Consider the following 57671-nt stretch of genomic DNA (forward strand, 5'->3'; position numbering starts at 1 on the left):
TCGGGGATGTGCATCTTGCGATACTTGCCTGCGATCTGACCGGCCGGGTCGAGCAGGACCGACGTGTTGTGGTACAGCCCCGGGGCGCGGCGTTCGAACAACGACGCGGAGATCCAGACACCAAGCTCCTTGGCGAGGTCGGCCAGGTGCTGCGTGGTCGGGCCGGGGATCGGCTCGGCGAGATCGAAGGCGGCGGGGTCTTCCTCGACGCAGAAGTACAGGCTCTTGAACAACTCCTGCGTGACAATCAGCTTAGCGCCCCGCGACGCGGCGTCGCGGATCATGTCGGTGGCGACGGCGAGGTTCTTCGCCGGATCGTCGACACAAGCGTGTTGGAGCAGGGCCAGGCGGAGTGGGGCAGACATCCCGACAGAATAGACGGAATCCGTTTGCATGTCCTTGATTCGCCGAAGGACTGCGCTAGTGTTCATTATCAAGCTCGGCATTCGGGAAACAGTCATGCTGCGGACCCTGACATCTCGGATTCTTGCTCTTCTGACGGCTGCCTTGCTGGTGGAATCGGCGTCCGCTCAACTGCTTTCGCTCACCGCGGTTCGTGACGGCCGGGTCGAAGCGGAGTTGATTGCGGAGCACACCGCGGTGGTTCCGGGTGAGACGGCCCGGGTGGGGCTGCGTCTGAAGATGGACGAAGGGTGGCACACCTATTGGAAGAACCCCGGAGATTCGGGGATGGCGACTTCGATCGAGTGGCAACTGCCCGAGGGGGTGACGGCGGAAGACATCGACTGGCCCGCCCCGCACTATTACGAGGTCGGGGGCCTGGCGAGCTACGGCTACGAGGGCGAGATCGTCTTGCCGGTTGTCATCCACGTGCCAGCAGATTTCAAGGGCGAGCGTGTTCGGTTGCGTGCGTCGGCGGATTGGCTGGTTTGTAAAGAAGCGTGCGAGCCAGGCGCGGCGAATCTGTTTTTGAATCTGCTGATTACCGAGGCGGGCGGGGCAGAAATAAACACCCAAGCCAAGCAGTTGTTTGCGTGGGCGGATTCCCGGACGGGTATGGCCGTGATTTCTGAAGACGGTGAAGCCGAGGTTACCGCAACGGGAGACACTTACCGGTTGAGGTTGCCTTCGCCGGAGTTTCAGGGATTTGCCGCGCAAGGCGGGGATGTGCGCTTCTTTCCCGAGGACCCGAAACCGATCGCGATGTCCGCGACGCAGGTGGTCGAGTTCAGCCGTGACGAAGAATTAACGCTTTTGCTGGAAAGAAATCCGACCGCGGCAGAACCCGTCGACAGGTTGGCGGGCGTGCTGGCTTGGCACAACCCAGAAGACATGAACGACACACGGTTTTTCCGAGTTGATTTACCGGTGCGCAACGTTGCGCAGAGCCAATAAACGAACACTACTTTCAGGAGCAAGACTATGAAACCCATCGCATGGTTCGGATTGACAGGGATCGTCGCGGCACTGGCCATCATGATGATGCCCGTGGCGTCGGTGGCTGCAAAGGGCGGCGTGGCCACGGGCGAGCAGGCCCCGGCGTTTACGCTGACCGACTCCAACGGCGTTGAACACTCGCTCGAAGATTTTGCGGGCAAGACCGTGGTGCTCGAGTGGACCAACCAGCAGTGCCCGTTTGTTAAAAAGTTCTACGGCCAAGGCCACATGCAGGCTTGGCAGGAAGCCTACACCACCCAAGACGACGTGATCTGGCTGACGATCTGCTCCTCGGCCCCCGGTAAGCAAGGCCACCTGACCGCCGAGGGCTGGAACACTGAGGTCGCCGAAAAGGGCATCAACTCGACCGCCGTTCTGCTCGACGAAGACGGCACGGTCGGCAAGGCCTACGCCGCCAAGACCACCCCGCACATTTACGTCATCGATGGCGAGGGCGTGCTCCGCTACCAGGGCGCGATCGACAGCGTCCGGTCCACCCGAACCAGCGACATCGATGGAGCAACGAACTACCTGGCCGACGCGGTGGATGCGTTGCTGGCCGGCAGCGAAGTGGCGGAACACACCACCCAGCCCTATGGCTGCGGCGTGAAGTATTAAGCATCCTTGACCTGAACTCCTAACCCACGCTCATGCTCCGGTGTCCGCCCTTAACGGGGTTGAGATGCCTGGGGCGTGGGCGGTTTTTTTAGCGCTTGTAGCATCGCCTGGGCTTTGTGAAGCGTTTCGTCGTATTCCTCGGCGGGGTCGGAGTCGGCGACGATGCCGCCGCCCACCGAGAAGTGCAAACGCTTCGCTTCGCGGTCGATGAGCAGGGTGCGGATGGCGATGTTGAGCCGGGCGGTGGGGCGGTCCTGTTTCTGCTGGGCGTAGCCGATCGCGCCGCAGTAGGGGCCGCGGGCGACGGGTTCGAGTTCATCGATGATCTGCATCGCCCGGACCTTGGGGGCGCCGGTGATCGATCCGCCGGGGAAGGTCGCGCGGAGCAGGTGGCGGAGCGATCGGCTCTCGTGGAGTTGTCCGGTGACGGTGGCGACGCCGTGGTGGACGGTGGGGTGAGACTCGACGGTGCGCGGCTGGGTGACGCGGACGCTGCCGTAGTCGCAGACCCGGCCGAGGTCGTTGCGCAGCAGGTCGATGATCATGTTGAGCTCGGCGGTGTCTTTCTCGGCGTCGCGCAGCTCGTTGGGGTCGACGTCGGCGGGGCGGGTGCCCTTGATCGGCCGGGTGGTGACGCGGCCATCGTCGTCGAGTTGGAGGAACAGCTCCGGCGAGGTCGAGCAGGCCACGCGACGCGGCGGATGGCCGTCGGGTTCGAGCAGTTCGAGGTACGCGCCGTACCACGCCGGTGACGCCTGAGCGAGTTGCAGGAACACGCCACGCGTCGAGCCCTCGAACTCGGCGGTGAACCGCTGGGCGAGGTTGACCTGGAACACATCCCCCGCGGCGATGTATTCGAGACCGCGCTGCACCGCGGCTTCGTGATCTGCCCGGGCAAGGTCGGGCCGGGGCTGCGAAGACTCGAACGCGAGGGCGTCGGGTGCGATCGATGAGGACGAGAGGTCCGGCAGCGACTCGGGGTTGGGCCCGACGGCCTGCCAGGTCTCGTCGCTGTGGTCGTAGACCAAAAAGTTCGGGCAGCGCTGGAACTGCATATCCGGCCAACCGTGGTCTGCGGCGGCGTTGTGGGGCAGGGCTTCGATGGCGTGGGCCAGTTCGTAGCCCAGATGGCCGACGTAGAGCGAGGCGTCCCGGGTCAGGGCGGCGTCCAGATCGCCAAACGGATCGTGTTTCAGCGGGGCGGGTTGAGATGGGCCTTCGCCGATCCAGGCGCTCTGCCGGTCGCGGTGGACCATGGCCCCAACGGGCTCGGCGAGAAGGGAGTACCGCGACCATTGCGCGTCGAACCGCCCGGAGTGGAGCATCACCACGGGCCGCTGAGCGGGCCAGCGACGCAGCGCTTCGAGGGGGTTGAAGGAATAGGGCAGCGGTCGGCCGTGCGGGAACATCCGGGGATGATAAGCCCCGCGGCGTTGCGCGGTGTGGTTCATCTGAAAAGTGGTGGTGGAGTTCCGGTGGGAAGGCCGTGGGCCGGAACGAGGCGGGCTCACCGCGTGTCCGACGGGCGGAGACGCTATCAATGGGATATGTGGATGTAGGACTTTCTCCAAACCGCCCCGTGTTCGCGCGTCGGCAGGTTCGCACGGTGAGCCAACCTCGATTGTCAAAGAGCACCCTGCCGGCGACGCGCGTCAATGACGCCACGACAGGCCGTCCGGCCCGGAAAACCCGAAATCCCCTCGCTCTCACCCTGCTGCGACACACTCGGAAGAATACGGCTAGAACTACGCCGTTCCGTGTTGCATTGACGCCTGACCCAAACCGTGCGTCGCGAACAGTAGCTTAACCAAAGCCCCCGGCAGAAGCCAGAATAAACCATCTAAAATAGGGTTTTTGCGCGTTTCGATCCGGTGGTTGATCGTAAAGCGTGCGGCAGGTTTGTCTTAGGAAGATGGGGTTTGAGTCAGCCGCAGGTACGCGTCTTCCAGCGTCGGCTGACCCACCGAAATCCGCCGGACGCCGCCGGGCAGTTGCTCGGCGATCCGAGCCACGATCGCGGGGCCGTCTTCGTGTTCGAAGCGGATGGTGTCCTGGATGACGGCCGGTTCTTTGCCCGGGGCCCAGGGGCCGAATGCCGCATCGATCTGGTCGCGGATGGTTCCGAGCTGGTCGGGGTGCAGCGGCTCGACGCTGATGACATGAGAGCCGAGCGAGGCCTTGAGTTCCCCGGGCGTGGAGACCGTGAGCACCTGGCCGGAAGCGAGGACGGCCAGGCGGTCGGCGTGCTCGGCCTCGTCCATGAGGTGGGTGGTCCAGGCGATAGTCAGGTCGTGGCGCTGGCGTAGGTCCGCGAGGTGGTCCCACAGCTCGCGTCGGGCCGCGGGGTCGAGCCCGGTGGCGGGTTCATCCATGAGCAGCAGGCGGGGGCGGTGCAGCAGGGCCTTGGCGATCTCGAGCTTGCGTTTCATGCCGCCGGAGAAGGTCTCGACGGCGTCGTGCATGCGGGGGGTGAGGTCGAAGCGGGCCAGGGCTTCGTCGATGCGTGGGGTGGATTCGAGGCGGGGCAGGCCGTGGAGCCGGGCCTGGCAGTCGAGGTTTTCGCGGGCGGTGAGCTTGATGTCGAGGCTGGGCGATTGGAAGACAACACCGAGCATGCGGCGGGCCGCGGCGGGGTTGGCCAGCACGTCCTGCCCGAAGAGTTGCACCGCGCCGGGTTGTGTGGCGCTGGGCTGAAGGAGCGTGGCGAGGATGCGGAAGGTGGTGGTCTTGCCGCCGCCGTTGGGACCCAGCAGGGCAAACGCCTCGCCGGGTTGGATCGACAGCGAGAGGTCGCTGACCGCGTCGCGTGAGGCTTTGGGGTATCGGTGGGTCAGGCCCGTGAGTTGCACCGCGGGCGTAGCTTGGGGCTCGGCGGATGCGGCCGGTGGGGCGTTGACGTCGAGATCGGGGGCGGCGGTGGCGATGGGGATCGATTCCAAGGGAGACGGGTCAGCGGGCGTCGATCATGATGACCGCGAGCACGACCGGCAGGTAGATCAACGAAGCGAAAAACACCCGGCGGGCCGAGGTCAGTCCGGGACGCATCGCCCACTGGATCGACAGCCCCAGGAACACCAGCCCGGACAGCAGCGCGACGCTGAATGAGATCCATCCCGCGAAGCCGAGAAACGTCGGAGCCAAACCGGCCGGCAGCAGCACCAGGCAGGTCAGGATCGAGTTGCGGAACGATGACCGACCCGAGGGGTCACGCACTGCGTGCATCGCCAGGTCGGCCGCGGCGTAGTCCTTGCGGTACATGTAGCCGATCGCCAGGAAGTGGGGCACCTGCCACAACGCCATGATCAGGAAGATGATCCACGCAGCGGCGGCGTCCGGGGTGAAGAGGCTGCCGGTGACCGCGGCGTAGCCGATGACCGGTGGCAACGCCCCGGGCACCGCGCCGACGTACAGCGAGATCGGCGAGACGCGTTTGAGCGGGGTGTAGATCAGTGCGTAGCTGAGGATCGTGAACGCGGCGACGCCCGAAGCCAGCGGCGTGCCGAACATGCACAGCATCGCCTGCCCGGCCAGCATGAGGCTGGTGCCCAACGCCAACGCCTCGCCCATGGGCAGACGCTTGGCGGCGAGGGGCCGTTTGGCGGTGCGGGGCATCATCGCGTCGGTGCGGTGTTCGTAGGCCTGGTTGTAGACGCTGGCGGCCATGCATGAGAGTGCGGTGCCTCCGAGCGTGCCGATGAGCATCAGCCAGGTCCACGAGTGCCCGCTGCGGACTGCGAGGGCGAAGCCGATCGCCGTGGTGATGACCACCATGCGGGTGATGCTGGGCTTGACCAGGGTTTTGTAGTCGGCCCAGCGGTCACGCAGCGTGTAGGCCCGGGGCGCAGCGGCGTCGGTCGTCGTGGATGACGGCAGCGAGGCGGCGGGTTCGGGCGGGGGGACGGAGCTCACGCGTGGACGGTCTGGGGCTGTGGGTCTTGGGCGGGTGAGGGCGCTTGGTCTCGCGTCAGCGCCGGATCGGCGTCGAGATTCGGCGAAGACTTGCGGAAGATCTCGGTGGTGGCGTCGCCCGCGGCGACCGGGATATTGGCCGGTCGGCTGGAGGCGGGGGGCACCAGGTGCAGCCGGACAGTCATCCACGTCGCGGTGGCGAAGAGGATCGCGCCCACGGATTGGTGTGACGTGGCCAGTGTGTAGTGCTCGCCGGAGAGCACGGTCATCACGCCCAACCCGACCTGCAGCAACAGGAAAATGGCAAACAGCGTGGCGGGCAGCAGCACAGCCATCTGTCCGGGGTAGCTGCGCCAGACCCAGGCGGCGAAGCCGATACCGATGATGAACAGAGCGTAGGCCCCGAGTCGGTGGGTGAAGTGCAGGTGGACCTGCCAGGTTTCGTAGGTTCCCGGCAGCACCTCGCCGGTCTCGGCATCGACACGCAGGGGCGCGAAGCGCTCGGCCCGCTCGTCGTCGGGCACGGCCGCGACCGCGGCATCGATGTCGGGTTGGCTCATCGGCGGCATGACTTGGCCGTAGTGGAACGGCCAGTCCGGGATCGCCAGGGCCGACTGGCTGTGACGCACCGCCGAGCCCAGCATGAGTTGAACCAGGAGCCCGGCCAACAGCAGCAGCGGGGCGATCCGCAGCGTGCGCCGGTGGCGTTCTTCATCGCTGTCGGTCGGTCGGCTCATCCAGAACCGGCTCACCGCCGTGGCCATCAGCACCGTGAGGCAGAAGAAGATCTGCCCCGTGACGCCGTGGATCCCCGCGAGGAAGATCGAGACCTCATCGACCCGGAGGATGCCCATGATGCCCTGCAGGATCACGAAGGCCAGCAGGCCCCAGGCCAGGCCCTTGACCCACCGGCGGCGGCGTTGGGTGAACATCACCGCGACGAGCACCGCGATGGTCAGGCTGCCCACGACGTAGCCCTTGAGCCGGTGCGAGTGCTCTAGGCGGGTGCCCTCGTCGTACCACCACGTTTCGAGCGGGGCGATCAGGGACCACACGCCGAAGGTCGTGAACCCGTCGGGCACGGCCATCCCGGCGTCTTTGCTGGTCACGTGGCCGCCGATCGCAATCAACACAAAGGTTGCTGCAACAAGGAGTAACGCCAGGACGTGGACCCATCGGCGATAGGGCGGGTACAGCGGCTGCTCGGGCGCCGTCGCCGGATCAGGATTCGGAGCTGTGGTGTTCATGCGGCATCAGTATAGGGAGGCCGCGGCACAAAGCGAGGCGAGTTTGAAGAGGACTTTTTCGGGCGAAATCGGGGCGATGAGTCGGCTGCGACGCGGGAGCTAGCTCCGATCATCCGGCCCTGCCTTGTGGCATGAACATGGCCGATTCATAATGATGAAAAGTCTTCGGTGCCCGGCGGTTTGCAGATCGCGGTGCCGGTGCATGTCGCAAGTATCGATCGAGATGCTTTCTGGGAGGTCGTTGGATTGAATAACCCACTTCGAATCACGTCAGCTGTTTTAATTGGTGCTTTGTCCTTAGGTGCAACCGCCCAAGGGATCGACGTCGATGCGGTGTTTACCACGATCGACCAGCGCGTGACCGCCATGGCTGCTGAAGCCACCGCCGCCTCGGCGGGCAGTTCCACGATGTACCCCAACTCGTACATCGCGGGTGATTCTGGTTGGACCCACCGCGAAGTCGGCGGATGGACCACCGGTTTCTACCCCGGCATCTTGTGGAAGATGTACGAGCAGACCGGCAAGAGTGAATACAAAACACAGGCCGAGTCGTGGACCATGGCGCTCATCGGGCTCGAGTCCGACGACGCGGTGACGCAGACCTACCTTGATGCGTTCAACTTCCGCCCGTCCGATCACGACATCGGCTTCGTCTTCAACACCGCGTTCGGCAACGCGTACCGGATCACCGGCGAAGAGCGTTACAAAGCGGTCCTCAACGAAGCCGCCGAGCGCCTCGACAACCGATTCGACCCGAGCTACCAGGCGATCAAGTCCTGGGACTGGGGCACGTGGAACGAGGTGGTGATCATCGACAATATGATCAACCTCGAATTGTTGTGGGACGTCGCGGCGGAGGGCGGGCCGTCGAGCTACGCCGACCACGCACTGGCCCACGCCCAGACCACGGCCGAGTACCACGTCCGCAACGACGGCACGACCTATCACACCGTCGAGTTCGGCTTCCCCACGCCCCAGGCGGGCACCTACCAGGGCTACGAAGACGAATCGACCTGGGCCCGCGGGCAGGCTTGGGGGATCTACGGCTTCACGATGGCCTACCGCGAAGCGATCTCGGCTTCGGTCAGTACGTCGGAGGCCGACGCCTTACTCGACATCGCCACCGATTTGGCGGATTACTTCCTCGCCAACCTGCCCGATGACAACGTGCCGTTCTGGGATTTTGAGCTCTTTCTCGGCGACCCCGATCTGTTTGATAAGGACACCTCCGCCGCGGCCATCACCGCCTCGGCCCTGATCGAGTTGTCGCAGCTGGTCGACGACCCCGACGAAGAGCAGCGGTACTTCGAAGCCGCTGAAGACATCCTCGAAGCGTTGCTTTCGGCGACGTATTTCGCCGCCGACGCCACCGGCGAATCGCGTCTGCTGCTGCACGGCGTCGGCGCCCACCCCGACGCGGTCGCCAACGGACAATACGACGACGAGACGCTGATCTACGGCGAGTACTACCTGATCGAAGCGCTGCAGCGTTACCAGGCGGTGCCCGAACCCGCGGGTTTGCTGACGCTCGGGCTGGTCGTTCCCGTGCTGATGCGTCGGCGTGTCGCGCCAACTTCACTCTAGACACCAAGACCCCGATCGATATACTCACCGCATGAGCTTTGCCGCCCCACAGTCCGAGATTACGATTTCGATTATCGAGGACAACCTCCGGTAGGGCGGCTGATCGTGCATCCACATGAATCGAACCGACCCTGCCGATGGCAGGGTTTTTTTATGCCCCGAATCCGTATCTGATACCCTGTTCGCCCCTCGCCGCCCCTTGGAAACCCCCATGGCCAGCCCCGAAAACAACCGCCGAATCGAAATCTACGACACCACCCTCCGTGACGGCACCCAGGGTGTGGGCGTCTCGCTCACGCTGACCGACAAGCTGGCGATTACCCAACTGCTCGATGAGATGGGCGTGGACTTCGTAGAGGGCGGCTACCCGCTGTCCAACCCCAAGGATGTGGCCTACTTCGAAGAAGTCCAGAAGCTCGAACTCAAGCACACCCGCGTCTGCGCCTTCGGCATGACCCGCCGCAAGGGCATCGACCCGGCCGACGACCAGGGCATGCAGGCGCTGGTCAACTCCGGGGCCCCGATCATCACGATCGTGGGCAAGACCTGGGACCTGCATGTCGACGAGGTCCTGCGGATCAGTCGGGAGGAAAACCTGGCGATGATCCGCGACTCGGTGGCGTTTTGCCGGTCCGCGGACAGCGTGCAGGAGGTGTTCTACGACGCCGAGCACTTCTTCGACGGCTACCGGGCCAACCCCGAATACGCCCGCCAGACGCTGCAGGCCGCGATAGACGGCGGCGCGACCCGCCTGGTGCTCTGCGACACCAACGGCGGCTCGATGACCGACTGGGTCACCCAGGTCATGGCCGAACTGAAAGAGAAACTCGCGGTCGATGCCGACACCTCGGCCGAGTCGCTGCCCAGCCTCGCGATTCACTGCCACAACGACGCGGGCCTTGCGGTCGCCAACTCCCAGGCCGCCGTGGCCGCCGGGGCGGTGCAGGTCCAGGGCACGATCAACGGCATCGGCGAACGCTGCGGCAACGTTGACCTCCTCACCGTCATCGCCAACCTCAAACTCAAGCTCGGCTACGACTGCCTGATCGACGGTGCGGTTGCTCGTCTTGGCGAGTTGTCCGACGCGGTTTACGAAAAGGCCGCGGTCGAGCCCAACGACGGCCAGCCCTATGTTGGCGACAACGCCTTCGCCCACAAGGGCGGCATGCACGTCCACGCCGTCCAACGCATCGCCCACAGCTACGAACACGTCGAGCCCGAGTCCGTCGGCAACCAGCGGCGCATCCTCGTCTCCGAGTTGTCCGGCCGCAGCAACATCGCCGCCACCCTCGGCCAAAAGTTCGGCGACGCGGTCACCCCCGAGGTCCAGACCAACCTGCTCACCAAGGTCCAGGACCTCGAACACCGCGGCTACCAGTTCGAACACGCCCCGGCCAGCCTCGAGCTGCTCATGTACGAAGCTATCGGCCAGCGCCCGTCCTTCTGGGTGCGCGACCACTACCGCTGCGTGATCCTCGGCGTCCCCGAAGAGCCCACGCAGACCGAGGCGATCGTCAAGCTCACTGTCGGCGACGAGGTCGAGCACCGCGTGGCCGAGGGCGACGGCCCGGTCAACGCGCTCGACGCGGCGCTGCGTAAAGCGCTGCGAGCGCACTACCCGCAGATCGATGAATTGACGCTGACCGACTACGCCGTCCGCGTGGTCAACCCGACGGCCCAGTCCGCGGCCAAGGTCCGCGCCACCGCCGAGTTCGAGGCCCGCGGGGTGGACGGCAACCTGCGTCGCTTCAGCACCATCGGCGTAGACGAGAACATCGTCGACGCGAGTTGGCAGGCCCTGTCGGATGCGATCCAGTACTACCTGATCGAAGTCGGCGCAGAAAAATAAACGCCATCAGAAAGTAAGCGGGGTTTGAGTTGTGGGGTGCCTCGATCCCGGGCTTACGCGGCCACCCAAGCGCGGGGGCTGTAGTCCGGGCTGGCCTGGGCCATGAGTTGGCTCAGGCGTTTCTGGTCGGCCTCGGCGAGATCGACGAACTCCACGCCGATCTCGTGGCGACGCAGCCCCATGGGCTGGATGCGGATCACCCGGGCTTGCAGTTGCAGCGGTTCGGGGCGGGTATCCACCTGGAGGGTGATCATCTGCCCGACCTCAACCGGCCGATCGCCTTTGCGGAAGATGCAGGCACCCGACACCGAGATATCCAGCACCTGTCCCAAGGGACTGTCGAAGTTGTGCAACTTCTGACGCCGGTGTCGGCGTTGCTTGCTGGAGCGTTGGGCTGGTTCGGGTGTGCGGTCCATCAATCAGGCCCCCAATCGGGAGTGCGGTGATCACAACACCTTCTTATCGACCGGAATTCATTGGGGATTACAGCGAATCCGTAAACTCAGGCCAAAGCCTGAACTGCGGAGGCGGTTGATTCCTCGGATCGCTTGGTTATCGGAGGTGGGCCGGAAGGGTTGCCCGGGTGGGGGCAAGAAGGGGGGAATGAACTCGGCAGGGCTCGAACCTGCAACCTGCGGCTCCGTAAACCGCTGCTCTATCCAATTGAGCTACGAGTCCAGTTTGGACGCCGCCAGGCACCTGGGTGTTTGGCGGGGGATCGAGAAGGATAACACCCGGATGCCGACATTTCAACCGCGTACAATACCCGTGGTGACGCAGCTGCTTTCTCAATCCGAACCCGCCGAGGCGTGGCCCGACGACCCCCGGGTGGACCGGCTGCTGGAGGTATTCCGTCAACGCCAGGGGCTAACGGTGATGACCGCTTTCAGCGGGGGCATCGACTCGACCCTCGTGGCGGCGGCGGCCCGCCGGGTGCTCGGCCGTGACGCGGCCCCCGCGGCGGTGGGCGATTCTCGGTCGCTGCCTCGGCGTGAACTGCAGGAAGTCCGCCAGCTCGCCGAGCAGCTCGACCTGAAACTCCTCGAGGTCCAGCCCGGCGAACAGCTCGACCCCGACTATCAGAAAAACGCGGGCGATCGCTGCTACTTCTGCAAGACCCACCTCTACAACACGCTCCAGCAGACCGCACGCACGCTGGGGATCACCGCCATCGCCAACGGCACGAACCTCGACGACCAGGGCGACCACCGCCCGGGGCTGAAGGCCGCGGACGAGGCGGACGTGATCTCGCCGCTGGTCGAAGCAAAGCTGAACAAACAGGACGTGCGCGACGTGGCCCGGCTCCTGGGCCTGCCCAACTGGGACAAGCCCGCCGCGGCCTGCCTGGCCAGCCGATTGCCCTACGGCACGCCGGTGACCGCCGAGCGGTTGGAGCAGGTCGAGCAAGCGGAGAACACCCTGGCCGACCTGGGCTTCACGGGGTTCCGGGTACGGCACCACGAAGAAGTCGCCCGCCTCGAGATCCCGCTCGACCAGTTCGCCCGGCTGTCCGAGTCCGGCATGCGGGAGCGCGTCGTCGACGGGCTCAAGGCGGCGGGTTACACCTATATCAGCCTCGACCTCGAGGGGTTCCGCAGCGGCAGCGGCAACGTGACGCTGACCGTGGGCGAATCCTGAGGCGGGTTACGCGAAAAACCCATTGAACGCTTCCCCGGTTGGGCCTAGCATTGCATCTTCCATGGTTCCTGCGAGCAACCTGTTTTGAAAAACAAATGCGACAAATGCAATCGCCCGGCGACCCACCACTCGGTGGAGATCAGCAAGGAAGGCGAAAAGGTGGCGATCAACCTCTGCGACGCCTGTGCCGCCGAGGAGGGCCTGACCATGAAGTCGGCCCACGCGCCCATCAACGAGCTGCTGACCAACTTCGTCAAGCTCCACTCCGGGGGCGCGTCCGGCGAGGGTGAATCGGGCAAGTCCGGGGAGGGCGGTTCGCCCAAAGACACCGCGTGTGAAAACTGCGGGACCACGTTCGCCGACTTCCGGGAGAACAGCCTGCTGGGCTGCCCCATGTGCTACAAGACCTTCGAGCAGCCGCTGAGCCCGCTGCTCGAACGCGCCCACGAAGGCGGCACCCACCACATCGGCAAGGTCCCCCGGCGCGCGGGTGTCGGCGAGCAGCGCCAGATGGCGATGCAGCGGCTCCGGCGTCAGCTCGACGACGCGGTGATGGCGGAAGACTACGAACTCGCGGCACGGCTGCGTGACGACATCCAGCAGATGGAAGGGGAACGCTGAGCCATGACGCTCCGCAACATCACCGAGCACGCTGGGGAATGGTTACGCGGCGCGGGTCCGCAGTCGGATGTCGTGATCTCCAGCCGTATCCGTCTGGCACGCAACCTCGCGGGCTTCCCCTTCGTCGGCCACGCCAACCGGCGGCAGCGCTACGAGATTCTTGAGGCCTGCCGGTCGCACATCACCAACAAGCGACTGGGTGACAACATCATCTGGGTCCAGCTCGCCGACGCGATGCCCACCGACCGCCAGCTCCTGGTTGAACGCCACCTCATCTCACGTCAGCACGGCTCGTCCAAAAACGAGATCCCGCGCGGCGTCGCGGTCGGCGGCGACGAGACCTTCGCCATCATGGTCAACGAGGAAGACCACCTGCGCATCCAAGTGTTGCGTAGCGGCATGCAGCTGACCGAGGCCTTCGAGCAGATCAATCGCATCGACGACATCCTCGAAGAACGTCTGGAGTACGCCTACTCCCGCCGGTTCGGTTACCTCGCCGCCTGCCCGACCAACGTCGGCACCGGCATCCGCGTCAGCGTCATGATGCACCTGCCCGCGCTCAAGCTCACGGGTGAGATCGACAAGGTCAAGCGTGCCGCCCGCGACATGCACCTCGCGGTCCGCGGCCTCTTCGGCGAAGGTAGCGAAGCCCAGGGCGACCTCTACCAGGTCTCCAACCAGACCACGCTCGGCAAGACCGAGCAGGAAATCCTGGCCGACTTCGAACACACCGTCGTCCCGCAGATTATCGCCTACGAACAGCAGGCCCGGCAGGCGTTGCTGCGTCAACGCGAAGACCAGCTCGACGACAAGATATGGCGAGCCTGGGCGCTACTCACCCACGCCCGGGTCATCGGCACCGAAGAAGTCCTGCAACTGCTCAGCCACGTGCGCCTCGGCGTCAACCTCGGCCGCCTCGACACCGTCGATATCCGCACGATCAATGAACTCTTCCTGCTCACTCAGCCCGCCCACTTGCAGAGAATCACCGGCAGCGAAATGGACCCCGCGACCCGGCGCGTGGCCCGGGCACGGCTGATTCGTCAGCGGCTAGGAGTTCGCTAGTACTGCCAGAGCCAACCGGTGGATGCTCCGTACTGGCCGATGCCTTCGACTTGGTATCGATCGTCAAGCCAAACTAGGGTTACAAACTGCCCCCGTTTTCGTCGACGGTCGCTATCCAAAAGATAAACCTCTGGTTCTTTGAGAGAACCCTCGATTTTCCAGACCGGTCGGTTGGGTTCGACCTTTTCGCCGGGCATAACAATCTCGAGCTTCCGATCGCCGTGCCCGCTGTGAGTGGTGGTGCTTGGCATCTGGGGTGAGGTACGCATCAAATCGATGAGTGCAATCAGTCTGTCGTGGGGGAAATTATCGACCGGGGTGATGGGTAGCGTGTTTAGGTCAACGGATTCGAGCCCTGAAGTAGGCGTTGAAGAGTCTGCTGGTTTAACCCACAGGTAAGGATGCACCTGGCTTGGCATGGGTTCTTCGAATTTGGCCATCACGACAGACAGTTCTTCATCCACCGCCTCGGTCCGCATGACCACGAACTCGCCCCCGTACATTCGCCCTTCGATTGGCTCGGGCGGCATGTAGACCTCGGCGTAGTAGCGTGTGAGGTCATGTTTCGAGTTTGCGCGTAGGTAAATGAACCAAACGTCTTGATCGTTAAGCCCGTAATCTTGGATGCGTTGCTCGATCAGCTTGAGCGTCTTGTCTGACACGCTGCCGCCGTATCGGTTGGGCGAGTCGATGATATGGGCGTGTTCGATCGAGAACTCGGTCGGCACCTCTGCGTTGATGGTTGATCGCTGGCAGCCAAACAGTCCTACCAAAAACAGGGCAAATGAAAAGGCCGCCAGGCGCCCGAGCTTGAGCGTGTGTTTCGGAAGTGGTTTGTTCATACCCCTTAGTTTAGTGGTGGGGTTGCCGGAGCAAAGTGAATTTACAAGAGGTCGATGGCGGTGAGTTGCGGTTTGGCGAGGGGGAGATCGTCGAGCTTGCTCAGGGGCCGCCACTCGCCGCGTTTGGCATGTAGGCGTCCCGATTTCACTTCGCATCGGGTGAGCGCGAACTGAATGGTGCGGTGGGTGGTTTGGTGGGTGAACGATGAAACGGGTTCGGGTTCGCTGATGCTCAGGCCGAATTGGTTCTTAATGGTCTCGGTTGCGGCGGAGACGTCACTGTCTTCCAGCGTGGGCATCTGCCACATGTTGGACCACAGGCCCTTGGCGGGGCGCTGCTCGAAGAGGTACTTTCCGTTGCGGTGGATCGCCAGGATGGTGTGCGTCACGGCGACGGGTTTCTTCTTCGGCGTCTTCACCGGCAACTCGGCGACACGGCCCGCGGCGTGGGCAGCGCACGAATCGTGCAGCGGGCAGTAGAGGCACTTGGTCGATTTGGGGGTGCAGACTGTCGCGCCCAGTTCCATCACGCCCTGGTTGAAGTCGCGGGGGGCGTCGGAGGCCTGGACCAGTTCGTCGGCGAGCTGCCAGAGCTGTTTCAGCGTGGCGGGCTTGTCGATCGCCTCTTCGAGCAGGAAGTAGCGGGCGAAGACCCGGGCGACGTTGCCGTCCACGATCGGGGCGGGGGTGTTGTGGGCCACCGACGCCACGGCCCCGGCGGTGTACCGGCCGACCCCCGGAAGTTTCAAGAGCTGCTCGGCGGTCTTGGGGACTTGGCCGTCGAACCCATCAACGATCATCCGGGCCGCGGCGTGGAGGTTCCGGGCCCGCCGGTAGTAGCCCAGGCCCTGCCAGAGCGTGAGCACGCGCTGCTCATCCGCCTCGGCCAGGTCGTCGACCGTGGGGAACGCCTCGACGAACCGCTCGAAGTACGGCACGACCGTCGCGATCTGGGTCTGCTGGGCCATCGCCTCGCTGACCAGCACATGGTAGGGGTTGGGCTTGATCTCCCAGCGCCCCCCTCGTTTGCGCGGCCGAAAGGGCAGCTCCCGCTGGTTCTGGCGGTACCAATCGAGCAACGCAGCGATGGGGAAATCAGCGGAGTTCGGGGCACGTTTGGGCACGGGCGGATCATAGCGGGACGGCGAGGAAGAATCTCATGGTGCCTCGCAGCGCGCGCCGATAGATTTTTCGAAAGATTATCGGTACTCTTGCCGGTTGCTAATTCGACGTAAACACTTGGAGCACCACGGATGGTCAGCCAACGCCAGAGCCTTCTCCCCAGTCGCGATTCGATCACCCATAAGTTTCAGATCATGGGCCACGAGGGCTACCTCACCATCGGTCTGTTCGAAAACGGCCAGCCGGGCGAGGTCTTTGTGAAGATGTCCAAAGAGGGCTCGACCCTCTCGGGGCTGATGCAGGCGTTCTGTCGTGCGTTTTCGCTGGCCCTGCAATACGGCCTGCCTCTGGAAGAGGCGGTCCGCCGGTTCAAGGACATGCGTTTTGAGCCCATGGGCACCACCGGTAACCCCGACATCCCCGAAGCCAAGAGCATCATCGATTACGTCGCCCGTTACCTCGAGAGCCAGTTCTCCGAGTCGGATGTGCGGGCCGGGATGCGTTGCTAGGCGCTGAGCCACATTTGTGAGTAAACGGTTTGACCCTCACCCGGGGGTCGGATACCGTTTTGCTTTGCACGGCGGAGCCGCTGTGACACGCCCAGCTACCCCCAGGCGAGAACCTAACGCATGTGCGGGATTGTCGGACTCGTCGCTCAAACTACAGTTAACCAAAGGCTTTACGACGCCCTGACCGTGCTGCAACACCGCGGACAGGACGCCGCGGGTATCGCCACCGACGACGGCGGCTACCTGCGTCTGCGTAAGGACAACGGTCTGGTCCGGGACGTCTTCCGCACCAAGCACATGCGCAAGCTCATGGGCACCATGGGCATCGGGCACTGCCGCTACCCCACCGCGGGTTGTGCGAGCTCGGCCGAGGCCCAGCCGTTCTACGTCAACGCGCCTTACGGCATCACGCTGGCCCACAATGGCAACCTGACCAACTCCGATCAGCTCACCAAGGAGGTCTACCAGACCGACCTCCGCCACGTGAACACCACCAGCGACAGCGAGGTGCTGCTGAACGTGTTTGCCCACGAGCTGCACGTGACCGCTGACCCCGAGCCGACGCCCGAGGGCGTGTTCCGGGCGGTGTCCGAAGTGCATCGACGCTGCCGCGGGGCCTACGCCGCCGTGGCGATGATCAACGGCCACGGCATCGTCGCCTTCCGCGACCCCAAGGGCATCCGCCCGCTGATCTACGGCCAACGCCACACGCTCCAGGGCGTCGAAACCATGTTCGCCAGCGAATCGGTCGCGCTCGACTCGCTGGGTTATGAAGTCGTCCGCGACGTGGCCCCCGGTGAAGCGATCTACGTCGACCGGAACGGCAACGTCCACGAGCAGCAGTGTGCCGAGGCTCCCACGCTGTCGCCGTGTATTTTCGAGCACGTTTACCTGGCCCGTCCGGATTCGTTTGTGGACGGCATCAGCGTCTACAAGGCACGCCTCCGCATGGGCGAGAAGCTCGCGGAGAAGGTGATGCGGCTGCAGCCGGATCACGACATCGATGTGGTGATGCCCATCCCCGACTCGGGGCGGACCTCGGCGCTGTCGATGGCGGTCGAGCTCGGCGTGAAGTACCGCGAGGGGTTCATCAAGAACCGCTACATCGGCCGAACCTTCATCATGCCCGGCCAGACCGAGCGGCGCAAGAGCGTGCGTAAGAAACTCAACCCCATCGACCTGGAGTTCCGCGGCAAGGTGGTCTGTCTGGTCGACGACTCGATCGTGCGCGGCACCACGTGCAGCCAGATCATCGAGATGGCCCGGCAGTGCGGCGCAAAGAAGGTGTACTACTGCTCCGCGGCGCCGCCGGTGCGTCACCCCAACGTCTACGGCATCGACATGCCCGCGGCTCAGGAACTGATCGCCCACGACCGCTCGGTCGATGAGGTCGCCGCAGAGATCGGCGCGGATTGGTTGATCTACCAGGACCTCGACGACCTGATCGAATGCGCCCAGGAAGGCAATCCGCAGATCGAAGAGTTCGAGTGCTCGGTGTTCGACGGACGCTACATCACCGGCGACATCGATGCGGGCTACCTCTCCGACCTCGAGCAAGCGCGCAACGACCTCGCCAAGGCGGAACGCGAATCCAAGAAAGCCGCCGAAGCCGAGGTCTGATCTTCGGTTCGGTGCGACCCCGGCAACTTAATCATGCGACTCAGGGCGAAACCAACGCTTTGCCCCAGGCGGTGTCCAGCTGCTTGAGCAGCTTGTCGTCCTCGGCCTCGATGAAGAAGGTCAGGTCGTTGAGTGACCAGACCCCCAGGTTGTCGCGTTGCAGGCGGTGGGTTTGGCCGTCGTCGGTGGCGAGTTCCCAGAATCGGATGGGCGGCTGGCGTTGTTCGGGCAGCCGGGCGGGGATGATCCGCTTGGCCGAGAGGCCCGCGAGGGTGTTCAGCAAGGCGGCGCACTGCGCTTGGTTGTCGAAGCGATTGCCTTGTGCGTCGACAAAGACGCCTTGCGGGTTGCGGCTGATGGTCGCGGCGGGGGGGAGGTTCGGCGAGTCTGGATTGGATTCGATGCCGAGGGTCACACGCGTGATCTGATCGGGGCGGTAGGGCAGGACGAGTTTCTGCCGGTACTCCTCGCCAAAGAGCGGGGCGATGACTTCGGGCAGGCGGAACACGCCCGGCAGGTCGGTGCGTTGCCCGAGTTGTTGATCGACGTTGACGACGTACGCGGGCTTGCCTTGTCCCAGGGACAGGCGAGCGGTGGGGCCTCGCGGCAACTCGGGCAGTGCGGTCCACGACCGGACCCTCGGCGACGCGACCCAATCGCCAAGCTCTTTGAAGCGGTCGGCGTGCCATTGGTCGGTGAAGTCGTCGTTCTGGGGGAGCCACCCTTGCTGTGGGTCGAGAGCGAAGTTGAACGCCTCGCCGTCGTCGCGGGTCAGGCGTAGTTCCTCGATCGGCCCTACATCCGGCAGGTTGCGGTCACGCAGCGTCACCACCGGGGCCAGCAGGGGGGCGACCTGCTCGCTGGGGACCAGCGCCGCGACGGTCTCGCTTTCGCGCACCGCGAGCAGCACGTCTTCCCGCCCGTCGCGGTCGGCGTACAGCCGGACGTATTCGGAACGCCCGCCGGTTAAACGCAGCTCGATCAGCGCGATCGGGGCCTGGGCCTCACGCGGTGCCCGGACGTGGCCCGTCGGCTCCACGCGGGTCAGGGTCGTGAGCCAGCGGGAGGCCCGTTGGATATCGGGGTCGTAGCCGGTTTCGGGTTCGACAAACGCGAGCCCCTGACCGTCGGGGCTCTGATTGATCTCGACGGTGTCGCGGCCGACCCGGTTGACTAGCTGCCCGCGGATCGTGCCCGGCGAAGCGGTGACGACACGCGGGTCGCGGAGCAGGTCGGCGGTGATGCGAGGCAGCTCGTTGATCGGGTCGGCGGGCAGGACGAAGACCACCGGCGAAGCCTCATCGGTGTCGGACCAGGTCGCGTAAACCGAGGTGCCCCCGAGGTCGGCGTCCTGCCCGAGGCGGAGGGTCTGGCGTGCACCGGTGGCGTCGGCGGTGGTGAGCGTGGCGCGGGGTTCGGCGAGGCCGTACTGGGTCAAGGCGTCCGGGGCGTCGCTGACGTAGCTCAGGGGCTTGAGGTGCTGGGCCATCATGGCCAGACGCGTCACCAACTCGTCGTCGGCGCGTTCGCCGCCGTCGGGGGCAAGCGACCAGCCGTCTTCGGCCCGCGTGAGGTTCAGGTCCTGCGGGCCGCCGGTCAGGGTGATGCGGTTGACGCGGTTGGCGTCGAGCGTCGGGAGCGTTTGGGGGCGCCACGATTTCGGGTCGGCGTTGAGGACGGCGTTGTGCAGCGTGGGGTCAACGAGATAGACCCGCTCGTCGCCATTCAATTGCAGGTAGGCCGAGCCCGCGACGCTGTAGGTCCCGAGCAGGAGTTGGTGGGTTCCGGTGTCGCTGAGGTAGGTGACCGTGGCGCGGGGCGGCTCCAGGCCCAGGGTGCTGAGCGCTTCGCCCGGGGCGATCGTGGCGGACTCGTCGTCGTAGGAAAAAACTTTGCGTGGCACCAGCGAGAGCCCGGCGTTGACCAGGGTCTCGACGGTTTCGCCGGTCACAGGGAACCGGACCGGCTGGGTCTGCCACCACTGGCCTTCCTGGTTTTCCAGGGTCAGCGTCTGGTCTTGCTGCTGGATGGTGATGGATTGGAACTCACGGCCGGTGACCAGCGTGTCGGGCAGCGATTCCTGGGGCGAAGCGCCCCGGGGACCGGCCGAGCTCATCCACAGATAAGCCCCGGCGATCGCCGCCAGCAAGACCAACATCACCAGTGTGGTTTTGAAATTCACGTGCACCCGTTTCCGGCCGAGTCGTTTCGGCAGGCGACTAGCTTAGCGATTTGTTACCCCACTCACCCACGACGCCGAACGAACCACACCCCGACCCCCGCCAGCAGCGTCAGCCCCGGCAGGCCCGCCAGCAGCACCAGGCGGTAGGCCAGCTGTTGCCCGTCGCTGAGGGCATCGATCCGGCGGATGTCCTGGCTGCGCGGCGTTGCGGCGATGGCTTCGTCGAGCCCGGCCAGCCAGTAGGTGCTGTTCATGAACAGCTCGCTGTTGCCCAGGCGTCGCCCGGCTTGCTGGTCGGACAACCAGTGACGCTCGGTGAAGACCATCAGGCGTCCGGCCGTCGCGTCGCCTTGCTCGGAAGTGGCCGAGGCGGTTGCCGCGACGACGGGGCGTTGCACTTCGCGTTCGGCGTCAAACGCGGACTCGGCGATCTCCTGGGGCGTGGTCAATCCCGTGGCGGACCAGATCTTGGGCTGGGTCAGCTCGATGAGCGATTGGGTCACGATGTTGGGGCGCGGCTCGAAGTTGATCGGCGTGGGCGCGATGAGTTGGACTTCGCGTCCGGCCAGGGCGCCGCCGAGCGGTGATTCGCTGGGCCAGTCGCGCACCGGCCAAGCGGCCTGGCTGCGTGGTCGGCCGTCGGGCCCCAGGCCTTCGTGAAGCAGCAACTCATGCATCTGCGGCGACAGGCCCCAGGCACCCGCCAACTCGATCAGGGGATCGGTGGGGCGGAACTGAGCCTCGGGGTCGTAGCTGAAGCACAGCAGGACGCCGTCGCCCGCGGCGAGGCGTTTCTTGAGCACGCTGGCCACCAACTCGCGGTCGGCCTGGGTGGTCCGTTCCAGCGACAACGTCGGCACGATCCACACGGCTTGCTGCCCCTCGGCGGGCGAGGGCGGCGGGGCGACTGCGGCCTGTTCGGGGTTGCGCGGATCGTTGCTTCCGCCGATGGCCCACTCGGTGAGCACAAAGTCGGCGGTGGCGAGTCGGCTGGTGACGTGGGTGTATCCGCCACGCGGGTGCGTGACGCTGACCGGGGTGTCACGCACAAACACGACCAGCGGCGGCTGGGTGATCTGCATGGCGACGAGCGTGCCGGTCAGGCGGTCCTCGCCGATAAACGCCGCGGGGGTGTCGGCGGTGGGGGCGGTGAACATCTCGGCGACGGGCACGACGCGTTCGCGTTCTGGGCCGAGGATGACCACAACTTCGCCCTGTCTCAGCGACGCCTGCATGCGGTCGTAGCGGGTGGGCGTGGGCGGAGCGGTCAGTGTCTGGACGGCGTCGCGGAGCGGCTCGCGTGCCGCCTCGATCATCGCGTCCATCCGAAGCAGCGTGTCGCGCGCGGCCAGCGGGGCGTTGCGGTCCTTGGCGCGGCGGGCAAACTCCCGGGCGAACGGCGTGAGCACCTCGCTGTCGGCCTTCTGCAACGCATTGAGCAGGTCGGCGCGGGCGTTGGACCACGGCGGCATCGGATCGTTCAGCGCACCGCTCAACGACGCCCCCGCATTGGCGTAGGTCGATTGCACCTCACCGAGCTTGTTGGACAGGAGCTGGAATTCCTGACGGAGCTGGGTGTCTTCCCACGAATCGTCGGCCACGATCGTGTCGATCTTGCCCTTCATCTCGGCCACATCGTTGGACAAGCGGTCGAGGTGCTCCAGGCCCGTGGTCACCGCCGCTTCGAGCGGGGCGGTTTCGTCGGCGAAGTGTTCTTCGAGTTGGCGGTAAAAGTTTTCCAGGCGGGCCAGGTCGCGGTCGGGGTGGATCAGTTCGATGTCCAGCCAGTTGCTCGCGTCGGCGTACTCTTCGAGCAGGTCCGCGACGTCCTGGCCGTTCTTGTCGTCCACCCGGAGGACCGCGGTAAGCGTGATCTGGTCATCCAGCTCGCTCAGCAGCTTCTGGGTCTGCGGCGCGAGGGTATAGGCCCGCGTGGCGGTGAGGTCGTAGCGCAGCCACGACTTCGCGCCCGCAGGCAGTTGCCGGACTTGCCAATCCACCAAGGCGTTGACCACCACGACCAACGCGACGGCGACCAGGATGGCGATCGCGACGTTCAGGCCGTACTTCGCTCGGCGGGTGTTTTGGTTGCCGCTCATCGCCATCGTCGACTCTCCAAGAGTTTGATGGCGAGGAAGAGGAACAACGCCGTCATCGAGGCGAAGTACACGAAGTTGCGCAGGTCGATCAGGCCCTTGTTGAAGTCTTCGAACTGGCGGTTGACGTTGGCGTAGAACATCGCCGAGCGGACGCTCGGCGGGATGAACCCTGCGGTGGGCAGGAAGAACAGCAGGAACGTCAGGCAGCAGATCACCAGCACCGTGATGAGGAAAGCGATGATCTGGTTCTCCGTCGCCGCCGAGGCGAACACGCCGATCGCGAGGTACAGGCAGCCCACCAATAGCAGCCCCAGCAGCCCCGTGAAGATCGGCCCGAGGTCCGGGTCGGCCGCAAGTTCGAGCACGATGATCTGCACGACCAACGGCGACAACAGCACGGCGAAAAACAGCATCGCCGCAAGCCATTTGCCCAGGACGATCTGGACATCGTTGATCGGGCTGGTCATGAGTCGTTCGATGGTGCCGCGGGAGAGCTCTTCGCTAACCAGCCGCATCGAGATGGCGGGGGCGAGGAAGATCAGCAGCCAGACGACGCCGGAGTAGGTCACGCGCATCGTCGCGTGGTTGCCCGGGGCGAAGCCGATGTAGAACACCAGTGATGAGCCGAGCGCGAAGATCGCCAGGACCACGTAGCCGATGGGCGAGTAGAACAGGCTGGCCAACTCGCGACGCATGAGGGTGAGCGTGGCTTTCATGCCGCGGAACCTCCCGCCGCGTCGGCGTTGCGGGGTTCGGCGGGGCGTGAGGTGTCGGTCACCCGCACAAAGAATTCTTCGAGCGTCCCGGCTTCACGGCGGATCTCCCGCACCAGCAATTGCTGGGCGGCGAGCGCCTCAGCAACCGCGACGCGGACGTCCTTGCGGCCGTGCGGAACGACCCAGGCGTTGCACCAGCCGTCCTGCCCGGGATCGGTCGCCACTTCGACGGTGTCGACGTGCTCCAGCCCGGACAAGGCCTGCTTGATCGCGTCAGCCGTGCCGCGGACCTCCACGTGTACCGGCGCGCGGTCGTCCTCGGCGTGGCTTCGTTCACGCAGTTCGTCGACGGTGCCATCCGCCACGATCTTGCCCTGGGCGATGATCACCACGCGGTCGGCGACACGCTGCACCTCCGGCAGGATGTGGCTCGACAGCAAGACCGTATGCTCGCCCGCCAAGTCGCGGATGAGCTGTCGGACTTGACTGATCTGGTTGGGGTCGAGGCCGGAGGTCGGTTCGTCGAGCACCAACACCGGCGGGTCGTGCAGCAGCGCCGCGGCGAGGCCGACACGTTGTTTGTTGCCTTTGGACAACCGTCCGATGGTCCGGCGACGCAGGTGACTCAGCCCGCAGCGTTCGGCGACGTGGCCGATGCGGTCCCGCCGCTGGTTGCGTGGCATGTTGTGCAGCTTGCCCGCGAAGTGCAGGTATTCCTCGACGCGCATCTCCGGGTACAGCGGGTTGGACTCGGGTAGGTACCCGAGCTTCCGGCGGGCGTCGGCGGCGTGGGTGAGCACATCATGCCCATCGAGCGTGGCTCGGCCCGAAGTGGGCGGGAGGTAGCCCGTGAGCATGCGGATGGTGGTGGACTTGCCCGCGCCGTTGGGCCCCAGGAACCCCACGATCTGGCCGGGCTCAAGCTCGAGCGACAAAGCGTCGACCGCGAGCGTGGGGCCGTACCACTTGGTGAGATTTTCAGCCTTAACCATGAGAGATTTGGGAATAGGATCGGCTTGCGCGGGATCGGGGATTGTCGTCGATTACCCAACAATTTTCAAGGCAATCGCCTGCGCGGCGAGCGGCAGTGGCTCTGCCCCTGCACCCCGATCGGCAAGATCTATTGGGCGCTATCCACGTGTTGCTGGATGGCTTCCAGGAACTGGGGGCCGTAGCGGCTGAGTTTAGTTTGCCCCACGCCGTTGATGCGGAGGAAGGCTTCGTCCGTGGTGGGCAGCGACTGGGCCATCTGGCGGAGCGCCGCGTCGCCGAACACGACGTAGGGGGGCACGCCCTGTTGGCGGGCGAGTTCGCGGCGTAGTTCGCGGAGCGTGGTGAACAACGATTCGTCGATCGGCAGGTCGGGATCGATGCCGGTGCTCGCCGCGGTACGGGCCCGGCGCTCGGACGACGGCTTGGCCACACGGCTTTGAGCAAGCTCGATCCTCACCTCCCCCTTGAGCACGTCTTTGCTCGCCGCGGTGAGGTACGCGGTGCGGTATTCGTCGTCGCTGAGGGCGAGGTGGCCGTGGTGGATGAGGTGTTCGACGAGTTGTCGCCAGTAGCCCGCGGGCTGGTGCTTGCCCAGGCCGTGGACGCTGAGCTCGTGGTGGCCGCGGCTGGTGACGCGCTCGGCCTCGCTGCCGCGCAGCACGTTGATCACGTGGCTGGTGCCGAAGCGCTGCCCCGTGCGGGCGACGGCGGAGAGCAGCTTCTGGGCGTCTTCCGTGGCGTCGACGACCTGCGGCGGCTTGAGGCAGTTGTCGCAGTGGCCACAGGCCCCAGGGCGATCCTCGCCGAAATGCTGGAGCAGGGCGGCGGTGCGGCAGCCGGTGGTGTGGCAGTATTTGACGACCTGTTCGAGCTGCTGCCGAGCGTGGTCTTGCTCGGCCTGGGTTTCCTTCTGATTGATGAAAAACTCGATCTTCGCGCGGTCGCCGCCAGAGTAGAACAGGATGCAGTCGGCGGGCAGCCCGTCGCGACCCGCCCGGCCGGTCTCCTGGTAATACCCTTCGATGTGCCGCGGCAGGTCGGCGTGGAACACAAAACGCACGTCCGGCTTGTCCACGCCCATCCCGAACGCGATCGTTGCACACACCACCCGCGCATCACCAAAGATAAACGCGTGTTGGTTTGCCTCCCGCACGTCGGCTTCCAGCCCGGCGTGGTAGGGCAACGCCGCGATGCCAGACGCCTTGAGCTTGTCCGCGATCTCCTCGCAGCGCTTGCGCGACTGGCAGTACACAATCCCCTCGGCCAGCGGGTTCTCGTGCAGGTAGTCGAGGATCTGCGGCACGACTTTCTGCTTCGGCCGGATCTCGTAGTACAGGTTGGTCCGCTCAAACCCGCCCTGGTGCTGCGCGGGATCGCGCAGGGCGAGTTCACGCACGATGTCTTGGGCGACGCGGGGCGTGGCGGTCGCGGTGAGTGCGATAACGGGCGTGTCGGCAAAGCGGCCGTCGTACCCGGTGCGCAGCTCGCCGAGCATGCGGTACTCGGGGCGGAAGTCGTGGCCCCATTCGCTGATGCAGTGCGCTTCGTCGATGGCGAACCGCGAGACGTTCAGTCGGGCGAGTAACGCGCGGCCCGGCGCGGCCATTAGCCGTTCGGGAGCCATGTACACCAGCCGGTACTTCCCCGCGAGGGCGTCTTGTTCGCGTTGGTAGAGCTCGTCGAGGTCGAGGGTCGAGTTGAGGAACGTTGCGGGGATGCCGTTGGCGGTGAGCAGGTCGACCTGGTTCTGCATGAGCGCGATCAATGGCGAGACGACCACGGTCGTGCCGGTTTCGTCCGCCAGGGCGGGGAGCTGGTAGCACAGGCTCTTGCCCCCGCCGGTGGGCAGAATGACGAACACGTCCCGGCCCGCCACGGCGTCGTCGATGATCGCCCGCTGCAACGGCCGGAATTCGTCGTGTCCGAAGTGCTGCTTGAGCAGGTGGCTGAGATGGTCCGCGTCCGCAACGGTCATGCCCCAAGCCTAGCAGATCAAAAAGTTGAGGATGCAGATTTTGGGAACCAATCGCCTGCGCGGCGAGCGGCAGGGGGCCTTGCCCCCTGCACCCCCAAAGGCAACCGGATTTGAGTCTTGCGTTCGTTTAGCGGGCGATCGCAGATCGCCGTGTCACGGGTGTCGGTCTCCGGGGTGCAGGGGCAGAGCCCCTGCCGCTCGCCGCGCAGGCGATTGCCTTAAAAAACACGGATACCAACCTTATCCATTTGCTCCGATCTAATCTGAAAGCTATTTTGTTTCGTTCCAGCCGCATCGGTAACGCGGCGAACCCATCAGTACCCTTTCGCTTGGCCTGCCTGCCTATGCTCCTCACCGACATCCTTCAGCCCGATTGTGTCATGGTCCCGCTCGTCGCCGACGACAAGCAGTCTGCGATCTTCCAGTTGGCCGACCTCCTGGTTGAGAAGACCGACATCGAAGACGCCCAGGCCCTCAAGGACGCGATCTGGCAACGCGAGACCGTCCGCACCACCGGCATCGGAGGTGGCGTCGCGGTGCCCCACGGCAAGACCGAGGGCGTCCCCAGCCTGCACATGGCCATCGGCCGGACCGCCCAGCCGTTGGAGTTCGGCGCGATCGACCGCAACCCGGTTGAACTCATCATCCTGCTCGCCTCCCCGCCGGACCAGACCGGGCCGCACATCGAGGCGTTGTCACGCATCAGCCGGATGCTCATCGACGCCGATGCCCGCGACAAGATGAAGTCGCTTGAGACCCCCGAAGAGGTCTACGCGATGATCAAAGAAGTCGAATCTTCGGTGGCCTGAGTCGGCCGCCATCACACCCGTTTCGTCCATCTATCTCACCGGGAGTCGTCATGTCTGATGCCGCTGTGCCGCGCCGTTTCACGCTGGATAGTTTCGTCGAGGCCACGGTGGAGCGTGAGCTCCGCGAGGGCCTGTTCGAGCTCGAGTCCGAACGCATCCTCGACATCAACCTCGACGGCGAGGTCTGGATCAAGACCGGCGCGATGATCGCCTACACCGGCGCGGTCAAGTTCGTGCGTGAGAAACTGCTCGACCAGGGCATCGGCAACCTGCTCAAGAAAGCCGTCACCGGCGACGGGGCCCGTCTCACCAAAGCCACCGGCCAGGGCTCGGTCTTCTGCGCCGACATCGGCAAGAAGATCACCATCCTCCAGCTCCAGGGCGAATCCATCTTCGTCAACGGCAACGACCTGCTCGCCTTCGAAACGTCGCTGCAGTACGACATCAAGATGATGAAAAAGGTCGGCGCGATGCTCGCGGGCGGCCTGTTCAACGTCCGCCTCGAAGGCCACGGCCTCGTCGCAGTGACCAGCCACTACGATCCGCTTACCCTGCCGGTCGTCCCCGGCCAGCCCATCACCACCGACCCCAACGCCACGGTCATGTGGTCCGGCACCCTGTCGCCCAGCCTCAAGACCGACCTCCAACTCAAAACCTTCCTCGGCCGCGGCAGCGGCGAGTCGGTCCAAATGCAGTTCGAGGGCGACGGGTTTGTCGTGGTCCAGCCGTTCGAGGAAGTGATCCTGCAGGCGGGGACGGCGAGTTAGTGGCTTTGGTAGGTCAGGCATGCCTGCCTGACGCTATCTTATATGAGCTTCGCGTCAGGCAAGCATGCCTGACCTACGGCTTGGGTTGGAGAGTTTCTTTCTGTCCAACTTTCCACTTATCCTCCAGGCAAGCAATACCGCCAAAACGATTTGAGCTAGCCACAGGGCGAGGTTTAAGAAAGGCACATACCAAGGAATATCTTCCTCGGACACCGTCTCAAGTTCCGCTCCCCAGGGCCCAAAACCGAAACAAAAGACGACCGATACCAGTAGGTTCAGGGCGATCAAGATCGGGATGGACAGCAATACTGTCCAAAAATATCTTTTGATGATCGGCTTCATGGGAGTATCAGCAGCTTAACCGCCGTTGAACTTTGTCATCGCCAACTCGATCCCGTCTTCGAGCCAGGACTCGATGCAGTCGCACGCTTTGCCGAGAGTGAAGTTCATCTCGTCGAGTTGTTCGCCGGTGAAACGGCCGAGGACGAAGTCGACTTGCGGGGCGCGGGTGCGGGGGCCGATGCCCAGGCGGAGGCGGGGGTAGTCGCGGGTACCCAGGGCGCGTTCGAGGTCTTTGAGGCCGTTGTGCCCGCCGGGCGAGCCGGAGGCGCGGAGGCGGATCTGGCCGACGTCGAGGGCGATCTCGTCGACGAGGATGAGGATGTCTTCGGGCTCGAGTTTGTAGAACGCCGCGGCCTCACCCACGGCCAGGCCCGAGCGGTTCATGTACGTGGTCGGCTGCATCAGCATGACTTTGTGCATGTTGATGCGGCCCTCGAGGACGCCCGCGTGGAACTTGTGTTTGGCGCCCATCAGGCCGTGGCGGTTGGCGAGTTTTTCGATGGCCATGAACCCGGCGTTGTGACGCGTCTTGGCGTATTCGGGGCCGGGGTTGCCGAGGCCGACGATGAGTTTCATGAGTTGGGAGTTGGGGGTTAGGAGTTGGGGGTTAGGAAAACGCGTTATGTGTTCTCCGCGAGCACTAGGCAAGGTAGCAGAACTTTGGCGCATGAAAAAACCCCGAGCCTTGTAGGGCCCGGGGTTGATTCGTTGAGTGGATTACTCGGCGGCTTCGTCGGCCTTGGCGCCGATGACTTCGGGTTCGCCGTCGCCCGCTTCGGCGTCGCCTTCGTCGTCGGCGACGGCCTTCTGGATCACGATCTGAGCCAGGAGGATGTTGGCTTCCATCGACAGGCTGACGCCCGCGGGGAGCTTGAGGTCCTCGGCGTGGATCGAGTCTTCCAGGCCCAGCTCGCTGATGTCGCAGACCAGCTCGTCGGGGATCGCGTTGGCCTTGCAGCTCACGGTGACGGCGGTGTGCGGGGTGCTGAGCATGGCACCGGCTTCGTTGAGCGCGGCGGGCTCGCCCTTGAACACGACTTCGAGCTCGAGCTCGACTTCTTCGTTCAGGTCAACGCGGGCCAGGTCGACGTGGACGGGGGTGGTGTCGAGGTAGTCGTACTGCACGTCCTTGATCAGGCAGGGCTCGGCCTTGCCGTCGACCTGGACTTCGATCACGTGGGCACCGCTGACGAGCACGTCGTGCAGAGCGCGGGCGTCGACCGACACGTGGAGCGGGTCTTGCTTGTGGCCGTAGATCACGGCGGGGAGTTGGCCTTGCTCGCGGAGACGGATGGAGTAGCGCGAGCCGAGCTTGGTGCGGGTTTGAGCTTCGAGGGTGGGGGTTTCGTGGGACATAGTCTTTTCCTTCTAGTAGTTGTGATTTTGATCTGTTAGCCCCGGGCTTTGCCCGGGGGCGGAGTTTCGTGGGAGAGGCCCCGGTCAAAGCCCGGGGCTAATGGGATGCGGTGATGGTCATCGTTTCGCTGCGTCGACGCCTTTGCGGAAGAGGCTGGAGACCGAGAGGTTGTGGTGGATGTTGTGGACCGCAGTGCCCATCAGCTCGGCGACGCTGAGCTCGGTCAGCTTGTCGGCGATGGCGTCGCAGCGGTTTTCGCAGGGGATCGTGTCGGTGACGACGATGCGGTCGATGGGCGATTCGGCGATGCGCTCCATCGCCAGGCCGACGAGCACGGCGTGGGTCGCGGCGACGATGATCTGCTTGGCCCCATTGCTCTTCACCAGCTTGGCAGCTTCGCAGATGGTCCCGGCGGTGGAGATCATGTCGTCGACCATCAGGACGTTTTTGCCGCTGACGTCGCCGATGATGTTGGTCGAGGTCACGTCGGTGCCGGACTTGCGGCGTTTGTCGATGATGGCGAAATCGGAGTTGAGCGCGTTGGCCACGACACCGGCGACCTTGGCGTTGCCCGCGTCGGGGCTGACCACGCAGAGCGGGTCGATCTCGTCACGCATGTCGGCGATGTGCTGGAGCAGCACCGGCGAAGCACTCATGTGGTCGACCGGGATGTCGAAAAAGCCCTGGATCTGGGCGGCGTGCAGGTCGAGCGCCAGCACGCGGTCGGCTCCCGCAGCGGTGATCAGGTTGGCCACCAGCTTGGCGGTGATGGGCGTACGGCCCTCGTCCTTGCGGTCCTGGCGGGCGTAGCCGAAGTAGGGGATCACGGCGGTGATGCGCTCGGCTGAGGCCCGCTTGAGGCAGTCGATGTAGATGAGCAACTCCATGAGGTGGGCGTTCACAGGGTTGTAGGTCGATTGCACGACGAAGCAGTCGCGGCCGCGCACGTCTTCCTCGATCTTCACCAGGAGTTCGCCGTCCGGGAAGATGTCGGTGTGGCCCTGGCCCATGGGCAGGTCGAGGTGGCGGCACATGTCCTCGGCCAGCTGGCGGCTGGCGCGGCCCGAGAAGATCTTGATGTGGTCGCGGTCGGCCTGGCTCATGCGGGGGCTCCGGGGGAGAGGCGTTGTTTGAGGATCGCGTCGACTTCGGCGAGCTGTTGGGGGTTATTGATGCTCAGCACGTCTTCTTCGGGCACGGCATCGACCACCGAGACGGTCTTGCCCTGGCCGCGGAGGATGCCGGGCACGTCGGTGATGTAGTACTCGCCTTGCTGGTTGGCGTTGCTGACCTGGGTGAGGGTGGTGAACAGGTCGTCGCTGCGGAAGCAGTAGTAGCTGGGGTTGACTTCCTGCACCGCGAGTTCTTCAGGGGTGGCGTCTTTCTGCTCGACGATGCGGTCGAATCCGCCCGAGGCGTTGCGGACCACGCGGCCGTAGCCGGAGGGGTCGGACAGCACGGCGGTGGCGAGGGTGGCGGACGCTTTGGTGCGGCGGTGCAGCTCGAGCAGGCGGGCGAGGGTTTGGCTGCGGATGAGCGGGCCGTCGCCTGCCAGAACGAAGACGTCACCGGCAGGGCGGTTCTCGAAGACGGGGCGGGCCATGTCCGCGGCGTGTGCGGTACCGAGTTGTTCGGTTTGCTCGACGAATTCGCAGCGGGGGTCGTCGGCCAGGGCCTTGCGGACGTCGTCGCCTCGGTAGCCCACGACGACGACACACGTCTCGACACCCGCGGCGTAGCAGGCCTCGGTCACCCAGCGCAGCATCGGCTTGCCCGCGACTTCGTGCAGCACCTTGGGGAGGTCGCTGCCCATGCGCGTGCCTTTGCCCGCGGCCATGATGATCGCGGCGGGGGGGACGGGGTTGTTGGTCGCGTCGGGCATGAGTCGGGCTCCGCGTCGGGGATCAACCGCACGGCGGGAGCTTGAGCTTCCGGCACCGTACAAACAGGCCCACTAGGACTCGAACCTAGAATACCAGTACCAAAAACTGGGGTGTTGCCAATTACACCATAGGCCTAAGGTCGAACATCGTTAGACCCGAGGCGGTCGACGCAGGCACGTCAACACGGGAGAGGGTCCGGCGACTGGATTGGGCTGGGAAACGTCGGTGCCGGTTTTCCTGAAAATGCGTCAGGAAGGTTGTCCGAGGTCCCGTTGTCTGCGCCGCACTCGCGTCACAGTCGGTCCAATTCAGACCCAAAGTTTAGGGTTCCGCCGCCCCATGTCAAGGCGGGGTAAAAGTCGGCTGGCAAGCCATTTATCCACAACCGCTTACGCCCGGCTGAGTTGCAGGAGGTTGCTGGGGCTCTCGGGCTGGCCGGTCCGGGCGCTGAGCAGGCAGGCGTGGACACAGGCCAGGGCTTGCCGCTGCGGAGCGGCGGCGGGAGCGGGGCGGTCGAGCGTCAGTCGCCACTGGTGGGCGAGCAGATCGACGAAGGAAGGCTGCTCGGTCGGCGTATCGCTGGCGTCGAGGATGTTGCCATCGGACTGGTGGAGCTCGTAGGCCCCATCGCTAACCCGCAGCTGGGCTTCGTCGCTGAGCACCGACAGCTCGCGTCGGGTGGAGGCGGCGGTGTCGCTGGCTTCGATGAGAACGGTGTTGCCGTTGGCGACGCGGGCGTGGGCGGCGAGTTGGCCGGTTATCTGACGGATGGGGCTGGTGGGGCCCGTGAGCGAGGCGCTGATCGTCTCGGGCATGGGGGTGAATTCGAGGGCGGTGGTCCAGGCGTCGAGCAGCCGGGCGAGCAGCGAGCCGTGGGGGGGGCGGCCGAGGCTGGTCAGGCGGATGAGCTGCGGCGGGTGGACCGACTCCTGCGGGTCCGCCGCGGCGAGGAAGCCCGGGGAACGCAGGAACGATGGAGCGAAGGTGACGGACTCGGGCAGGGCTGGGCCCTCGAGTTTGCCCAGCTCATCCAGCTCGACCGAGAGCGGTTCGAGACAGACCACTTTGGTGCCATCCTGCGCGGCGGATTGGAGGTCGGCGATCGAAGCGCCCTGCAATGACGTGACCAGCAGCGATGCCGCGGGGCGTTCGATCAGCAGCTTCCGCAGGTCGTTCCCCGCAGCGCAGCCCAGGCGTTTGCCCAGGTCATCGAGTTCGCCGCTGCGAGGCCCGCCGACGCCGATCGGGCGCACCGATCCGCCCATCACGTCCAGCAACTCCCCGGCAAGGTTGGCCCGGTCGGGGCTTGTCCAAACCGTGACCTCGGCGGCGTTGAGGGAAGCGGATGTGGGCGGCGTCATGACGAAACTCAACTTTCTTAAGGAACCTTACCCCGGAACGAGAAGCAGGATACGATATCTGCGTGTGGATGTGACGGCCGCGGGCCTGCCGAGAGGCGGGTCTGAGGAAAGTCCGAACACGACAGGACACGGTGGTGGGTAACACCCACCGGGCGGGCTGGCGACGGCCCGTTTAGGGATAGCGCAACAGAAAGGAAACCGCCTGGGTCAGTGATGAGTGACGAGTGAACAGTAACGAGTATCGGTTTTGACTCATCACTGAGAACTCGTCACTCATCACTGATCCAGGTAAGGGTGAAAGGGTGCGGTAAGAGCGCACCGCTCGCTTGGCGACAGGCGAGGCATGGCAAGCCCCACCGCGTGCAAACTCAAGCAGCCCCGGAAACGGCTTGCCGTTTCGCCCACGGTCCGTGGTGGGGCGGGTAGAGCGCTTGAGCCCGTCGGCAACGGCGGGCCTAGAGAAATGGCCGTCCCCCGCAAGGGGAACAAAATTCGGCTTACGGTCCACACATTAAAATGTAAAAACACCCCGAGGCTAACGCTTCGGGGTGTTTTGCATTGTGTAAAAGTCGCGTGATTCAGAAGACGTATCGGATACCCACGTCGAGGCTGTGGATCAACGGCGCGTCGTACTGGTTGCCCGAAAAGTTCGGGTCATCAAAGCTGTGGATGCGGTACCCGGCGTTCAGATACAGGCGTGGAGCAACTTCGAACTGGACGCCTCCCATGGCTTGGTAAGCGAAGACATAGTCTTCCGAGTCACCAAGCGCGAGGCCTGGAGCGAAGACGTCGGACCAAAGGTAGGCTCCGCCAACACCGCCCCCGACGTAGAGCTCGACGCCATCGGTGATCGGGATATCGGCGATGAGGTTGAACATCAGCGAGAGTTCAAAGATATCGCCGTTAGCGCCCGCAATCGGGGCACCGCCGAGCGTGACGCGATCGAGTTCGGTGCTCCTTGCCCCGACTTCCAACTCGGTGCGTAACGCACCGAAATCCCAGCCGATGAAGCCGAAACTACCAAAGCCGTCCTCGAATTCCAGTTCCGCAGGGCTGGCGGGTGTTCCACCATTGGTCGAGACCAATTCGGAATCTTCGACCACCGTGAACGATCCCATACCACCGATGTAGAAGCCCGTTGCCGCCAGACGAGAGCCGTCCTGCGTGGCAATGCTCTCGTCGATTTCACGAAGGCTTTGCCCGCTGCTGGGGTTACAGATCGCGAGCGATGCGAGAGCGATCAGCGGGGTAGTCAGTGCAGATCGAGAGATAGTCTTAAGCACGAGCAACACCCTTTGCGGAATTCGTATAAGTAAAAGAGAAGAGAACGGATACTTCGATAGCATCGAGCTGATTTCTTACCGACCCAGGATCAGGTCCACCGCGTTGCGGGTGGGCAGGGCCAAGGCACCGTGGGCCTGAGCGGCGGCCACGGCCAACGCGGGGTCTTCGGCGGACTTCACCAGAGCCAGCACGTCGTCGGACATCTGGGCGCTGATCAGGTTACCGTGGGCGTTGGCGGATTCTGCCAGGTCGATCAGCAGAGCGATCTGGACGTCGCCGGAGCGGCTGATGGCATCGGCACCGATGGCGGCCTGAGCGCTGGGGTCGTCGATGCGAGACAGGGTGTCGCCCGCAGCGATCGCCACTTCGGGGCGGAGGTCCTGCACCGCTTCGATAAGCGCGGGCAGGGCGTCGTTGACGTTGTACGCCGTTTCGGAGACGGCGATTTCACGCAGCAGCGACAGAGCCGACAGGGCGAACTCTTTCGATTCCTCGGGGGTGAGGCTCGATCCGCTGTAGCTGGCCGCGAGTTGTTCGACCGCAGCCGTGAGGGTGTCGGCACCTTCTAGGATCACGCTGATGCGGCCCTCGTTTTCGAAGTCACCCGACAGGCGGGCTTGCTCTTCTGGGCCGGCCAGGGCAACGATCGGCGTCGAGGCCAGCTTGTAGTTGCCTTGCGAGTCGGCCAGGGCCCGCTCGATCTCCGATGATTCGCCTTGCACCAGGATCATGTCGACGCCGGGGGTGACGGCGACGAGGCCGGTGGCGGCTCGGACGGATTCGCCGTCGATGGTTTGGAAACCCAGAGCGGCGATGGCCGAGATCATCTCGTTGCGGTCGTCTTGCGATTCACCCACCACCAGAGCGATGCGGCTGTCGCCTTGACGCACGGCGTCACCGAGGACGGGGACCACGCGGAAGTCGTTGGTGAATGATTCCTTGGGCATGGCGTAGGCGAGGGCCTCGGCCGAGCGGAAACGCACGCGGCGGTCGGGGTAGCCCAGGCCACGGACCAGCGGCTGGAGGGCGTCGAGGCTGGCGGTGGCCGAGAGGGCGGCGATCGCGTCGAGAGCGAGGTCCGCGTCTTGGTCATCCAGCGCGGTGGCCAGGACATCGTGGAGGCGTTGGGGGCCAGCCACCATGGCGTAGAAGCTGGGCTCCTGGCGATCGGAGGAGTAGCTGCGGTCGGCTTCGCCTTCGGGCAGGCGGTTCTCACGGCGGAGGTTCGCGGTGACGAACAGGCTCAGGGCGGGGTCGAGGTCGGGGTTCAGCGTGAGTGCGGTCTCAGCGGCTTGCATCGCGACCACGTCGCCGACGATCTCGCCGGGCACGATCACGGGGACCAGGCCGGGGCCGCCGGTGACGGTGAGCTTGGAGTCGTAGTTCCAGACCACGCCGGTGCCGGTGTCCGGGTCGTAGCTGTCCAGCTCGGCGGGGTTGGCGGTGGCGGTGCGGTAGGAGCCTTCGCCCAGGGCGAGGTAGAGGTCAGCGGCCGAGGCGCCTTGGGTCACACGGCTGTTCGCCGCAATCGCGGCCAGCGCGTCTTGAGCAGCTTGGCGGGCGGTCGGGTCGGTTTCGGGGTTTTCGATGACCTGCTTCAGGGCGGGCATCGCTTGGGGGTAGCCGATCGAACCGAGGACTTCGGCGAGTTGGCCCTGAGCAACCGGTGCCAGTTTGGGAAGAGCGATCGAGAGCGGCGCGACCAGCGGACGGCCGATGTCGGTCATCGAACGCATGATCACAGGGTGTTCGCTGGCGCGGTCACGGTCGATCAGCGCAGCGAGCATCTGCGGGGCGGCGAACTGACCCGCGGCCTTCAGACGTTGGGTGGCGTTCTCGTAAGCACGTTGGCCCTTGCTGAGGGTGTCGATGTCCGCGGCGATGCGTTCGGGTTCACGGCTGCGTTCGAGGCGGGCGATCTGGATCTTGGCCTGAACTTGGGTGGCGGCTTCGGAGATCGACTCCATGCCGGCCGCACGTTGGAACAGGCGGGCCGAGTCGTCGTAGTCGCTGGCTTCGACCGCGTCGAGCAGTTCACCTGGGCTGACCGCGGCGAGCCCGTCAGCGGCTTCGGCGGCCAGTTCGGGGCTGGCGATGCGGACGTAGTGAGCAAAATCGGCCCAGAGCTGGTCGGCGTCCTGCGCGTGTGCGGACGGGGCCGAGTGCATCGTGACGGACAAGGCAGAAAGGACCAGCACGCTCGGCAACACTCGGGGCGATCGCGACATCGGCAAACTCCAGCAGGACAAAAAAAGGATCGGGCGGTTCAATAGGCTTGGGGCGGGTACCACGGAGGGAGGCCCATCGAGCCAGGGAGAGCGACACAAGGGAGTCAAAGACTCTATCTAGATCAACCAAGCTAAACCCCGCCGCCCCGGACGTCAAGGAAAGTGATGTGTCTTGCCCGGCTTATGGAACCTTGGGGGATGGCCGCCCCGATCCAAATCGCCTCCGCACGGTTGCCAAGGTGTAACCGGACCGCCATAATTGCTGTCACCTCAAGACCCTCGGACCTATAACCTCGAGCCCGTGTCGAGCCGATAGTCACCGGGCGGGGACGTTCACGGGGCGGCAGGGGCCGCCAAACAGCTCGGCGTTGAATCCTTTCCTCGCCGCCTCCGAGATTGGCTGCTTATGCTCAAGTTTCTCGTTTTTCACGACGGACAACCCGCCACCGATTGGCCTCTTCGGAACGCCTATCTGGTCGATTCGGAAGGCAACGGCGTCCGGTGTGATTTCTACCTGGAAGACGGCCAGATCCTCTGTGAGAAACGTGAATCCGGGACCGCGGCGTTCTGCCTCCAACACACCGCGGGCGATCTGGGCGAATTGACCCTCCAAACCTGCCTGCTGCCGGAACGGGAAGAGCCCTATGTCCTGGCGGTTGAGCTTGCTCGGCACCGCTTGATGACGGTCTACAACAAGCTCGAAGACTGGGCCATGTTCGAGCTCGAAGCCAGCCACCCGGTGAGCAAACGCGAGTCCAAGGCCCGCGAGTTTTTTATCGAGGCTCTCTGCCACCAAAAAGACGACCCGGTCAAAGCCCACGATCTGGCCAACGAAAGCCTGGCCGCTTCGCTGGACGGCAGCGAAGAGTTGGCCCTGGCCCACTCGGAGTTGCTGCTGAACCGCCGCAAGGAAACCGGGTCGCTGCCTCGGGCCCCGATTGGTTGTGGCGTGGCGTTGGACCAGGGAGACGACCGTTTACGCGCGGGCTTGGATGCGAGCTTCGACTACATCCAGCTGCCCCTGCCGTGGAAGCAGCTGTCCCCGGAAGAAAACGAATACCGCTGGGACGAGATGGACGCGTGGGCGGCGTGGGCCTCGCAGCAGGGCAAGCCGGTGATCGCGGGGCCCGTGGTGAGCTTCGAGCCGTCGTGCCTGCCCGATTGGCTCTACATCTGGGAACACGACTACGACACCGTCCGCGACCTGATCTACGAACACATCGAACGTGTCGTCACCCGCTACAAGCACGTGGTCTCGGCCTGGAACATCGTGTCGGGCTTGCACGTCAACAGCCACTTCACGTTCAACTTCGAACAGCTCATGGACCTGACACGCATGTCCACGATGCTGGTAAAGAAGATACACCCGCAAGCGTCGGTCATCGTCGAGCTGCGTCAACCCTTCGGCGAGTATTACGCGCAGAACCCGCGCTCGATCCCGCCGATGATGTACGTGGACCTGTTGATCCAGTCGTCGATTCAGTTCGACGCCTTCGGCCTGCGTTACCCCATGGGGCAGGCAGTGGATGGGCAGTACACCCGCGACCTGATGCAGATCAGCTCGATGCTCGATCAGTTTGCGGGCTTCGGCAAACAGGTGTTTCTGACCGTCGCGGCTCCAAGCGAGCCGGTGACCGAACTGATGATCGCTTCGACCAAGAGCGAAGAGCCGGTGGACCCCAACAGCGGGTACTGGCGTCGCCCGTGGTCGCCCGTGGTTCAGGGGCATTGGCTGGAGGCCGTGCTACAGATCGCGATGAGCAAGCCCTACATCGAAGGCGTTTGCTGGCAGGACCTGGTGGACCACGCGAACATCGAGCTCCCGCTCAGCGCCTTGGTCAATGACGATCAGCAGCCCAAGGTTGCGTTCAAGCGCCTCGTGAATTTCCGCCGCAACCTTGGCCTCCCCACGCACCACGCCGAACCCACATCTCCGCAACCCGATTCGGTCTGACTCATGACCACCAACCTGCGTTCCGGGATTCCACGCACGCCGCACCGGCATTCGGTGGGCCTGGCGATCGTGTTGTTGTTCGGCATGTGGGGTGGGGTGACCGGCTGGCGACTATTTCACCTGCCTAGCGCAGGACCTCACGTTGCGCGGGGCCCCGGCTTTCGGATTGATATCAATCGCGCGGATACAGCCACGCTGCAGCTCTTGCCCGGGGTGGGGCCGAGCCTGGCCGAGAACGTGATCGAATACCGCGAGACGGTCGGCCCGTTTCAGGATGCGGCGGATTTGGAGCAAGTCCAGATGATCGGGCCGGTCCTGCGTCAGCGGATCGAGCCTTGGGTCACCGTTGAACAGTCCCCGCAACGCAGATCGATGAACCCGTAGCGCGATTCTGGAATGTTAAGACGCGTTGGGCATCCGGCGACGCGGACGAAGCCCCGCGTTGACCGCACCGGGGACCGGCTGGAAAGGTGCCTGGGTGGTCTGGCTCTGTTCCACGTCCGCCAGATCGATCTGTTGACGGCTGCGGGTCCGGTTCAGCGCAAAGCCCGGGGCGGCGGGTTCGGCTTCGGGCTCCTCGGCGGGGCAGTGCAGTTGGAGTTGCCCTTTGTACACGACCCCTTGCGCCGTCAGGAGGTGGCCGGTGTGGAGCGCCCCTTCGATGACGGAGCCGACCAGCAGTTCGGTGGTGTTTTGCACCGACACTTTGCCGCCGACGCGTCCCGCGCTGCGGAGTGATTCCGCGTGCAGGTCGCCGAGGATGATGGCGTCTGGGGTGAGCTCGATGTGAGCCGATGAGTGGACGCTGCCGGTGACTTTCCCGGCGATGACCGCGTCCTGGTCGAGGCGTAGATCGCCCTGGACCTGGGCGGCTGCTCCCAGGGCGGTAGCAATTGGTGAACTGGACATGTCGTGATCTCGATTTTTCAAACTACTGATTTACCCCCCGCCCTTCACCCCGTTACGTATTCAAGGGGCGATGACGGCTGACAAAGATCATCGGCCAAAGCTCAGAATTTCATGACTATCGGACATTGGTCGCCAGCGGGTGGTTTCCGCGCCGTGGTTGAGCGATCGCATGATGCAAACAGCAGGGGATTTCCGCAGCACCCAGGGGCGGTGGGGGACGCCGATGCCGCGCGGGCCGTCGGGAATGGGGCGTTGACGCCGTCATTCTGGACTCAGGCTATCCCTGATTTGTTTAACGCGAATATTCAAAGGCATTTATACGGAATGCGGTTCCTCAAGCCCGCAGCCTCGCTCCGTCGATAACAAATGTGGAAGGGAACTTACGGAAAGAGAGACGGTTTTGCCATGGGACAGATTACCTCAAGCACCGGCCTGATCAGTGGGCTGGACACCGAGAGCATCATCAATCAGCTGATCGCGATTGAGTCGCGGCCGAAGACGCAGATCGAGCAGCGCAACAGCGTGCTCACCGCGCAGCAGACCGCTTATCAGACCGTGAACGCTCAGCTGCTGTCGCTGCGTAACGCCGCGTCGCGGATCGTCTCGGATGATGTTTACGACGCGACCCAGTCTTCCAGCAGCAATGAAGCCGTGGCCACGGTGTCGTCGAGTGTGGGCGCCGCGGTGGGCAACTACTCGCTGACCGTGAGGCAACTCGTCGGCAGCCAGCAAACGATCTCGCGTGGCTTCGCGGACAACGACGCGACGTTCATCGCCCCCGAGGGCGGGGTGCTGACGTTTAACCGGGGCGAGGCACGCCTGGACCGCGAGACCAGCCTGGCTGAGCTCAACGGCGGGGCGGGGATCGAACGCGGCTTCGTCCGCATCACCGACCGCTCGGGCAGCACGGCCGTGGTCGACCTGACCTCGGTCGTCACCGTGAACGACGTGGTCGACGAACTCAACCGCGCCACCGGCGTGAACATCCTCGCGGAGATCGACGGCGACTCGCTCAAGATCACCGACGCCTCCGGACAGGCCGCCAACGACCTGATCATCCAGGACGTCGGCTCGGGCGCAACCGCCACCAGCCTCGGGTTGGTCGGCAGCTCGAACACCGGCGAACTCACCGGCACCGCGATCAACACCGTCGGCAAAGACACCTACGTCTCCAGCCTCAACGACGGCAACGGCATCCGCAGCGTCTCCGGCGTCGACGACCTGAACATCACCACCAACGGCGGCGGCAGCTTCGATATCAACCTCTCCAACGCGTTGACCCTCGAAGACGTAATCGACACCATCGAGACCGCCACGGGCGGCGACGTTACCGCTACGTTCAACACGGACGGCACCGGCCTCACTCTGACCGACAACACTGGCAACGGCCCGGGCTTCGCGGTGACCGGCCTCAACGATTCCAAAGCGGCGCTGGACCTGGGCATCCTGGGTAGCGACGACAACAGCGACGGCGATATCGTCGGCAACCGGGTGATCTCGTCGATCAACTCCAAGCTGCTCGGGGCGCTGCGGGGCGGCCGAGGCTTGCTGGCCTTCGGCGGCGACCCGTTCGCGCCGCTGGACACCACGACCAACCTCGCCGACCTGTTTCAGGGCACCGGCGTCACGACCGTCGCGGGCAACGACATCGACATCACCCTCCGTGATGATGCGGACACCACCTTCGGGATCGACCTCGACGGCCTGACCACCGTGCAGGACTTCATCGACGCCGTGGACACCGCCACTTCCGGCAACGCCACCGTCACCATCGACGGCCAGTCCCTGGTCATCACCGACAACACCGGCGGCTCGGGCAACTTCATCGTGGCCAACGCGGGGAACTCGTCCGCCGTATCGGAGTTGGGCCTCGGGGTGAACGCCGGGGTGACCTCGGTCAGCAGCCGCGACCTCGACCCCGCGGGCGTCTCGGGCACCGGCGCGGTGATCGATATCACCAACAGCGCGGGCTCGCTGACGAGCGTGGACCTGTCCGGGGCGCAGTCGATCGACGACATCCTCGACATCATCAACGCCGCGGGCGCGGGCGTCCGGGCCGAGCTCAACAACGCGGGCACCGGGTTCAAGCTGACCGACACCGCCGGGGGGTTGGGCGACCTCACGATCGCCGACGGCACGGGCGGCGTCCTCGCGACGCAGCTCGGCTTGACCGGCGTTTACGAGGACGGCGAAGTCGACGCCGGGCCGTTGGGCTTCCAATACGTCAACGAAGGTTCGCGTTTGGACAACCTGGGCATCACCCGTGGCCGGTTCACGATCCGCGACTCGGATGGACGGACCGCGACCGTCGACCTGACCCAAGGCAACGAGCAGACCATCGGCGACGTCATCACCGAAATCAACTCCCGTGGCCTGGCCATCGTGGCTCGCGTCAACGACAGCGGCGACGGCCTGATCCTCGAAGACACCGGCAGCGGGGCGGTGGGCATCAGCATCGCCGAAGACGGCTCGACCACCGCGGCCGACCTCGGCATCCTCGGCGAGTACGCCGCCGGGGCGAACATCGACGGCAGCTTCCGCCAGACGATCACCGTCGACTCCACCGACACGCTCCAGAGCCTGGCTCTGAAAATCACCAACGCCAAGATCGGCGTCAGCGCGACCGTCATCAACGACGGCTCCCCGGGCGCTCCGTACCGCCTGAGTTTGTCGTCCGACAAAGCGGGCACCGGCGGCGCCTTCACGCTCGACGACGGCGGCCTGGGACTCGACGTGAACAACGTAGCCAGTGCCCAGGACGCCGTGGTGTTTTACGGCGGCGACGACCCCGCCAGCGCTCTGGTGGTGACCTCCCGCAGCAACACCGTCGACAACCTCATCGATGGGGTATCCATCAGCCTGCTGGCGACTTCGGACGACCCGATCCAGATCACCATCAGCGACGACCCCGCCGCGATCACTTCCGCCGCCGAGGCTTTTGTGAGCAGCTTCAACGGCCTGGTCGACTCGATTAACGAATTCGACAGCTACAACGCCGAGACCGAAGAACGCGGCCTGCTGCTGGGCGACTCGGCCCTGTCGCGTCTGCGGACCTCGATCTACAACGCCGTGATCGGTGCCAATGGCGGGCTCACCGGGCAATTCAACTCGCTGGCTCAGGTCGGCATCCGTGTCGGCTCCGGTGCCCGGCTGCAACTTGATAACGAACGCTTCCAGGCGGCCCTGGCTTCTGACCCGGACGGTGTCCGCGACTTGTTCACCTTCCAGCAATTCGAAGTCGATCCCGTGACGGGTGAAGACACCGATGTCGTGGTGGCTCAAGGGGTGGGCGTCGAAATCGATCAGCTGCTCGAACGCCTCACCGACAGCACCGACGGCATCCTCGAGCGGCAGGTCCAGATCCTGCAGGACCAGATCGAACTCAACAACCGCCGGATCGAGCAGGTCGATCAGACGATCGCCGCTAAGCAGGAACGTTTGCAGCGTGAGTTCAACAACCTGGAATTCACGTTGGCGGGGCTGCAGGACCAGCAGGCCGCGTTGGCTGGCCTCAGCGCCCAGCAGGCCCAGGCTCAGCAGTAATGAACGGGGGCGAAACCCGCTCAGGCGGGGCCGATAACTGGGTCGGCGTTCAGTGAACTCAGGAATTTCCCCCTGCCTCGTCGATAGCTCTTGAGCATGAACAACAACGCTCCCAATCCGTATCTCCGAACGAAGATCATGACGGCCAGCCCCGAGGAGCTGCGCCTGTTGCTCTTCGACGGCTGCCTCAAGTTCTGCCGGCAGGGCGAGCACGAGCTCAAGCAAGACAAGCCCAACTTCGAAGCGATCTACGAGAACTTCATGCGGGCTCAGAAGATCGTGCTCGAACTCAGCACCAGCCTGAACCACGACGCCAACCCCGAGCTCTGCGAGAAGCTCAGCGCGTTGTACACCTACGTCTACCGCCTGCTGGTCGATGCCAACCTCGAACGCGATGTGACGAAGGTCGGCGAAGCGATCCAGCTGCTCGAATACGAGCGCGAAACCTGGCAGCTCATGATGCAAAAAACCGCCGCCGCTCAGGGCGATACCGCCGGGACCATCACCGATGCGGGGGCCCAGCAGACCGCGATCAGCAGTCTGTCGAAGTCGGCCTAAGGTCAGACGACAACACCGAAAAACGAAAAGCCCCGGCATGAACGTCGGGGCTTTTTCATTGGTTTTGTTTGAAGGGGCAGAGGGTTAAAGCCCCACCGCGGTTCTGGCCTTCTCAAGCACCTTGCTCAGGACTTCGTTGGCCTGCTCGGCACCGCTGCGGAGGACTTGCTCTACGTACCCGGGGTCCTGCATCAGTTTCTCACGCCGCTCACGAGCGTCGCCGAAGTGGTCGAGCAATAGCTCGAAGAGCGCTTGCTTGGCGTGGCCGTACCCGAAGTTGCCCGCGCGGTATTGTGCCGCGAGATCGGTGGTGCGTTGGTCCTCGGCCCCGGCGATGGCGCGGAAGATCTTGAACGTCGTGTCCGCTTCGGGGTCCTTGGGTTCTTCCATCGGCGTCGAGTCGCTGACGATCTTCATGATCGTCTTGCGCAGCTTCTTCTCGGGCAGGAACGGGTCGATGATGTTGCCGTAGGACTTACTCATCTTCTCGCCGTCGAGCCCGGGCAGGACGCCCGCGTCGGCACGCACCATGACGTCCGGCACCTTGAACACGGGGTCGTCTTCACTCGCGTAGGCGTGGTTGAAACGCTGGGCGAGGTCGCGGGTGATCTCGACGTGTTGCCGTTGGTCTTCGCCGACCGGGACGATGTCGGGGGCCACGCCGAGGATGTCGGCGGCCTGCAGGATGGGGTAGGTGAACAGTCCGACGCTGGCGGAGATGCCCTTGGCGACCTTGTCTTTGTAGGTCGTGGCCTTGTCCATCTGCGACTTGGGGCAGACGCAGCTGAGCAGCCAGGTGAGCTCGGTCACGGCCGGCACGTCTTGCTGCAGGTAGATGTTGACGTGGGGCAGGTCGGCGTCGAGGCCAAACGCGAGATAGTCGATGACGACCTGCCGGATGTTGGCCCGCAGCTCAGCCGGGTCTTTGATCGTGGTTAGGGCGTGGTAGGACGCGACGAACACGAACATCTCGTGGTCGTGCTGCAGGTCGACAAACTGCTTGATCGCCCCGGCGTAGTTGCCCAGGTGCAGTTGGCCGGAGGGTTGGAGGCCGGAGAGGACGCGTTTCATGGTGGCAGGCAGTAGGGAGTAGGCAGTAGGGAGTAGGGAAATATACGTCGTCGCTTGCGGTTTAGCGGGCGATCGCAGATCGCCGTGCGGATTGTGGAGGATTTGTAGTTTTCACTCACTCCACACCCAGCGACGCATCCGCTTCACGCACCGCCGCACAGAAGTCGGCGATCATAGCGGGGTCTTTCACGCCGCGTGAGGACTCGACGCCGCTGGACACATCCACCGCCCAGGGCCGAACGGTGCGGATCGCCTGGCCGACGTTGTCGGGGGTGAGGCCACCGGCCAGCATCAGCGGGGGAAGCTGCGAGAAATCCATGGCCGCCAGGCTTTCCCAGTCGAACACCTCGCCCGTCCCGCCGGTGATCTCGGCGTCGGGTTTCGGCGGGGTGTCGATGAGCAGGGCGGTGACGTTGCCGAAGTGGTTTTTCCAGTCCGCGATATGTTCGCTGAGTGTGTCGCGGTCAAAACCGAACACCTTGAGGAGGTTCAGGTTCCCGAGTTCTTGCGAGTATGCGGGGGACTCGTGGCCGTGCAGTTGAACTGTCCTCAGCCCCACCGCTTCAGCGGTGGCCAGGACGTAGTCCGCGGGGTGATCGCAGAACAAGCCCACCGGCTCGACGTGATCGGGAAGCAACGCCACGATCTGGCGAGCGGTTTCCACATCCACAAACCTTGGCGACTTCTCGACGAAGTTCAACCCGAGGTAGTCCGCTCCGGCGTCAACCACCGCCTGAGCCGTGGCCACATCTTTCACGCCACAGATTTTGATCCGTGTCCGGCTCGTCCTCTTGGCCCCTCGGCCCCTTGGCGTATCAATACTTCTTTGCTCAGACATCGATCAGCTCCAGCCGGGCGTACTGCAGGATCAGCGTCTTGGTCCCCGAGGTCGTGAAGTCGATCTTCGCACGGGTGTGGGCCCCCATCGGCGAGACGTTCACCACCCGTCCCAAGCCGAACTGCGGATGTTTCACCAAAGCGCCCGGCGGGAACTGGCCCGCTTGCTTGGCGGCCAGCGATCGCTGTGTGCCGCCACCGCCGCCGAAGAGGTCGTCTTCCATGGCGTGGGGATCACTGGACGGATCGACTTCCTCGACCACGTCCGCGGGCAGTTCGGTGAGGAATCGGCTGCGGATCGTCGGCATGGTCTGACCGAACACGGTCCGGTACTTGCCGTGGCAGAGGTACAGCCGTTCTTCCGCACGGGTGATCCCGACGAAGGCGAGTCGGCGTTCTTCTTCGAGTTCCTGCGGGTCGTCGTTGGCGCGGTCGTGGGGGAGCAGGCCGTCTTCGACGCCGATCATGGCGACGACGGGGTACTCCAGGCCCTTGGCGGCGTGCAGCGTCATCAGGGTGACCGAGCCCTGCGAGGAGTCGACGCCGTCGGCGTCACTGACCAACGCGACCTGCTCGAGGAAGGCCAGCAGTTTTTCACGCAGGTGGACTTGTTCGTATTCTCCGGCCTGCTCAGCTTCGAAAAGGTATTCCTCCTCGAACTGCTGGGCCGAGGTGACGAGCTCGCCGAGGTTGGCCAGGCGTTCCTGGTCCGGGTCGGATTTATCGTTGCGGTAGAAGGTTTCGAGCCCGGAGTCGCGCAGGACATCTTCCACGAAGCCGCGGAGCGAGGGCTGCGGGGCGGTGGGGTCGTGGTTTTCGGCGGCGACGATGCCCGCGGTGGTGCGCCAGGTGTCGACGGTCTTGCCGAACTTGGCCACGCTGTTCTGAGCACGGGAGTTGAGCGCGGTGACCCGCAGCGGATCGCCCAGCAACTCGTCGAACGGCTGGTTGTTCGCCAACGCAAAGGCCTGCATCGCCTTGACCGAGGCGGCACTGATGCCGCGGGCGGGGGTGTTGATCACGCGCAGCAGGTTGACCTCGTCCGACGGATTAGCGACGACACGCAGGTACGCGATCGCGTCCTTGATCTCCTTGCGGTCGTAGAACGCGGTGCCCCGGGCGATCTGGTAGGGGATGCTGCTGTTGCGCAGCGTCTCTTCCATGACCCGCGAGAGCGAGTTGATCCGGTAGAAGACCGCCATCTGTCCCCAGGCGACGTTCTCTTCCTCGTGCAGGCGTTTGAACTCCTCGGCGACCCAGCCCGCTTCCTGCCGTTCGTCGGCGCAGGTGACGATCTGGACCGGATCACCCGTGGGGTTGTCGGTCCAGAGTTCCTTGTGTCGACGCCCGCGGTTGTTCACGATCAGGGCGTCGGCGGCGGCGAGGATGGTCTTGGTCGAGCGGTAGTTCTGCTCCAACCGAACGACCTCGGCGGCGGGGTAGTGCTGCTCGAACTCGAGGATGTTCTGGATGTTCGCGCCGCGCCAGCCGTAGATCGACTGGTCGGGGTCACCGGTGCACATGATGCACTGGTGCTCGGCCGAGAGGGCGTTGGCGATCATGAACTGGGCGTGGTTGGTGTCCTGGTACTCGTCAATCATGACGTACTGGAACCGCTCACGCAGCTCGGCCAAGACGTCGGGGTGCTGCTTGAGCAGCGAGACGGTCTTGAGCAGCAGGTCGTCGAAATCGAGGGCGCCGTTACGCTCGAGGATCGCTTGGTACTTGGTGTACACCTTGGCGACGGTGCGGTCGTAGAAGTTGCTGGCCTGCTTGGCGAAACCCGCCGCGTCGAGCAGGTCGTTCTTGGCGTTGCTGATCGAGCTGAGCATCGAGGCGGGGGGGAAGTTCTTGGTGTTGATCTCCAGGTCTTCCAACGCCTGCTTCATTGCCCGCTTCTGGTCGGCGGTGTCGTAGATCGAGTAGCCCGGCGGGAGGCCGAGGCGGTCGGCGTACTGGCGGATCAATCGAGCGCACAGCGAGTGGAACGTCGCCACGGTGGTCGCGCGGGCCTGACGCTCGGTGAGGAGCTGGGCGACACGGTCCCGCATCTCGCCCGCGGCCTTGTTGGTGAAGGTGATTGCCAACACATTCCACGGCGCGATGCCCACGCCCTTGACCAGATACGCGATCCGCCGGGTGATGACCCGCGTCTTGCCCGAGCCCGGCCCGGCCAACACCAACAGCGGGCCGTCAACGTGAGTCACGGCCTGAGTCTGTGGCTCAGTCAAACCTTCAAGCAGGGGATCGATCTCGGACATCGGGGCAGTTTAGCAGGCACCACGACACGGTTCGCGGCGTGGCAACGGAGTACGAATAAGCGACGCGGCTCCGCCGCGCGTTCTCGCTGATAAATGACATCACGGTCGGCCGGGCAGGCGTCTTATTTCTTCTTCTCACGGGGCGGCTTGTGCTTGACCTCGAGCTGGTCGACGGTGGCGGTGTGTCCGGGGGGGACCGACTGGGTGACGAAGATCGAGCCGTTGACCGTCGCACCTTTTCCGATGACGGTTTGGCCGCCGAGGATGATCGCCCCGCCGTAGATGGTGACGTCGTCCTCGATAGTGGGGTGGCGTTTCATGCCGCGCCAGTTCTGGCCGCCCTTGGTGGAGATCGCGCCGAGGGTGACGCCCTGGTAGACCTTGACCCGCTTGCCGATGACGACGGTTTCGCCGATCACGATGCCGGTGCCGTGGTCGATGAAGAAGGATTCGTCGATCGTGGCGCCGGGGTGGATCTCGATGCCGGTCTCGTTGTGGGCGTACTCGGAGAAGATGCGGGCGAGCAGGTGCAGGTCGAGCTTGTACAGCTCGTGGGCGTAGCGGTGGATGAAGATGGCGTCGAGGCCTGGGTAGCAGAAGATGGTTTCATCGGTCGATGTCGCGGCGGGGTCGCCGTCGAAGGCGGCCTGGACGTCGAGCGACAGCATCCGCCGGACCTCGGGGATGGAGCCCATGAAGCCGTCGGTCTTTTCGCGGGCGGTGATGTCGCATTCGGGGCAGTCGTCGCCGGTCTTGGCCTTGCCCGCGCGGTTGAGCAGGTAGCGTTCGGTCTGGCGGATCTGCTCGTAGAGCATCGCATCGATCTGCTCGACCAGTTCGCCGAAGCGTGCGTGGATGTTGTCGGAGGTCAGCCGTTCGTCTTCGAAGAACCCGGGGAAGGTCAGCTTCCGCAGCAGCTCGACGATATCGATGCACTTGGCCCGGCTGGGTAGGAAGATCGCGTCGATGTGGGCGGTGCGTTGGTCGGCCAGCGTCGTGCTCACCAGCGTGTCGACGAGGTCGTCGAGCAGCGCGGGGTCGGGGCGGCGGGGGTCGTGGGTGGGTGAAGCCATGGGGCCATGATAGCCGCGAAAAAGCCCACGCATGATCGGAGCACAGGCGTGGGCTTTCGTGTTTTAGGGGAGATGGGGCGGGGGCGTGGGGTGCGGGGCCGAAGGCGGATGAACTCGAACCTCAATTTGAAGTGGGCACGTCGCGAGATCGTCCCGACCTTCCGCTCTTTGACGGCCTGGCCATCGCGTCCCGTCCGGTTCCCTTGAGGTTCGTAAGGCCCGAGCGCATGTGTGCCTGAGCTCGGCCTCGCACCTCACGCCCACCGATTTGAAACTCTTGCATTCAACTCTGTGATTTGCAAGAAAACTTCGGTGGAGGTGTGTTTCCGGGAGGGCGTTATAGCCTTCCCGTTAATCTTCACTTGTCTATGAACAGTATACCTCTGTAGGGCACGTAGCAAGTTATTTTGTGCCGCGTTGTAGGGCCTCGGCTTCGCGTAGGATGCAGTTGAGTTTGATGGCGATCATGACCCAAAGCATGAACAACAAGACGAGGAACAACGCCCCGCCAAAGAACGCGGATAAGCCAAGCAAATAAAGCAATGTATCCAGCCACCACACGGGATTGCCGTTCCAGGCGCGGCTGAATGACATGCCCATCAAGATCACTGAGCCCATCGTCAGGAATGGCCAGAGAAGGGCGAACACCGCCAGACACGTGCTTAGCTTCCTGAGACTATGCCATTGGGCCAATCGGCAGACCGCCGCCGCGAACCCGCACATGCCCGCGAGGTGCAACCCGAGCATCACCGTTACTACCGCCAAGTGGGCGATGAAGAACCACTCTGAGTGGTAATAAGAAGGGTCAACGATAAGCAGCAACGCCCCGAGCCCTCCGGTGACGCCGCTGGCCACGCTCAGGTTCCGCAATCGCTTGAGCCCGGGCTGGTGTTTGGGCGCGTCGATAGTGATCGTGATGGCTATGAGCAGCCAGGTTAATGCACCGATGCCGAACAACCCGAGCAACGGAATCGAGATGGCTAAGAAGACCGCACCGCCCTGCAGGCCTCCCAACCAATCCAGGGGCAGCAGCCGGATGTTGCCCGCCTCGAGCGTCTCTGCGACCGGCTTGCCGCACTCGGGGCATGAGCCGTCCGGCGGCAGGGTGCGCAAGAGATAGCCGCAGGAGACGCAAGGCAGATCGACGGCGATCCGGCCGTCGGCATCAAGGGTGACCACCGCAGCATCGGGGGTGCTGGGGGAATTCAACTCATCCCCGCATCGCCTTGAGCAGCTCGGCATACTCGACGATCGCGTCGTGTGTGGTGTACGCAGGTTTCCAGTTCAGCCCCGCCGTGGTCTGGCTGATGTCGGCGCAGGTGTAGTCCTGGTAGAAGCTGAAGGGGTTCTCGAAGTAGTCGGGCGCATGGTCGGTGCCGAAGGCCTGATTCAGCGCGGCGACGATCTGGTTGAAGCTGGTGGCTTCGCCGGTTCCGCAGTTGTAGACGCCGGATTTCGCGCCGTCCAAGGCCCCGGCCATGGTGCAGCCAACGACGTCCTTGACGTAGATCTGATCGCGGGCCTGATCGCCGGGGTCGAAGATGCGGGGGCGTTTGCCGTCGAGCATCTGCTGGGCGAGTTGATAGATCATGGACGCCATCTTGCCCTTGTTTTGTTCGCCGGGGCCGAACACGTTGAAGTAGCGGAGGCCGACCATGTGGGCGTCGGGGTGCTGGGCCAGGGTCTTGCGTTGGATGTTTTCCATGACCCATTTCGAGAAGCCGTACACGTTGGCGGGGCGGCCAGCGTCTTCGAGGGTAAAGGGGCGGCGCTCGTTGAGGGCACCGTTCGCAGTGGTGCCGTAGGTCGCGGCGCTGCTGGCCCAGACCAGGCGGATGTTCTGGGCGACACACAATTCGACCAGCTCGTCGAACGGCTCGACGTTGTCGCGGATCATCTGGGCTTCATCCATCACGGTCGTGTCGGTGATCGACGCTTCGTGAAACACCACGTTCGGCTTGAACCCGTCGATCAGGCTGGGCAGGTCCAGTTCATGCAACGCACCGGCGATGATTTCGCCGTGGTAGGACCAGCCGTTGGGGCCTTCGCTACTGAGGTTGGCGAACGTGCCCAGCCGCATGTCGTCCACGACCAACAGCTCGGCGTCGGGCTGCTGCTCTTGGAGGGTGCGGGTCAGGTTGGAGCCGACGAATCCGGCTCCGCCGGTGATGAGGTAGCGCATGGGTGTGGGGGATTTGGAGTTGGGTGTGGGGTAAGAAACGTGAAGCGTTTTTCGGAGTGCTTTAGTTTGCACCGGTGTCGGGCGGGGGGATGAGCAGTTCCATGCCGACCTTGAGGTTGCCCGGATCGTCGCCGATGGTTCGGCGGTTGGCCTGGAAGATCAGTTCCCACTTGGCGGTGGAGTTGTAGAACTGCTTGGCGATCTTGCTGAGGTTGTCCCCGGATTTCACGGTGTACTTGGCGCCACGGCGTGGCACTTCGTCTTCGTTGTCCTCGGCCTTCACCACCGGGGCGGCGCCCTCGCCGCTGAGGTCGGGGAGCTTGATCTCCTGACCGACGCGGAGGCGGTTGGGATCGACCAGTGGGTTGGCCTGGGCGATATCGACCCACTTGTTCGCGCTGCCGTAGGTGGCCAGGGCGATGGAGCTGAGCGAGTCGCCGGACTCGATGGTGTAGAGCCGCAGAATCGGCGGGGCGGGCGGCGGCGTGGGTACCACGTTTTCCGTGGACTCGGCCGAAGGATCAGCCGGGGGCGTCACCGGGTCGAGCGGGCCCAGCGCGATGCCCACGTTGGCTTCGGCGGGGGTCGGGTCTGCGGGCGGCACCTCGGCGAGGGCGGGGTCCTCGGGCGTGATGGGCTCGGGCTCGGGCGGGCCGATCGGTTCGCTCAGCGGATCGAAGGGCTTGCGGTCGAACGGGTCGTCGTTGTCGAAGGCCGAGCGTCCCACGGTGATGGAGTTTTCCGGGTCCGGGAGGACCGGCTCGACGACGGCGGGCTTATCGGCGTAGGACAGACGCGTGGGCGATTCGGGTTCGGGCTCGGGGCTCGGGGGGGTGTCCGTGGTGAGGGTCTCGTCTCGGACGGGCGGGCCGACCGGCGTCAGGTCCACGCCGAGGCCCAGCCCCGGTGCATCGGCGGGGGGGACCGGGTCCACGGCGGGCGGCTCCGCAATTGGGGCGATGGTGTCGTTGAGGGCCAGCTCTTCGCCGGTGTCTTCCGGGGCGGGGGTGTTGTTCTCGCCACGCAAGATCAGCGATGCGATCACGATCAGGAGCAGGGAGGCCCCGGCGGCGAGGGCGATTTTGTAAGCGGCGGTCATGAGAAGGTTCCTGGCCGAGTGGATCGGGGTGCCCCGTGGCGCGACGCGGGCGGATGTCCGGTTGGATGCGTCAATCGCCGAAAGCAGGCGGAATCAGAGCAGTTTAACCGCCACGGTTTTCTCTAGCCAAACGCCAGCACGGTCGCGGAGGCCAGCGGCGATCCCAGCCCCGGTTCGGTTCGCATTACACTGTCCCGATGGCCAAGATTTCTGTCGTGATCTGCTGTGCGAACGCCGAGGCGACCCTGCCCGCGGCGGTGGCGTCGGTGAAGTGGGCGGACGAGCTGGTGATCGTGGATTCGGGTTCCGAGGATCGCACGGCCGAGATCGCTCAGGCGGCGGCGGACGTGTATCGCCTGGAGCCCTGGCGCGGCTACACGGGGCAGAAAAAATTTGGCACCGAATTGGCGGCGAACGACTGGGTGCTGGTCTTGGATGGCGACGAGGAAGTCTCGCCCAAGCTCGCCCAGCAGATCCAGGCGTTGACCGACGGGGAACTCGACGGCCTCGACGTGGTGTACTGCAACCGGCGGAACTGGGTCATGGGGCGGCCCGTGAGGGCGTGGTGGCCCGACCGCCAGAGCCGACTGATCCACCGCGGACGGACCCACTGGCCCGAAGAGGCGTTGCACGACACCCGTGAGCCGTCGGACCCCTCACGCACCAAACGCCTGTCGGGCCACCTCGAGCACAAACGTGTCGGCTTCGACGGGCTTGAATCCTGGTCGGACTACTTCAGCGGGAAGCGGCTGGATGAGCGGGTGCTGATGGTCGCCCGGCAGATGCATGCCCAGGGCAAACGGGCCTCGTGGGCGTCGCTGGCCCTTCGGCCGTACATGGCGTTCATCAAGTTCTACTTCATCAAGCGGGGGTTTCTCGACGGCACCTTCGGCCTGCTCATCGCCCAGAAGGCCGCCTTCAGCGTCCAGCTCAAATACGCTGCGCTCTGGGCGGTCCAGCAGGAAGAAGCCGGAGGACCAAAGGCTGCCGAGGCCGACCCACCGGCGAACGCTGGGCGACAGGCGGATTGACGATCTGCCGCGAATCCGGCCCGCGTTTATCGGGCGGTGGGGGGCGTTATGCGTGCCAGACCGGAATATTATGGCTATTCTTTACCCGTTACCTCGCTCCAAACGAGCGGGGCAGAGTGTGTTCTAAGCCAACGCGGCGATCTGCCGATGTTACACTGCTACCACTGAGTTTCCCCTATCCCTCCCGCCCGGAGCCTGGTCCATGACCGACAAAGATTCCCGCCTGATCGTCAGCGAACACGAAGAGATCACCCAGATCGGTTTTGTGGACCGCAACATCCTCGAAGAGGCCAATATCCAGCAGATCGGCGAAGAGATCGCAACCCTGATCGACAGCAAAGCCAACCCCAAGATCCTCTTGAACTTTGAAAACGTCGAGCACCTTTCCTCGGCGGCCTTGGGTACGCTCATCACCGTGAACACCAAGGTGAAGCAGAAGGGCGGCCAGCTCCGTCTGGCGAGCATCGACAAGCAGATCTACGAAGTCTTCGTGATCACCAAGCTCAACAAGCTCTTCCAGATCCACGACACAACGGACAAAGCACTGGGCAGCTTTAAATAATCTCGCGCCTCGTGCGGGTCACGTTGTTTGTGATACCACCGGGTAGGGCGACGTCAGCCGCGCGGGTTTGGCGTCGATGTGAGCATTCGTGTTACACCTGTGGGTGAGTGGAACGGGCGAGTCCTTCATGTCAAAGCCGACCTCATCCAAGCTCGTGTTCCCCAGCAAGCTCAGCGAGGTGCCTGCGGCGCAGCAGGCCGTTGTGGATGCTGCCAAGGAAGCGGGCTTCGATGAGAAAGCGTTGTTTGCGGTACGGCTTGCGCTCGACGAAGCGCTGACCAACGCGGTCCGTCACGGCAACGCCAGCGACCCCTCCAAGCAGGTCACGCTCGAGTTCACGACCGAGCCCAACCAACTCACCATTGTGATCGAAGACGAAGGGCCCGGATTCAACCCCGACGATGTGCCCGACCCGACCGCCGTAGAAAACCTGGGCCGGCCTCACGGCCGTGGGGTCATGCTCATGCGGGCCTACATGACCGATGTCCAGTTCAATAAGCGCGGCAATCGGGTGACTCTCGTTAAGCAGCTGGATTGCAAGCTTCCGCATAAGGGTTGATTGAGGAATAATTTACGCTCATTTCGGGTTGGATTTTCGCGCCCGACTCGATCGGCGGGTTTCCTGAATCCAGGTCTTGGCCTCGGGTTTGAATTCGCATAAGCTATTGCGTTATCCCGTGATGAGAACCGAAGTGCCTCAACCCCCTACATCTGATTCCGTGACCTCGGACGCCGCCGAGCCTCCGAGTACCTCCGGCAGTTCCTCCGAAGAACCCGAGCCTAGTACGGGGCCGGACTCTCTGAGTGCGCCCCATCTCCCAGCCGATGCCGACCTCGGCCTCCAGGTGACCTACACCCTCGATACCAGCGACACCGAGCCGCCTTCAGCGGGCTGGCTCGACGAGCAGCTCGCCCAGGCGGTACGTCTGGCGGGCGTCACCTCCGGAAATCTCGCGGTCACCCTGATCGACGATCCGACCATGATCCAGCTCCACGCGGACCACTGCGACGATCCGACGCCCACGGACGTGCTCACGTTTGATCTGGCCGATCGCGAACCGCCGCGCCCCGGCGATGTAGTCACCCACATCGATGGTGATCTGGTGATCTGTCGTGAGGAGGCCGAGCGTCAGTCCTCGACGCGTGGGCACGACGCCCGGACCGAGTTGCTGCTCTACGCCGTGCACGGCCTGATGCATCTGCTCGGGGAAGACGATCACGATGAACACGACTATCAACGCATGCACCAGCGCGAAGACCAGCTGCTGACGGACATGGGCTTCGGCCCCGTCTTCCATGGCCAAACCGAAACGCCGGGAGACCACACGTGATCATCCCGATCGTCATCGTCGCGGTGGCCTGCATCCTCATCTGCTACTTCTCCGCGACCCACTCGGTGCTCAAGACGTTTTCACGCAAGCGGCTCACAGACCTGCTGACCGAGCAAGGGCGTGAGCGCCAAGCGCAGTTTGTGTCGGACAACCTGTCCGAACTCCAGCTCATGACCGGCCTGCTGCGTGCTTGCTGCGGCCTCACCATGGTGCTGGGCATTTTGTACGCGGTGGAAACCCACCTCGGGCAGTCCACAACGATTTCGCCCTGGCCGTTTGTCTGGGCGTTCCTGATCGCCACGGTGTGCCTGGGCATTTTCAGCGTGGCGATCCCGGTGAGCTGGGCGCAGTACCGCTCGGAACGGCTGCTGGCGTGGTCGGTGCCGCTGCTCCGGGTGTTGATGGTGCTGACCCTGCCGGTGACCAAGCCGCTGACGCTCTTTGACCCCGTGGTCCGCCGCATCTCTGGCGTCGACCTCCACGACGATGACGACGACCTGTCGGATCAGGTCATGGCGGCGGTGGAAGACCACGAAGAAGGCGACACGGTCGCTGAAGAACAGAAGCAGATGATCGAGGCGGTGTTCGACCTCGACGATACCGATGCGGGGGAGATCATGACGCCGCGCACCGAGGTCCAAGGCATCGAGCTCCCAGCGACCTTGGCCGAGGTCAAGTCGGCGGTGCTGGAGTACGGCCACTCCCGGGTGCCGGTATACCGCGAAAGCCTCGACGACGTGGTGGGCATCCTCTACGCCAAGGACCTGATCGAGCTGCTGCACATCCGCGAAGACTCGGACCCGGCGGTTGCTGACAGCTTCGACTTGGAATCGCTTCTGCGTGAGCCGATGCTCATTCCCGAGAGTAAGGATGTGCTGGACCTTCTCCGCGAGTTCCGCGCAACCAAGGTGCATATGGCCATCGTGCTCGACGAGTACGGCGGCACCGCGGGGCTCATCACCATCGAAGATATCCTGGAAGAGATCGTCGGCGAGATTCAGGACGAGTACGAACCCGAGGACGAACCCCCCGAAGTGATCGAGGTCAACGACAAAGTCGCTCGTGTGGAGGCGAGGACCCACATCGACGACCTCAACGACCAACTAGGGCTGGACCTCCCCGAGGACGAGGACTACGACACCGTCGGCGGCTTCGTCTTCGCCACCCTCGGCCACATCCCCGAGGTCGGCGAAACGTTTGAGGCCAACGGGGTCAAAGTCACCGTCGACGAGGCCGAACGCACCAAGGTCATTGCGGTGACGGTCGAGAAACTTGCAGCGGTTCCCGAGGCTTCCTGACCGAGTTTCCAATCCTGTCTTTCGCCGGATATGCCAGGGGTTTGTGTACGATGCGGGCTTAAATACTTCTTTGGAGTTTCATATGCGTATCACGGGTTGGTTGGTCGCTTTGGCGTTTGCCCTCGCGGTTCTGGGTTGCACGTCGGTTTCTTCGATCGCCGACGAATCGAAGCAGCCCCCGAACATTCTCTGGATCATCACCGACGACCACCGGAGCGATTCGTTGGCAGTGTTCAACCGGTACGCCACCGGCCGGGACGAGAGCCCGTTGGGGTTCGTGATGTCTCCGCGGCTGGATGCGCTGGCCGCCGAGGGCGTGTTCTACCCCAACGCCTACTGCAACTCCCCGGCCTGTGCCCCGTCGCGAGCCTCGATGCACACCGGCAAGTACCCGCACCGCAACGGCATCTACGGCTTCCGTCGATCGCACCACTCGGCCGACGTTTCGAGTGAGCTGGTCCAGGCCGTGATGAAAAACCACGGCTACCAGCCCGCCCACTTCGGCAAGAGCGGCGTCCGGATCTTCCCGATCGACAAGATCAACCAGTGGGAACCGGCCGGGCATTACAACCCCCGCGTCACCAAGCGCAGCCTGCACGAATCTGACGGCAGCGACTTCTGGTTCAACAGCCCCTGGGGCGAGGTCGATGGCAAGGGCATGGTCATCGGCACCGAAGAGGTCTACCGCTACCCCGACGGCAGCGTGAAACGCTTCTGGCGCGAGCGCAAGGACCAGCCGCTGACCGAAGATGACCTCGCCAAACGCAAGGCCATCGAGGAAGAGCTCGACATCCTGCGCACCTACACCCGCCGCAACCCCAACCTGATCATCGGTGGCGTCTCGTCCAACACCACCTGGAACACGATGGACGCCGCGACAGTCAAAGCGATGCAGCGGTATCTCGATCACGGCGGCTCACAGCCCTACACCCTGATTGATGGCAAAACACAAGCCGCGGGCCCCGACCCCGAAAAGCCCGTCTTCATCCACCTGGGCTTCAGCGCCCCCCACACCCCGGTGCTGCCCAGCAAGGAATTCCGAGACAAATTCATGGGCAAGACTTACAAGGTCCCCGCCTTCGACGAGCGTGAGCTCGAGCTGCTGCCCGAGACGCTGCAGCAGATGCACAACGACATGAACTTCTCGCGGATGACCGATGCCGAGAAGCAGCAGGCGATCCGCGACTACTACGCCCTGTGCGCGATGGTGGACCACCTCGCCGGGGCCGCGGCCGATTCGTTCAAGGCCTACTCCGAGAAGCACGGCCGGGACTACCTCATCGTCTACGTCAACGGCGACCACGGCTGGCACCTCGGCGAGCAGGGCATCGAAGCCAAGTTCGGCCCGTGGCGGCAGTCCAACCAGGGCAGCGTCATCGTGGTGTCCTCCGACAAAGAGAAATACCCGCCCGGCACGGTCTACGACGGCCTGATCGAATACGTCGACTTCGTCCCGACGTTCTACGACGCCGCGAATATCTCCACCTCCGCCCACCCCGGGCTCGACGGGTTCAGCCTCCGCCAGATCGCTTCGGGCGAGGCGGTCCAACGCGACTACGTCATCGGCGAGTTCAACCAGGTCCGCGGCGAGCGGGCCTACCTCCGCACCAAGGACTTTGCGTTCTCGATGCGGGCCCGCCCATACTTCACCAAGCCGGGCGAAGGCTACGAGCCGGGCGAGCGGACGATGTGGGGGCTGGAAGCTCCTGCCGAGGAAGTCGAGATGTCGCTGTACGACCTGCGTGTCGACCCCGACGAACGGGTCAACGTGGCCTACCACGCTCCCTACGCCGAGCTCGCCGGGTTTTTCCGCGATAAGCTCGGCCGGATCGTGCTGGGCGACGGCCGCGTAGAAGTCGACTGGACGCAGGAGAACACCTACCACGTCAGCGACTTCGCCCCGGGAGCTCACGACCGGAAGCTCGACATCCCCGAAGGCGTCGT

At 64.2% G+C, this 57671-nt stretch carries 50 protein-coding genes, 2 tRNA genes and 1 other RNA gene (2 of these 53 only partly in view); 22 read left to right on the forward strand and 31 right to left on the reverse strand.

Features of this window, described 5'->3' with window-relative positions:
• Positions 1 to 365 carry the start of a carbon-nitrogen hydrolase gene (locus HNQ40_RS13540; RefSeq protein WP_184678357.1) on the reverse strand. 523 nt of this gene lie to the left of the window's left edge, so only the first 365 of its 888 coding nucleotides appear in the window; the start codon lies at positions 363 to 365; the stop codon falls past the left edge of the window.
• Positions 366 to 423: 58 nt separating this feature from the next.
• Here HNQ40_RS13540 and HNQ40_RS13545 point away from each other — a divergent pair, with 58 nt between their 5' ends.
• Positions 424 to 1356 carry a protein-disulfide reductase DsbD domain-containing protein gene (locus HNQ40_RS13545; protein ID WP_184678358.1) on the forward strand — a complete coding sequence of 311 codons (933 nt, stop codon included), beginning with the start codon at positions 424 to 426 and terminating at the stop codon, positions 1354 to 1356.
• A gap of 27 nt (positions 1357 to 1383) precedes the next feature.
• Positions 1384 to 2016 (forward strand): thioredoxin family protein, encoded by a 633-nt coding sequence (locus HNQ40_RS13550; RefSeq protein WP_184678359.1) that lies wholly within the window; start codon positions 1384 to 1386, stop codon positions 2014 to 2016.
• Positions 2017 to 2066: 50 nt separating this feature from the next.
• Here the strand turns inward: HNQ40_RS13550 and HNQ40_RS13555 are convergent, their stop codons facing one another.
• From HNQ40_RS13555 to HNQ40_RS13570, 4 genes are all read right to left on the reverse strand, one after another.
• The gene (locus HNQ40_RS13555; RefSeq protein WP_184678360.1) at positions 2067 to 3467 is read right to left on the reverse strand and encodes an anthranilate synthase component I family protein; all 1401 of its coding nucleotides are present in this window, start codon (positions 3465 to 3467) and stop codon (positions 2067 to 2069) included.
• 453 nt (positions 3468 to 3920) lie between these two features.
• Complete coding sequence (locus tag HNQ40_RS13560; protein ID WP_184678361.1) at positions 3921 to 4955, reverse strand: ABC transporter ATP-binding protein; 1035 nt, start codon at positions 4953 to 4955, stop codon at positions 3921 to 3923.
• 10 nt (positions 4956 to 4965) lie between these two features.
• Positions 4966 to 5925 (reverse strand): heme o synthase, encoded by a 960-nt coding sequence (gene cyoE, locus HNQ40_RS13565; RefSeq protein WP_184678362.1) that lies wholly within the window; start codon positions 5923 to 5925, stop codon positions 4966 to 4968.
• Positions 5922 to 7172, reverse strand: coding sequence for a COX15/CtaA family protein (locus HNQ40_RS13570; protein ID WP_184678363.1), 1251 nt, complete (start codon positions 7170 to 7172; stop codon positions 5922 to 5924). Before HNQ40_RS13570 ends, cyoE begins: the two co-directional genes overlap by 4 nt.
• Before the next feature lie 291 nt (positions 7173 to 7463).
• Here HNQ40_RS13570 and HNQ40_RS13575 point away from each other — a divergent pair, with 291 nt between their 5' ends.
• Positions 7464 to 8756 carry a glycoside hydrolase family 88 protein gene (locus tag HNQ40_RS13575; RefSeq protein WP_184678364.1) on the forward strand — a complete coding sequence of 431 codons (1293 nt, stop codon included), beginning with the start codon at positions 7464 to 7466 and terminating at the stop codon, positions 8754 to 8756.
• Between the two features lie 211 nt (positions 8757 to 8967).
• Entirely contained in the window at positions 8968 to 10605 is a 1638-nt protein-coding gene (gene cimA / locus HNQ40_RS13580; protein ID WP_184678365.1) for a citramalate synthase, read from the forward strand.
• Positions 10606 to 10658: 53 nt separating this feature from the next.
• On the opposite strand, the gene HNQ40_RS13585 is transcribed toward cimA, so the two are convergent.
• Positions 10659 to 11021, reverse strand: a complete 363-nt coding sequence (locus HNQ40_RS13585; RefSeq protein WP_184678366.1) for a PilZ domain-containing protein — start codon at positions 11019 to 11021, stop codon at positions 10659 to 10661.
• Between the two features lie 188 nt (positions 11022 to 11209).
• Positions 11210 to 11283, reverse strand: a tRNA-Arg gene (locus HNQ40_RS13590).
• A gap of 93 nt (positions 11284 to 11376) precedes the next feature.
• Between HNQ40_RS13590 and larE the strand changes: the two genes are divergently transcribed.
• From larE to HNQ40_RS13605, 3 genes are all read left to right on the forward strand, one after another.
• Positions 11377 to 12243, forward strand: coding sequence for an ATP-dependent sacrificial sulfur transferase LarE (gene larE, locus HNQ40_RS13595; RefSeq protein WP_184678367.1), 867 nt, complete (start codon positions 11377 to 11379; stop codon positions 12241 to 12243).
• Between the two features lie 84 nt (positions 12244 to 12327).
• On the forward strand, positions 12328 to 12864 hold the full coding sequence (locus HNQ40_RS13600; RefSeq protein WP_184678368.1) for a UvrB/UvrC motif-containing protein: 537 nt from the start codon (positions 12328 to 12330) through the stop codon (positions 12862 to 12864).
• Between the two features lie 3 nt (positions 12865 to 12867).
• The gene (locus HNQ40_RS13605) at positions 12868 to 13929 is read left to right on the forward strand and encodes a protein arginine kinase (RefSeq protein ID WP_184678369.1); all 1062 of its coding nucleotides are present in this window, start codon (positions 12868 to 12870) and stop codon (positions 13927 to 13929) included.
• Here the strand turns inward: HNQ40_RS13605 and HNQ40_RS13610 are convergent.
• Together HNQ40_RS13610 and mutY are read right to left on the reverse strand one after the other, a co-directional pair.
• Positions 13926 to 14771: a hypothetical protein gene (locus tag HNQ40_RS13610; protein WP_184678370.1), complete on the reverse strand. Its 846-nt coding sequence runs from the start codon at positions 14769 to 14771 to the stop codon at positions 13926 to 13928. The two genes, HNQ40_RS13605 and HNQ40_RS13610, sit on opposite strands and share 4 nt — an antisense overlap.
• 41 nt (positions 14772 to 14812) lie before the next feature.
• Positions 14813 to 15895 carry an A/G-specific adenine glycosylase gene (mutY, locus tag HNQ40_RS13615; RefSeq protein ID WP_184678371.1) on the reverse strand — a complete coding sequence of 361 codons (1083 nt, stop codon included), beginning with the start codon at positions 15893 to 15895 and terminating at the stop codon, positions 14813 to 14815.
• 129 nt (positions 15896 to 16024) lie between these two features.
• Between mutY and HNQ40_RS13620 the strand changes: the two genes are divergently transcribed.
• Together HNQ40_RS13620 and purF are read left to right on the forward strand one after the other, a co-directional pair.
• Positions 16025 to 16402 carry a TSCPD domain-containing protein gene (locus HNQ40_RS13620; RefSeq protein ID WP_184678372.1) on the forward strand — a complete coding sequence of 126 codons (378 nt, stop codon included), beginning with the start codon at positions 16025 to 16027 and terminating at the stop codon, positions 16400 to 16402.
• Between the two features lie 120 nt (positions 16403 to 16522).
• Positions 16523 to 18022: an amidophosphoribosyltransferase gene (gene purF / locus HNQ40_RS13625; RefSeq protein ID WP_184678373.1), complete on the forward strand. Its 1500-nt coding sequence runs from the start codon at positions 16523 to 16525 to the stop codon at positions 18020 to 18022.
• Positions 18023 to 18062: 40 nt separating this feature from the next.
• On the opposite strand, the gene HNQ40_RS13630 is transcribed toward purF, so the two are convergent.
• The 5 genes from HNQ40_RS13630 to recQ form a co-directional block, all read right to left on the reverse strand.
• Complete coding sequence (locus HNQ40_RS13630) at positions 18063 to 20204, reverse strand: DUF4340 domain-containing protein (protein ID WP_184678374.1); 2142 nt, start codon at positions 20202 to 20204, stop codon at positions 18063 to 18065.
• Between the two features lie 62 nt (positions 20205 to 20266).
• Complete coding sequence (locus HNQ40_RS13635) at positions 20267 to 22303, reverse strand: DUF7088 domain-containing protein (RefSeq protein ID WP_184678375.1); 2037 nt, start codon at positions 22301 to 22303, stop codon at positions 20267 to 20269.
• Positions 22300 to 23019 carry an ABC transporter permease gene (locus HNQ40_RS13640; protein ID WP_184678376.1) on the reverse strand — a complete coding sequence of 240 codons (720 nt, stop codon included), beginning with the start codon at positions 23017 to 23019 and terminating at the stop codon, positions 22300 to 22302. Before HNQ40_RS13640 ends, HNQ40_RS13635 begins: the two co-directional genes overlap by 4 nt.
• Entirely contained in the window at positions 23016 to 24011 is a 996-nt protein-coding gene (locus HNQ40_RS13645; RefSeq protein ID WP_184678377.1) for an ABC transporter ATP-binding protein, read from the reverse strand. Before HNQ40_RS13645 ends, HNQ40_RS13640 begins: the two co-directional genes overlap by 4 nt.
• Positions 24012 to 24139: 128 nt before the next feature.
• Positions 24140 to 25987, reverse strand: coding sequence for a DNA helicase RecQ (gene recQ, locus HNQ40_RS13650; RefSeq protein WP_184678378.1), 1848 nt, complete (start codon positions 25985 to 25987; stop codon positions 24140 to 24142).
• 344 nt (positions 25988 to 26331) lie between these two features.
• Here recQ and HNQ40_RS13655 point away from each other — a divergent pair, with 344 nt between their 5' ends.
• Positions 26332 to 26796, forward strand: a complete 465-nt coding sequence (locus HNQ40_RS13655) for a PTS sugar transporter subunit IIA (protein WP_221435533.1) — start codon at positions 26332 to 26334, stop codon at positions 26794 to 26796.
• Positions 26797 to 26846: 50 nt separating this feature from the next.
• Positions 26847 to 27563 (forward strand): AIM24 family protein, encoded by a 717-nt coding sequence (locus HNQ40_RS13660; protein WP_184678380.1) that lies wholly within the window; start codon positions 26847 to 26849, stop codon positions 27561 to 27563.
• Positions 27564 to 27617: 54 nt separating this feature from the next.
• Here HNQ40_RS13660 and HNQ40_RS13665 read toward each other — a convergent pair whose 3' ends face one another.
• The 7 genes from HNQ40_RS13665 to HNQ40_RS13695 form a co-directional block, all read right to left on the reverse strand.
• Positions 27618 to 27905: a hypothetical protein gene (locus tag HNQ40_RS13665; RefSeq protein ID WP_184678381.1), complete on the reverse strand. Its 288-nt coding sequence runs from the start codon at positions 27903 to 27905 to the stop codon at positions 27618 to 27620.
• A 15-nt stretch (positions 27906 to 27920) separates the two neighbouring features.
• Positions 27921 to 28481, reverse strand: coding sequence for an aminoacyl-tRNA hydrolase (gene pth / locus HNQ40_RS13670; RefSeq protein ID WP_184678382.1), 561 nt, complete (start codon positions 28479 to 28481; stop codon positions 27921 to 27923).
• A gap of 141 nt (positions 28482 to 28622) precedes the next feature.
• Positions 28623 to 29261 (reverse strand): 50S ribosomal protein L25, encoded by a 639-nt coding sequence (locus HNQ40_RS13675; RefSeq protein WP_184678383.1) that lies wholly within the window; start codon positions 29259 to 29261, stop codon positions 28623 to 28625.
• A gap of 117 nt (positions 29262 to 29378) precedes the next feature.
• Positions 29379 to 30365 carry a ribose-phosphate diphosphokinase gene (locus HNQ40_RS13680; RefSeq protein ID WP_184678384.1) on the reverse strand — a complete coding sequence of 329 codons (987 nt, stop codon included), beginning with the start codon at positions 30363 to 30365 and terminating at the stop codon, positions 29379 to 29381.
• Positions 30362 to 31144, reverse strand: a complete 783-nt coding sequence (locus tag HNQ40_RS13685) for a sugar phosphate nucleotidyltransferase (protein ID WP_184678385.1) — start codon at positions 31142 to 31144, stop codon at positions 30362 to 30364. Before HNQ40_RS13685 ends, HNQ40_RS13680 begins: the two co-directional genes overlap by 4 nt.
• A gap of 64 nt (positions 31145 to 31208) precedes the next feature.
• A tRNA-Gln gene (locus HNQ40_RS13690) sits at positions 31209 to 31280 on the reverse strand.
• A 254-nt stretch (positions 31281 to 31534) separates the two neighbouring features.
• Positions 31535 to 32506, reverse strand: coding sequence for a hypothetical protein (locus HNQ40_RS13695; RefSeq protein WP_184678386.1), 972 nt, complete (start codon positions 32504 to 32506; stop codon positions 31535 to 31537).
• Positions 32507 to 32566: 60 nt separating this feature from the next.
• Here HNQ40_RS13695 and rnpB point away from each other — a divergent pair.
• Positions 32567 to 33022: RNase P RNA component class A (gene rnpB / locus HNQ40_RS13700), an RNA gene on the forward strand.
• Between the two features lie 62 nt (positions 33023 to 33084).
• On the opposite strand, the gene HNQ40_RS13705 is transcribed toward rnpB, so the two are convergent.
• Complete coding sequence (locus tag HNQ40_RS13705) at positions 33085 to 33789, reverse strand: outer membrane protein (RefSeq protein ID WP_221435534.1); 705 nt, start codon at positions 33787 to 33789, stop codon at positions 33085 to 33087.
• A 75-nt stretch (positions 33790 to 33864) separates the two neighbouring features.
• Positions 33865 to 36018 carry a hypothetical protein gene (locus HNQ40_RS13710; RefSeq protein ID WP_184678388.1) on the reverse strand — a complete coding sequence of 718 codons (2154 nt, stop codon included), beginning with the start codon at positions 36016 to 36018 and terminating at the stop codon, positions 33865 to 33867.
• Between the two features lie 406 nt (positions 36019 to 36424).
• On the opposite strand from HNQ40_RS13710, the gene HNQ40_RS13715 reads away from it, so the two are divergent.
• On the forward strand, positions 36425 to 37972 hold the full coding sequence (locus tag HNQ40_RS13715) for an endo-1,4-beta-xylanase (RefSeq protein WP_184678389.1): 1548 nt from the start codon (positions 36425 to 36427) through the stop codon (positions 37970 to 37972).
• Between the two features lie 3 nt (positions 37973 to 37975).
• The gene (locus tag HNQ40_RS13720) at positions 37976 to 38356 is read left to right on the forward strand and encodes a ComEA family DNA-binding protein (protein ID WP_184678390.1); all 381 of its coding nucleotides are present in this window, start codon (positions 37976 to 37978) and stop codon (positions 38354 to 38356) included.
• A 15-nt stretch (positions 38357 to 38371) separates the two neighbouring features.
• Here HNQ40_RS13720 and HNQ40_RS13725 read toward each other — a convergent pair whose 3' ends face one another.
• Positions 38372 to 38881, reverse strand: a complete 510-nt coding sequence (locus HNQ40_RS13725; RefSeq protein ID WP_184678391.1) for a bactofilin family protein — start codon at positions 38879 to 38881, stop codon at positions 38372 to 38374.
• 405 nt (positions 38882 to 39286) lie between these two features.
• On the opposite strand from HNQ40_RS13725, the gene fliD reads away from it, so the two are divergent.
• Together fliD and fliS are read left to right on the forward strand one after the other, a co-directional pair.
• The gene (fliD, locus tag HNQ40_RS13730) at positions 39287 to 42424 is read left to right on the forward strand and encodes a flagellar filament capping protein FliD (RefSeq protein WP_184678392.1); all 3138 of its coding nucleotides are present in this window, start codon (positions 39287 to 39289) and stop codon (positions 42422 to 42424) included.
• Between the two features lie 96 nt (positions 42425 to 42520).
• On the forward strand, positions 42521 to 42982 hold the full coding sequence (gene fliS, locus HNQ40_RS13735; RefSeq protein WP_184678393.1) for a flagellar export chaperone FliS: 462 nt from the start codon (positions 42521 to 42523) through the stop codon (positions 42980 to 42982).
• Between the two features lie 84 nt (positions 42983 to 43066).
• Here fliS and trpS read toward each other — a convergent pair whose 3' ends face one another.
• The 7 genes from trpS to HNQ40_RS13770 form a co-directional block, all read right to left on the reverse strand.
• Positions 43067 to 44053: a tryptophan--tRNA ligase gene (trpS, locus tag HNQ40_RS13740; protein ID WP_184678394.1), complete on the reverse strand. Its 987-nt coding sequence runs from the start codon at positions 44051 to 44053 to the stop codon at positions 43067 to 43069.
• Between the two features lie 115 nt (positions 44054 to 44168).
• A complete protein-coding gene (locus tag HNQ40_RS13745; protein ID WP_184678395.1) occupies positions 44169 to 44810 on the reverse strand; it encodes a phosphoribosylanthranilate isomerase in 642 nt (213 codons plus the stop codon).
• A 73-nt stretch (positions 44811 to 44883) separates the two neighbouring features.
• A complete protein-coding gene (locus HNQ40_RS13750) occupies positions 44884 to 47151 on the reverse strand; it encodes an ATP-dependent helicase (RefSeq protein WP_184678396.1) in 2268 nt (755 codons plus the stop codon).
• Positions 47152 to 47273: 122 nt separating this feature from the next.
• Complete coding sequence (locus HNQ40_RS13755) at positions 47274 to 48224, reverse strand: serine O-acetyltransferase (RefSeq protein ID WP_184678397.1); 951 nt, start codon at positions 48222 to 48224, stop codon at positions 47274 to 47276.
• 402 nt (positions 48225 to 48626) lie between these two features.
• Positions 48627 to 49433 (reverse strand): hypothetical protein, encoded by an 807-nt coding sequence (locus tag HNQ40_RS13760; protein WP_184678398.1) that lies wholly within the window; start codon positions 49431 to 49433, stop codon positions 48627 to 48629.
• Between the two features lies 1 nt (position 49434).
• A complete protein-coding gene (locus tag HNQ40_RS13765) occupies positions 49435 to 50406 on the reverse strand; it encodes an NAD-dependent epimerase/dehydratase family protein (protein ID WP_184678399.1) in 972 nt (323 codons plus the stop codon).
• Positions 50407 to 50467: 61 nt separating this feature from the next.
• Positions 50468 to 51505: a LysM peptidoglycan-binding domain-containing protein gene (locus tag HNQ40_RS13770; protein ID WP_184678400.1), complete on the reverse strand. Its 1038-nt coding sequence runs from the start codon at positions 51503 to 51505 to the stop codon at positions 50468 to 50470.
• Between the two features lie 197 nt (positions 51506 to 51702).
• Here HNQ40_RS13770 and HNQ40_RS13775 point away from each other — a divergent pair, with 197 nt between their 5' ends.
• The 6 genes from HNQ40_RS13775 to HNQ40_RS13800 form a co-directional block, all read left to right on the forward strand.
• Positions 51703 to 52536, forward strand: coding sequence for a glycosyltransferase family 2 protein (locus HNQ40_RS13775; RefSeq protein WP_184678401.1), 834 nt, complete (start codon positions 51703 to 51705; stop codon positions 52534 to 52536).
• Positions 52537 to 52738: 202 nt separating this feature from the next.
• Complete coding sequence (locus tag HNQ40_RS13780) at positions 52739 to 53098, forward strand: STAS domain-containing protein (RefSeq protein ID WP_184678402.1); 360 nt, start codon at positions 52739 to 52741, stop codon at positions 53096 to 53098.
• 127 nt (positions 53099 to 53225) lie between these two features.
• Entirely contained in the window at positions 53226 to 53657 is a 432-nt protein-coding gene (locus HNQ40_RS13785; RefSeq protein ID WP_184678403.1) for an ATP-binding protein, read from the forward strand.
• A 160-nt stretch (positions 53658 to 53817) separates the two neighbouring features.
• Positions 53818 to 54429: an rRNA maturation RNase YbeY gene (gene ybeY, locus HNQ40_RS13790; protein WP_184678404.1), complete on the forward strand. Its 612-nt coding sequence runs from the start codon at positions 53818 to 53820 to the stop codon at positions 54427 to 54429.
• Positions 54426 to 55727 (forward strand): hemolysin family protein, encoded by a 1302-nt coding sequence (locus tag HNQ40_RS18655; RefSeq protein WP_184678405.1) that lies wholly within the window; start codon positions 54426 to 54428, stop codon positions 55725 to 55727. The genes ybeY and HNQ40_RS18655 overlap by 4 nt, the downstream gene beginning before the upstream one ends.
• A gap of 82 nt (positions 55728 to 55809) precedes the next feature.
• Positions 55810 to 57671, forward strand: the 5' portion of a protein-coding gene (locus HNQ40_RS13800) for a sulfatase-like hydrolase/transferase (protein ID WP_184678406.1). The gene runs 52 nt beyond the window's last position; only the first 1862 of its 1914 coding nucleotides appear in the window; it begins with the start codon at positions 55810 to 55812; the stop codon falls past the right edge of the window.

It is taken from the genome of Algisphaera agarilytica (assembly GCF_014207595.1).
In the GTDB taxonomy this organism is placed as follows: domain Bacteria; phylum Planctomycetota; class Phycisphaerae; order Phycisphaerales; family Phycisphaeraceae; genus Algisphaera; species Algisphaera agarilytica.

Excerpts from the sequence above, each read along its gene's own strand:
- HNQ40_RS13640 (WP_184678376.1), bottom strand. The coding sequence starts at position 23,019 with ATGAAAGCCACGCTCACCCTCATGCGTCGCGAGTTGGCCAGCCTGTTC.
- fliD (WP_184678392.1), top strand. The coding sequence starts at position 39,287 with ATGGGACAGATTACCTCAAGCACCGGCCTGATCAGTGGGCTGGACACC.
- HNQ40_RS13710 (WP_184678388.1), bottom strand. The coding sequence starts at position 36,018 with ATGTCGCGATCGCCCCGAGTGTTGCCGAGCGTGCTGGTCCTTTCTGCC.
- HNQ40_RS13720 (WP_184678390.1), top strand. The coding sequence starts at position 37,976 with ATGACCACCAACCTGCGTTCCGGGATTCCACGCACGCCGCACCGGCAT.
- HNQ40_RS13770 (WP_184678400.1), bottom strand. The coding sequence starts at position 51,505 with ATGACCGCCGCTTACAAAATCGCCCTCGCCGCCGGGGCCTCCCTGCTC.
- HNQ40_RS13685 (WP_184678385.1), bottom strand. The coding sequence starts at position 31,144 with ATGCCCGACGCGACCAACAACCCCGTCCCCCCCGCCGCGATCATCATG.
- HNQ40_RS13675 (WP_184678383.1), bottom strand. The coding sequence starts at position 29,261 with ATGTCCCACGAAACCCCCACCCTCGAAGCTCAAACCCGCACCAAGCTC.
- HNQ40_RS13555 (WP_184678360.1), bottom strand. The coding sequence starts at position 3,467 with ATGAACCACACCGCGCAACGCCGCGGGGCTTATCATCCCCGGATGTTC.
- purF (WP_184678373.1), top strand. The coding sequence starts at position 16,523 with ATGTGCGGGATTGTCGGACTCGTCGCTCAAACTACAGTTAACCAAAGG.
- HNQ40_RS13695 (WP_184678386.1), bottom strand. The coding sequence starts at position 32,506 with ATGACGCCGCCCACATCCGCTTCCCTCAACGCCGCCGAGGTCACGGTT.
- HNQ40_RS13620 (WP_184678372.1), top strand. The coding sequence starts at position 16,025 with ATGGTCAGCCAACGCCAGAGCCTTCTCCCCAGTCGCGATTCGATCACC.
- HNQ40_RS13780 (WP_184678402.1), top strand. The coding sequence starts at position 52,739 with ATGACCGACAAAGATTCCCGCCTGATCGTCAGCGAACACGAAGAGATC.
- recQ (WP_184678378.1), bottom strand. The coding sequence starts at position 25,987 with ATGACCGTTGCGGACGCGGACCATCTCAGCCACCTGCTCAAGCAGCAC.
- HNQ40_RS13635 (WP_184678375.1), bottom strand. The coding sequence starts at position 22,303 with ATGAGCGGCAACCAAAACACCCGCCGAGCGAAGTACGGCCTGAACGTC.
- HNQ40_RS13775 (WP_184678401.1), top strand. The coding sequence starts at position 51,703 with ATGGCCAAGATTTCTGTCGTGATCTGCTGTGCGAACGCCGAGGCGACC.
- HNQ40_RS13645 (WP_184678377.1), bottom strand. The coding sequence starts at position 24,011 with ATGGTTAAGGCTGAAAATCTCACCAAGTGGTACGGCCCCACGCTCGCG.
- fliS (WP_184678393.1), top strand. The coding sequence starts at position 42,521 with ATGAACAACAACGCTCCCAATCCGTATCTCCGAACGAAGATCATGACG.
- cimA (WP_184678365.1), top strand. The coding sequence starts at position 8,968 with ATGGCCAGCCCCGAAAACAACCGCCGAATCGAAATCTACGACACCACC.
- HNQ40_RS13605 (WP_184678369.1), top strand. The coding sequence starts at position 12,868 with ATGACGCTCCGCAACATCACCGAGCACGCTGGGGAATGGTTACGCGGC.
- HNQ40_RS13660 (WP_184678380.1), top strand. The coding sequence starts at position 26,847 with ATGTCTGATGCCGCTGTGCCGCGCCGTTTCACGCTGGATAGTTTCGTC.
- trpS (WP_184678394.1), bottom strand. The coding sequence starts at position 44,053 with ATGAAACGCGTCCTCTCCGGCCTCCAACCCTCCGGCCAACTGCACCTG.
- HNQ40_RS13765 (WP_184678399.1), bottom strand. The coding sequence starts at position 50,406 with ATGCGCTACCTCATCACCGGCGGAGCCGGATTCGTCGGCTCCAACCTG.
- HNQ40_RS13655 (WP_221435533.1), top strand. The coding sequence starts at position 26,332 with ATGCTCCTCACCGACATCCTTCAGCCCGATTGTGTCATGGTCCCGCTC.
- HNQ40_RS13610 (WP_184678370.1), bottom strand. The coding sequence starts at position 14,771 with ATGAACAAACCACTTCCGAAACACACGCTCAAGCTCGGGCGCCTGGCG.
- HNQ40_RS13570 (WP_184678363.1), bottom strand. The coding sequence starts at position 7,172 with ATGAACACCACAGCTCCGAATCCTGATCCGGCGACGGCGCCCGAGCAG.
- HNQ40_RS13550 (WP_184678359.1), top strand. The coding sequence starts at position 1,384 with ATGAAACCCATCGCATGGTTCGGATTGACAGGGATCGTCGCGGCACTG.
- HNQ40_RS13785 (WP_184678403.1), top strand. The coding sequence starts at position 53,226 with ATGTCAAAGCCGACCTCATCCAAGCTCGTGTTCCCCAGCAAGCTCAGC.
- HNQ40_RS13750 (WP_184678396.1), bottom strand. The coding sequence starts at position 47,151 with ATGTCCGAGATCGATCCCCTGCTTGAAGGTTTGACTGAGCCACAGACT.
- HNQ40_RS13725 (WP_184678391.1), bottom strand. The coding sequence starts at position 38,881 with ATGTCCAGTTCACCAATTGCTACCGCCCTGGGAGCAGCCGCCCAGGTC.
- HNQ40_RS13585 (WP_184678366.1), bottom strand. The coding sequence starts at position 11,021 with ATGGACCGCACACCCGAACCAGCCCAACGCTCCAGCAAGCAACGCCGA.
- HNQ40_RS13715 (WP_184678389.1), top strand. The coding sequence starts at position 36,425 with ATGCTCAAGTTTCTCGTTTTTCACGACGGACAACCCGCCACCGATTGG.
- pth (WP_184678382.1), bottom strand. The coding sequence starts at position 28,481 with ATGAAACTCATCGTCGGCCTCGGCAACCCCGGCCCCGAATACGCCAAG.
- HNQ40_RS13755 (WP_184678397.1), bottom strand. The coding sequence starts at position 48,224 with ATGGCTTCACCCACCCACGACCCCCGCCGCCCCGACCCCGCGCTGCTC.
- HNQ40_RS13680 (WP_184678384.1), bottom strand. The coding sequence starts at position 30,365 with ATGAGCCAGGCCGACCGCGACCACATCAAGATCTTCTCGGGCCGCGCC.
- HNQ40_RS13665 (WP_184678381.1), bottom strand. The coding sequence starts at position 27,905 with ATGAAGCCGATCATCAAAAGATATTTTTGGACAGTATTGCTGTCCATC.